Consider the following 51,708-nt stretch of genomic DNA (forward strand, 5'->3'; position numbering starts at 1 on the left):
GGGCCGCCACGAGATCGGGGCGGGTCAACAAGTCGACATCACAGGCGGCCGCCTCGTCGAAGGCGGCACGCAACGCGCTCACCGCGGCCTGCAGGTCGTCTCCCGACATGCTTCGAACATACATTCGACCACCGACAAAAAACGGTTAGCGCCCTCGCGAACCGCGATAACACCTGAACGCCAGCAGCACCGACCTCGGACTGCCCGCCTACGAGCGAATTATTCGCTGGCAGCGAATAATTCGCTGATAGCCGGGCAGTTGCACAAGTGGGTCCGGCGGGGACTGGTGAGACTGGTGGTGCGAGTCTCCTGGCCCCGCCACGAAATACACGTCCGATCGTTGCCTGGCCGGAGCATCAGCCCCGAGAGACCTCGGGTAACCGGGCTCCGGCGAACACTCCGACGAGCCCCATCGCCGCCAGGAACAGCAACGCCCAGGAGATGTGGACGATCGCCAGCAGCGAGCTGATACCACCGACGATCAACAGGATGAATCCCATCGCCGAATTTGAAACCGCCACGTACACGGTCCGTTGGTCACCGACGGCCATATCGATGACATAGGTCTTGCGCCCCACCCGCACTCCGGTGTGCATCAGTGCGAGAGCGAAGTACACGGCGATGAACATCGCATTGCTCAACCAACCCACACCGCTGAACCCGGGAAGCGTGACGATGACGACCGTCGCGATGACGATCACCGAAGACACGCCCGCGCCCACGCTCATGAGCCGCTTGCTCGAGCGGTCGGCGAAGCGGCCGAAGAGGCGACCGCCGGTCAGCGCTGCGAGCCCCGAGGCGATGACGAAGCCCCCGAGACCGGCGATGCTGCCGGCGCCCGACTGGATCGACAGCGTCACCACGAACGGTGTGCTCAGTGATGAGACGAGCAGCAGGCTGCGCACCCCGACGAAGTGCCGGAACAGCTTGTCCTCCCGCAGCAACTTGTGCGTGTTCGCGAGCCAGTTGTCTGATCTGGTAAACGCGTCGAGGTCGGAAGAGGCGTCCGGCTCCGGCTCCTCCCATGGCGCTTCGCCGGGCGGCTCGTGGACGCCTCGGTAGACCACCGCCACCGCGACCCAGAGCGCCGCACCCGCGGCGAGCACCCACGCTAGTTGACCGGACGAAAGATCTTCACCGCCGAAAAACCGGATTGCGAGCCCGAGAGTGACGGCCACCAGCCCGGCCGCCGTCGTTGCCACGCCGTTGATCTGGCCGCGTTCACCCTTCGGGATCGTTCGACCCTGCACATCCTTCGAAGCGATCGAGCACAGGCAGCGGCCCAGCGCGAAGACCGCGACGCTGGCCACGATGACGACACCGGCGGCCAAACCCCTCCCGAGAGCCGCGGTGGCCGCCATCACCGCGACCGCGGCGGCCTGCACCAGCGCGCCCGCGATGAACACCCACTTGCGGTACCGCACCCTCAACACCAGCGGTGTCAGAAAAGCCTGCGGCAGCATCGAACCCGACTCACGGACCGGTACCAGCACACCGGTGAGGGCGGGAGGCACACCCAGGGTCGCGAACAGCCACGGCAGCACCGTCGATGCGTTGACCGTCTCATCGCCCGACGACTGCAGGGCGCTGGCGAGCATCAGCCTCAGTCCGTTCGGCGCGACGTTGCGCCGCACCTCGCTCGGCAACTCCCGCTCGGCTTCCCGATTCCGCTTCAACAGTGCGGAATAGAGGTTCTGGACTGCGCCCATCGCGTCAGCGCCTCAATCGGGTCCTCAGAGACCGGCGGGCTTAGTGGTCCTCGTCGGCCTGCGTCTCGTGCACCGTGCCATGGGCGTGGTGCGGCGGTGCGTACAGGCTGTACAGCTTCAACGGCTCATCGCCGATGTTGGTGATGTTGTGCCACGACCCCTTCGGCACCAGGATGATCCAGTCGTCCGAGATCTCCTCGTCGAACGTGAGGTTGTCCTTTGACGGGCCCATCTGGACTCGCGCGCGGCCGTGCTCGAGGCGCAGGAACTGGTCGGTGTCGGAATGGATCTCGAGACCAACATCGCCGCCTACCGGGATCGACATGAGCGTGAGCTGGAGCTTCTCGCCCGTCCACAACGTCGTGCGGAACTTGTCGTTGGCTTCAGTGGCATCCTCGATGTTGACGACGTAGGGCTTGGGTCCGTGGTCGGTGAACTGGGCCAACGGTCTCTCCTTATGTTCGGGTCGCAGACGGCATTTCGGGCAAGCGTCGGTGGTTGCCCACCGGATGCCGACGACCCGGTTCGCAAACCCGAACGCGCGCAATGGCGCTCGGGCAAGCGGTCAGGTCATCAGGCATTGTCTGACGCTAACAAGCCGGGGTGCTCGCTTCCAGCAAGGGCAGCCTGACCTTGTGTATCCTGGCGGCCTTTGAGCGTGGCGGGAGACGTGGCGAGACAATGACCAGTGTGAAATTCTTTTCCGACCCGGTACTGGAGTCGATGGCGACGCGGCGGTCGATCTCGAAAGTGGGTCCGGAGACGCCGACCGACGAGGAGCTCGCCGAGCTCCTCGCGGCCGTCACGTCCGTGGCGGATCACAAGGCCCTGCGTCCCTGGCGGCTCATCCTCCTGCGCGGCGATGATCGGATGAAATTGGCCGAGGCGCTCGACGCGGCGGCAGGCGAAGTGCGCGAGCCCGGCGACTACAACACCAAGCCCTTCCGCGCCGAACTGTTGATCGCGTTGGTCGCAAGCCCGACCGAGCATCCCAAGGTTCCGACCTGGGAACAGCACGCGGTCGCCGCCGGGGTTGGCCACCTGCTCGAGCTCGCGCTGTGGGCCGCAGGGTGGGGCGTCATGTGGCGCACGGGTCTGCTCGCCAACAGCCGCGAGGTTCGCGCGGCCCACGGCCTGACCGAGCAGGAGCACTTGATGGGCTGGCTATACGTGGGCAGCATCGACGACTCTCTGCGTAGGCGTCTGCGCGAATCGAAGCGCCCTGCCCTCGATCCCCACCAGTTCCTGGGCCGCATGCCCCCGTAGCGGCAACTGCGCTCACGAGTAGAACGAGTCGAGCAGCTCCTGGTTCTGTTTCTCGACAACCCCCCGCTTGACCTTCAGCGACGGTGTCAGCTCACCGTTTTCGATCGACAGGTCGTGGTCGAGCAGCTCCCACTTCTTGATGGTCTCCCACCGGTTCAGTTGCGAGTTGAGCTCGTCGACGTAGCCACCCACCATGTTCCGCACCGCATCCGCCTTGACCAGCTCCGCGTAGGACTTGCCGCCGAGGCCGTTGTGCTCGGCCCAGCCGGACAGCGCATCGGGATCCAGCGTGATCAGCGCGACGCAGAAGTTGCGGGATTCGCCGAAGACGAGAATGTGGCCGGCGTACGGGCACAGGGCCATGAACTTGCCTTCGATGGCCGGCGGAGCGACGTACTTTCCGCCCGAGGTCTTGAACAGTTCCTTGATCCGGCCCGTGACCGTCAAGAAGCCGTCCTCGTCCAACTGGCCTTTGTCCCCGGTGCGCAGCCACCCGTCCTCGGTGAACGCCTCCGCCGTCTTGTCGGGCAGGTTGTGGTAACCGTCCATCACGCATGGGCCCTGCACTTGCACCTCGCCGTCATCGGAGAGACGCACCGACGTGCCGTCGAACACCTGCCCGACGGTGCCCAGCTTGTAGTTGTCGGGCCGGTTGATGAATGCGCCCGCCGCGGTCTCAGTCAGCCCGTAGCCCTCCAGAATCAACAGACCGGCGGCGTGGAACCATTCGGCGATGTCGCGGTTCAGTGGAGCGGATCCGGAGATGAAGAATTTGATGCGCCCGCCGAACACATCGCGCACCTTGCTGAAGACCAGGCGGTCGAACGCGGCGTGCGCGATCTTCAACGGCAGCGGTACCGCCCGACCCGCCAGCCGGTGGCGGTCGGCGTTGCGTCCCACGGCGAAGGCGGCGGTGAAGAGCTTCTCCTTGACCCCTTCCTGAGACGAGGTGACGCGCGCGTGGGCCTTCTCGAAGATGCGCGGAGCGGCGCCCATGAAGGTCGGTTTCACCTCGGCCATGTTCGGCACGATCTTGTCGACGCGGCCGTCGATCGCGCTGGCGAAGCCGCACGCCAACTGCGCCGTGATCAACACCTTGCCGAACGCGTGCGCCAGCGGCAGCCACAACAGCTGCAGGTCGTCCTCGCCCAGAATGCCGAAATCGGCGATGGTGTTTCCCTCGTACACCCACGCCCGGTGCGACAGCCGCACACCTTTGGGCTTGCCGGTCGTACCCGACGTGTAGATCAGCGTCGCCAACATGTCCGGCGTGATCGAGTCCGCCGTTGTCCGCACGCAGTCGGGGTGATCGGCGAGGTACTTGGTTCCAAGGTCGGCCAACTCGGCGATGGTGGTGACGTGGTCTCCGTCTCCCGTGCCATCGAAGAGCACCACCTTCTCGAGGCCCGGCAGGTCGTCGCGCCGCTCCTTGAGCTTCTCCAGTTGCGTCTCGTCCTCGGCGAACACGACGCGAGACTGCGAATCGCTCAGGATGTAGGCGGTGTCGGTCGCGTTGGTCGTGGGGTACACCGTGGTGGTGGCGGCACCGGCACACATGACCGCGAGATCCGCCAGAATCCACTCGTACCGTGTGCTCGAGGCGATCGCGACGCGTTCCTCGGGTTGGATGCCCAGCGCCAGAAGCCCGGCGGCCAACGCCTCCACCTGTTGTGCCGCCTCTCGCCAGGTGAGGGAGACCCATCGATCCCGATCGAGTTTGCGGAACGCCTCCCGGTCTGCGGATTTCCCGACGCGGTCGAAGAACATGACGGCCACGTTGGCCGGCGACACGGTCGTGGATGGCTGGTTGGTGTCGGTCGACATCGCTGATCTCCTGAATCTCTTACGGCACCGGTGCCGTTCATGTTGCGCCTCTCATACCCAAAGCGGGCAGGTATGACGCGATAGGGCTGCGAGCCCCGATGTCGGCGTCGTGTTGACCCTCTCCCCGGGGGAGACTTGAGCATGAGTACATGACACTGCACAAGAGCGATGGCACCGACATTCGACGCGACGAACTGCCCTGGGCGGTCGCGACCTATCTCACCGCGCACCGCGACGTCACAACCGCGCTGACGGCCTTCGCCGCCGACGCCGCCGTCACCGACGAGGGCCACACCTACCGCGGCCACGACGAGATCGCCGACTGGGTGCGCAACGCGGCCAGCGAGTACACCTACTCCACAGAGCTCGTCAGCGCGAGCCGGTTCGGCGGCGCACACCTCGATGTCCTGCAGCACCTCGAGGGCGACTTTCCCGGTGGCATGGCCGACCTGCACTTCCGGTTCACGCTGGAGGGCGAGCTGATCACCCGCCTGGTGATCGAACCATGACCAGGACGTGGTTCATCACCGGAGGCACCCCCGGCGGGTTCGGGATGGCGTTCGCCGACGCCGCTCTCGAGATCGGCGACCGGGTCGCCTTGACCGCCCGCCGTCCGGCCGAGCTGACCGACTGGGCGCAGCGGTACGGCGAGCGCGTCCTGGTGCTGCCGCTCGACGTCACCGACACCGAGCAGGTGCGCGAGGCGGTGCGCGCGACCGAGAAGCACTTCGGCGGTATCGATGTCCTGGTCAACAACGCCGGCCGCGGCTGGTACGGGTCGATCGAGGGTATGGCCGATACCGCGGTCCGAAAGATGTTCGAGCTCAACTTCTTCGCGGTGCTGTCAGTGATTCGCGCAGCGCTGCCCGGTATGCGTTCCAGGGGCAGCGGGTGGGTCATCAACATGTCTTCGGTCGCCGGATTGTGCGGCGTCACCGGCTTCGGTTACTACAGCGCAACGAAATCGGCGATCGAGACGGTCACCGAGGTCCTTCGCGAGGAGGTCGAACCTCTGGGCATCCGCGTCATGGCGGTCGAACCAGGAGCGTTCCGCACCCGCGCCTACGCGGGTTTCGCCGACGAACCGATCGAGGAGTCCGTTCCGGAGTACGCCACTGTGCTCGAGCGGGTCCGCGACGCGATGGTCGAACAGGACGGCGCGCAGCCGGGGGATCCCCGACGTGGGGTGCGCGCGGTCATCGCGGCGATGGCCGAGGATCCGCCGCCCCGGCGGCTCGTCCTCGGCAGCGACGGCTACGACACCGTCGTCACCACACTCGAAAACTTCCTCGCCGAGATCCGGGCACACGAGAAGCTGTCCCGCGGTGCAGGTTTCCCGCCTGAGAGCTGACGCGAGCTCAGACGGGATCCCCATCGGGAGCGACCCGGAACACCGGCCAGCCGATCTCCGTTCGCCACCGCGCCGGATCCGTCGTGTCGCGGGGCCCCACGACGTACGTTTCGTGGATCGGCCCGTCGACAGCGAGCGCATTGTCCACCACCCAGGCTCCGAGACGGCCGTAGGTGACGTCGAGATCGTCGTGCGGACCCTCGTGGACGGTGACGACCAGATCGACGGGCGGAAGCTCCACGACCTCGATACGGCCGGACGGCCGCGGGACGCGCACCGGCCGGAAGACCGTCATCGCCCCGACGGACTGGGTGAACAGTTCGTTGGCGTAGCGCCCGCCGGGTGGTCCGGTGCGCTCGGCTTCGGGGAATGCGGCATCCAGTTCGGCCATCGCCTCGTCGTACCACGCGAGCGAATCGTCGAGCAGCACAAGACCGGTGATCGCGGCGACCCGCCGCGCGGGAACCGACCGCAGCTCGACATCGAGGTCGGCCGGCGCCGGGTTGAGCAACCGGCGCAGCGACACCACGGCGGCGCGCGTCCGGTCCAGCTCGTCTTCCAACCGCCGCACATGACCGGCGATCACCTCCGCGCGTCGCTGCGGATCCTCGGTGTCGAGGATGGCCCGGACTTCGGCGAGCGGCACGTCGAGCTGACGCAACCGGTGGATCACCTGGGCGGTCGGTATCTGTTCGGCGTAGTAGTAGCGGTACCCGGTGAACGGGTCGACGGAGGCGGGTTCGAGCAGTTTGGCCTCGTGGTAGCGGCGCAGCGTCCGCACGCTCAGGTGCGTCACCGTGGCGAACTCTCCGATGGTCAAACCCGACCGCATGCGGCCAGTCTGCCTTCTCGCCGTCTATCCTGCGCGCATGGGAAGTTCGCGAGTGTCCGGCGGGGTAGTGCACAAGCTGCCGACCGATCTGCGTAAGGCATTGCTCGCCAACGACACCGCGCTCGCGGCCTGGAACGACATCACCCCGCTGGCGCGCAACGAGTTCATCTGCTGGGTCGAGGACGCCAAGCAGGAGAAGACCCGCGAACGCCGGATCCGCCGGACCCAGGAGGAACTCGAAGAAGGTAAGCGCCGCCCGTGCTGCTGGCCGGGCTGCAAGCACCGTGAGCGAAACGGCAGATAGTCACTGCCCGTACGCGGGCGCCGTCTGCAGTTCCGGTCCCGCCGCGGCGAGCAGCGCCGCACGGTCACCGGTCAGCGGGGGATAGATCCGCTCGCCGTTGATGATCCGCTTTGTGGCCTTGGCCGCCGCGCCGGTGCTCACGACGCGGCGGTCCCAGCCCTCGGTGTACACCGCACCGGCCGCACCGAGGTCGAGCACCGTGACATACCAGGGGATCCGCAGCGTCCTCATGGGCAGGCCCAGCAGGTCGCCGATCACGTTGTAGCCCGCGTACCGACCCATCGGCCTGCCGTGTTGACACGACATCACCGACATGTGCTCGTCGTCCATCCGCGCGGCAGCCACGTCACCGGCCGCGAACACACCACTCACGCCCTGCACCCGTAGATAGTCGTCGACTGCGACGCGGCCGAACCGGTCCAGCGGAACACCCAGCTGACCGGTCAGCGGATGGGCGCGCATACCGGCACACCAGACGACGGTGGCCGCGTCGATCACCTCACCCGTCGACAGCGTGACGCTGCGCTCACCGACCGCGGTGACGCCCACTCCGGTGATCACCTCGACGCCGTTGTCGCGCAACGCTTTCTCGATGACCGGCCGTGCGGATGCGCCCATGTCCGAGCCGACGTGTGCATTCCGGTCGACGAGCACCACCCGCGGTGTCGATCGCGGACCGAGAGTGTCCGCCAGCCTCGCGGGCAGTTCGCTGGCCGTTTCGATGCCCGTGAGGCCGGCGCCGACCACGACGGCCGTCGCCGACGCCGGGTCGCCGGCCCGCATTGAGCGAAGGTGTCTCTGCAGGTTTTGCGCGGCGTCGTAGGTGTCGACGTCGAACCCGAACTGCGCCAGGCCCGGGATGTCGGGTATGACGACGCGACTACCCACTGCTAGCACGAGGCGGTCGTAACCCAGGGTCGCTCCGTCGGCTGTGCTCACCGTCGCGGCCGCCGGGTCGATTGTGGTCACCTCGGCGGCCAGGTAGCCGACGCCGACGGGATCGAGCAACTGCGACAGCGGGATTCGGCACGGTGTGAGGTCGGCTTCGTAGTTGCGCACCCGGATGTCGTGGTATGGCTTCGGGCTGATGACGGTGACGTCCACCGTGCGGACGTCGAGTTCGTCGAGGCGGCGCGCTGCGCCGAGCGCGGCCCACAGTCCGGCGAACCCCGACCCGACTACGAGAACACGCGCTGACGTCGGCATCGTCTCATCGTCGTGCGTCGACGGGGCGCGAGCAAGCACCATGACGAACTCGCGAACCGTACGCCAGGGTCGTGGTAGCCGGCATCCCGCGACCCTCCGGTACATCTCGCGAGCTTCACAACGTGCTAACGCCGCCGACGATAAATAAATCGCTTGATTTAACCAGGGCCGGGGTGTCTACTGAGTCGGTGACCGCAGCCCGGCCCCTGAGTGGACACCGATCGGAAGGGACGCGCGAAGTTCTGCTCGCCGCCGCCGAACGTCTTTTCGCCGAACGGGGTATGCACGCCGTGTCCAACCGCCAGATCAGCGAGGCCGCTTCGCAGGGCAACAACGCCGCGGTCTGCTACCACTTCGGCACCCGCACCGACCTTCTGCGCGCGATCGAGAGCAAGCACCGGGTGCCGATCGAACAGTTGCGCGCCAGGATGCTGGCCGAGATCGGCGCGTCCGCGGACCTGCGGGACTGGGTCGACTGCCTGGTGCGGCCGCTGACCGAACACCTCGACCAGCTCGGCAACCCGAGTTGGTACGCGCGGTTCGCCGCGCAGGCCATGGCCGATCCGAGCTACCGAGAGGTCGTCACCAAGGACGCTTTGTCGTCTCCGCATCTGGTGCAGGTGATCGACGGCATCACGGGATGCCTTGCCGAACTGCCGAAGCGAGTCCGCTTCGAGCGGATCGTGATGGCGCGCAACCTGCTGATGCATACCTGCGCCGAACACGAGGGGGCGCTGGCGCACCACGGTCGGCTTGCGCGGTCGCCCTGGAGGCAGGCCGCCGAGGGCCTCACCGACGCGATCACCGGGCTATGGCAGGCGCCGGTCCGTCGAACCGCTTCGAGGAACTCGCAGTGAGCACACGGCCGTGACCTACGTGGATTGAGTGCCATGACAACCGACGCGATCACCGCGGCCGATGAGGTCTTCCACTCCGCCACCGACGATCCGCACTGGAACGAGAGCGGATGGTTCAACTTCGCGATCCCCGAGCGCGACATCAACGGATTCGTGTACTACTTCCACGACGTCCGCGCCGGGACCAGCGGAGGTGGGCCCGCGATCTGGGACCCCGGTGGCGAGCAGACCTACGACTGCCTGTTCTACGACTGGCGCTGGATCCAACCGCCGACCGGAGCGTTGGATTTCACCGACTTCCGGCTCCCGAACTCGTTGCGTCACAGGGTCGTCGAACCGATGCACCGCTACCGGCTGTCCTACTCGGAACTGGGACTCGACCTCGACCTCGAGTGGACGTCGCTGATGGCGCCGCACATCCTCGGCGACGCATCCCCGCAGCACTGCCACTTCGACCAACCGGGCCGCATGCGGGGCACGGCGATGCTGAACGGCGAGCGGTTCGACATCGACTGCTTCTCGATGCGCGACCGCACCTGGGGCCCGCACCGCCCTGGTGCCCGCCGCTCCGGTGACTATCTGTGGGCCATCGCCGACGCCGAGTCCAGCTGGCATGCCATCACGATGGCGACCCGGTCCGGTGTCGACCGCGTGATCGGTGGGTATCTGCTGCGCGACGGAACGGTGGGGGAACTCGTGACCGGCGAGCGCCGCGTGCTCGACCGCCGCGCGGGCGCTCCCGTGCGGGTGGTGCTCGACGCAGAAGACGACCGCGGTCGGGCCCTGCACGCCGAAGGCGATGTGCGCACCGCGTTGCGCTGGCTCGGCTGGCCGGGACGGATGACGTTCTGGACGCTGACCGATTGGCGATGGGACGGCCGGCAGGGGTGGGGCGAGGATCAGGAGTTCTTCGCTCGCGAGCAGGTGCGGGCCCTGATGCGTTAGAGCGCACCAAGTTTCGTCACACCACCACGCGTCTGCCACAGGTTCAGCACATTGATCAGCATCTGCAACGGCGCGCGCACACTCTCGTCGGACCGGATACGCGGATCGGTGCGGGTGGTGTGCGGGCCGGCATCGGGAAGCCGCTTGCGGATCAACGCCGGGACGTCGAGTAGCCAGGTGACACCCATCAACGTCGCGTACAGGACAAGGCATCGCTGTACCGCGGCGGGGTCGAGCGTCGGTCCACCGCTGGCGAGCACCTCCTTGCAGAACATCTCGAGAAGTTCGTCGAGATGGTGGTCCCACAACGATGTCTCGGCTCCCGACAGGGATCCCCAGACGGCCATCGACACGTTCATCCGGCTGACGCAGCCCCAGTCCATCAGCCCGCAGCGCAACTCTCCGTCGTCGTCGCACCAGAACCAGGCGTTGTCGACGTTGGCGTTCCAGTGGCACAGCGCGAGGTAGTCGGGGTCGACGCTCAGCTGCTGCCACACCTCCCCTTCGCGCCTCATCAACTCCGTTGCCTCCGTGGTGATCTGAGACAGGAATGACGACGACCGCACGTTGGGCGCGAACAGACCCCGGTGATGCTCGACGAATTCGGCGAGCCGGCGTAGGCGGCGCTCGAGTTGACCGGCGGTATACGCCGGCGGTTGGCCCACCGTCGCCGCCCGCAGGTCCACCGGAAACTGTGCGAGCAGATCGGCGGGCAGCAGGCCCGACCGCTCGGTTCCCGCGAGCCGGGCCACCGCGGTCAACAACGCCCGATAATGTGCTGCCTGTTCGGGCATCTCGTAGTCCAGGCACTTGTGGTACTGCGGTTCGATCGCGCCGGTGCCGAACTCGATCCGCTCGCTGATCATCAACCCGGTGCCGGTTTCACGGTGGAAGTCGGCGAACACGGTGGCCGGTACGGCGATCGGAAAGCCCGGGGCGCGGGTGAGCGCAGCGAACCGGGTTTCGGACTCCATCTGGGTGCGACCGATATCGCGCACCGCGTCGTCGAAGTCGCGGGAGAACTTCACGAACAAGTCGGTGTGCGTGTCGGGATGCTCGCGCGCGTAACGCACGCTCAGCAGGGCCTTGCGTCCGGTGCTGCCGCCGGACACCTCCTCGAAGCGGTCGATCGCGACCACCTCGTTGTCGTCGGGCAGCGCACCATAGGCGCGGAACGCCTCGGTGAGAAAGCCGGTTCCGGCCGCCCGCAGCGAGTCGGGATGGGTGGGGAACGCGAGTCCGGTCGCGTCGCCGCGCACCCAGTCGATCTTCACCATGTCTGTTCCGCCGCGCGAACGAGGATCTCGTTCACCGCGACGTGCCGGTCGCGTGTCACCATGTACCTCACGGCATCCGCGACGTCCTCGGGCCTCAGTTTGACCATCCCGGCTGTCCTGGTTTGTTGAGCCGTAAGCGCCTGCGGGTCAAGGTGATCGAAGATCTCGGTCGCAACGGTGCCCGGTTCGACGATTCCCACGCGGACGCGGTTGCCGATGAGTTCCTGGCGGATGCCCTCGCTGAACGCGTTGACGCCGAACTTGGTCAGCGAGTAGACGGCGGTTCCCGGCCGCGCCACCCGCCCACCCGTGGAGCTGATCGTGACCACGTCGGCGACGCCGCGGACAGAATCGCAGGCCGCGGCGATCAGATGGGGGAGCGCCGCACGCGTGGTGTACAGGACGCCTCGAATGTTGACCGACACCAGGGCGTCCCAGTCGGCCAGCGCCGCTTCGGCAGCGACACCCATCCGCAGCAAACCGGCGTTGTTGATCAACGTGTCGAGGCGCCCCCACTCGTCGACGGTCGTCGCCACCGCGCCCGCCACCTGATCGGCATCGGTCACATCGGCGGGCACCACCAGTGCCCTGCCTCCAGCCTCCTCGATCTCCCCGGCGACCGCCCTCAAGCGCTCAGAGCGCCGCGCCAGCAACGCGATCGACGCGCCCTCGACGGCCAGCGCACGCGCGGTTGCCGCACCGATCCCACTACTGGCGCCCGTCACCAACGCCACCGTCCCGGCCAACGCGGTCATCTGTTCCTTCTTTCCGTCTGCCCGAGGATGTCACCGAGCACATAGTCGTTGTGTTCGCCCAGAATCGGTGCTCCACGCTCGATGCGGGCGGAACGAGTCATCACCCACGACGGCCCCAGAACCGGTCGCTGCCCCTCGAGCCGGTCCGACACGAACCGATACGTGCCGCGCTCCCAGAGCATTTCGTCACCGATGACGTCGGTGGCCGTTGCACTCTTGACCGCGGGCACGCCGACAGAACGCAACCGACGCGCGAGGTCGGCAGCGTCATGATGGCGGGTCAACGCGCTCAGCTCGGCATCCAGGGCCGCCGCGTTGGATTGCCGCGCATTCACCGTCGGGTAACGGGCGGCGAGCGCACCGGCGCCGAGCGCGCCGCACATACGGTTCCAGGCGTCGTCGTCCGCGACGGCGAGGGCGATCCAGTCACCGCCCGCGCAGGGGTAGCAGCCGTGCGGCGCCATGTCGGGGTGGCGGTTGCCGTCGGGCCCCAGCAGCATGCCGGTCAGGTTCTGCTCGAACAGGCAGTCGCCCACCATCGATGAGAGCACCTCGACGGCCGAGACGTCGACGAATTGGCCCTGCCCGGTGCGCTCCCGGTGCAGTAGCGCCGCCACGGCGGACATCGCCGCGGCCGCACCCACGGTGGAATCGCCGTAGCGCATGCTCGCCCCGAGCGGAGGGCCGCCCGGATAGCCGACCAGCGAGGCGAGGCCCGCCAGGGCGGCGAAACACGGCGCGTAGCCGGTCTGGTGGCCCAGCGGCCCGTCGTTACCCCACATCTTGACCGACACCGAGATGATGTCCGGTTTGAGCGCGGTCAGGTCCCGGTATCCGAGGCCTTGGCGTTCCATGGCGCCGGGCCGCAGGTTGTTGAGCACGATGTCGCTGTGAGAAATCAATGCCAACAGGGCATCCTGGCCCCGGGGAGTCTTGATGTCGAGGTCGACGCTGAGGATCTCGGGGTTGATGCTCAGGAAATAGGGGGCGTGGTTGATGTCGGTGCCGCCGTAGGCGCGCATCTCCTCGGGAGTGGCCGAGCACTCGACCTTGATCACCTCGGCGCCGAGGAAGGCCAGCAACTTGCCGGCGTAGGGTCCCGCCCACACCTTGGTCAGCTCGACGACGCGTACACCTTGCAGCGGACCACCCCGCGAATCATTCGGGGTCTTGAGTTGAGGGTTGCGCACCGCGGGCGGGGTGTGCGGGCGCGAGAGTTCGGCCAGGATCTCGTCGGTGTGCTGGCCGAGCCCGGGTGCGGGTCGAGCGATGCGGGCCGGCGTCGCGCTCAGTCGGTAACCCACGGTGGGGTAGGCGCTTGTGCCCAGTGCGGGATGGTTGACCTCACAGAAGAATTCCCGGTGCCGGTACTGCGGTGAACGCAGGAGTTCGGCCGCGCCGTTGACCGGTACCAAGGGAACGCCGAGTCCCTGCGCGGATTCCGCAGTGTCCGCACCCGGCCGGTTGCGCATCCAGTCGGCGAAGCCGCGCCGGAAGTCGGCGACTTTCTGGGGTGTGACGCCGAATTCCAGCCAGTCGTCCTCGAATTCGTCGAGCCACGCCGGGGTACCCATCAGCGTTTTGAGCCCCAGCCAGTGCGCGCGGTTGGTCATGTAGAGGTAGACGAAGCCGTCGCTCGAGTCGAAGAACGTCGCGGGTCCGGCCTGGTCGTAGTCGTCGCGGCGATTCTGCGGCGCGATCTCCCCGGTGATGAATCGGCCCAGGATGCAATCGGCTCGGGAAACCATGACGGCCTGCGCTGACACGTCGATGTATTCGCCCCGCCCGGTGTGCATGCGGTCGAACAGCGCCGACATCACACACAGGGCGGCATCGAGGGCGCCCTCGTAGTCGGTGAGGAACCGGCCGGGTCCCTTCAACGGCGGCCGGTCCGGGTCGGCGTGGCTGGGAGTATGGTAGCCCCACCCGCTGGCGTGAAAGACGTTCAGCCCCACCGCGTTGTCGAGTGCGGTCGGTGCGGTGCGGCCGAATGGCGTGACGGCGCAGAACACCACGTGGGGATGACGACGGGCGACCTCGGCCGCTGTCAGTCCGTGCTCGGCGGCCCAGGTTGCGCTGTGGTCGTCGATCACCGCGTCGGCGGTGGCGATCAGCTCATGTGTTGCGGCGGCGTCGAATTCGACGGATCGCTTGCTGGTGTTGAGGTAGGCGAACAGCGCGCTGCGCTCGGGACCGTCATCGCCACCGATGAGGGGGGCCATGGCCCGGGTGGGACTGCCCCACCCGGGCCGTTCGACTTTGATGACGTCGGCGCCCAGATCGGCGAGCAGCTTGCCGCAGTACTCACCGGCGACCCGCTCGGCCACTTCGACGATCCGGAAGCCGGTCAGCGCCGACATGCCGGTCAGGGCTTGTTGCGTCCCGACCGGCTCAGCCGCCACTCCGGTGGGAAGTTCATGTCGTTGTCCTTGACCACGTTGTTGAGCCCCTTATCGAAGGTGCCCTCGGTAAGATCGACATCGTTGCGCTGGTCGTTCTGGATCAGCGGCAGCATCCCCTCGACCATGCCGGTCAACAGGCTGCCGAAGTACTCGCCCTTGTGCTGCTTGTACAACTCGAGGAAGGTCTTCTGCACCGCGACCGTGTCGGTCGGACGCGACTTCGAGCAGGCGAGCGCGTACTTCTCGGTCTCGGCTTCCAACTGGTCCCTGGGCACGACGCTGTTGAGGAAGCCGCACTCGTACATCTCTTTCGCGCTGAACGGCCGGCCGGTGAACAACATCTCGGAGAACTTGCGCAAGCCCATCGTCTCGGCCCACCACCACAACCGCGGGCCCCAGCCGACGTAACGGAACGCCGGATGGCCGAAGAGCGCGTCGTCGGAGGAGACCACGAGATCGGCGTCGCCCGCCTGATAGAAATGCCAGCCGTAGCAATACCCCTTCGCTTCGATGATGCTGACCTTGCGAAGTTCCTGCAGCGGCCGGTTGCCGGCACGCGCCTTGGCGTAGAAGTCGGTCACCGTCGACAGGTAGCGATACGAGCCGCCGGGCGGGTACTTGACGTCGTCGTCGTTGATCGCGAGTTCGTGCAGCAGCGGCATGCCCGGGTTCTCGAGCATGTCCCGCTGTTCGGGGAGATCGCCGCCGCTACCGAAATCCTCTCCCTCACCGCGGATCACGACGACCTTGACGTCGTCGTCGACGTTGCACTTGTGGATCATGTCGGCGTAGAGCTGGCGCATGCCCATCGTCGTAGAGTTCTGCGCCTCAGGCCGGTTGAACGTGATGTAAGCGATCCGGTTCTTCCGGTCCTTCTCGAACCGGATGTGCTGCTCGGCTTCGCGCTTCATCTCTTCGTAGTCGTACTCTGGCATGGTCGCTTCCTCCACTTTGTGTCATCTCCAGTAGGCGGCCCGGTAGCCGGGCAGCTGAAGCCTCCGACGCGATCGAATTCGTCAGCGGCGAAGACTCTGATCGTTATGCGTATCGCTCGTCCGTCAAACCACCACGGCAGGCATCGAGTGCCATCCACGCACGGGGACGTCGGGCTGAGCTCGGCATCGGTGAGGTCGACGTGCCAGTCCGGCAATCGTTGAAGGATCTCGTCGAGCGCGATGCGTCCTTCCAGTCGTGCGAGCGCGTCGCCGAGGGCGGACGTTGTGGATCGGCGTAGCGGCTCGGAGCATAGAAGTCGTGCTCGGCGTTGGAGTACAGCGGCGCTTGCTCGCGGATCCGCGAGAACATCGGATGGGGGTCGCGGTTGGGGTCGGCGTCGTAGGGGTCATAGTGCACGCCAGCCTTCTTGACGGCGCTGTCCCGGCCTTCGTCAGCGCTCACCGTCATCTGCGTTCCGCCTTCCACCGGACCTCACTTGAGAGCAGTGCCGTGACATGCCACCGGCTCGTGGACAGTCTGTCAGCGCACGCCCGCGGCGGGGCTGTTTAGACTGTCCGCTTAAAACCCCGCCTCCTTGTTCCAGCGGACCGTTTCGCGGCTACCAAATGGTCCCCAAGATCAAAGTTCTGCCGATTTGGATTCGACGTCGGGGAGCGCGCGCTTTCAAGCGGACCTCCGGCTCGGCCGTGGCAGTGTCACGGCGGCGCGGTCACCGACCCCGACCTGCCGCGATGGCGAACAAGAAGGCGGGGCTGTCAGCCCGGCGAATCAGTCGCCGCGATTCGAGACCTAGACTTCTGAACCGGTCACGGCGACGTGATCTTGAGCCGCCATTCACGGTGGTTCTTCTTTCCGGCAAAGATTTGCAGCGATCCGCTCGCAAACGTCACCAATAGCTCTGTATTGCGGGGCCATTTCTGTGTAACAATCGTCTCTCAAACCCTCTCTCAACGAGGGTTCTCTTTTGGACGGAGACGATCATTCCCACGTCACCTTCTCGCGTCACGGCGGGTGTCTGTGTACTCGCTGCCGGATTGCTGTTCGGCGCCGGCGGCGCCATCGCCAGTGCTGACGACTCAAGTAGTGCGGGAACGAGCGGTTCGACGGGGACCAGCCTGGGTTCCACCACCGGCACCGGCGGTTCGGAGACTGCCGGCGCGACAACCGGCACCGCGACGAACACCACTCCGAAGATCGACCGGCGCTTCCGGCTTCGCATTCCCGACTTCTCGCGGCAGTCCTCGCGGCAGAACGGATTCAACCGGCCGACGACCATCGTGCGGGGCGGCGTCCAGACGCAGGCCGAGAAGGACGCGAAGCTGGAGGACACCGAGCTGGCGGTCGACAACGAGACCGCGCCGGCCGACGAAGCCAAGACCACAGTTGTCACCGACCCGCAGACGACCGAGAGCGGAGCCGTCCCCGGCACCCAGGAGCTGACGACGGAGACCGAACCCGGTGCCGAGGGTCCGGTGCCGACGGTGCCCGCCGACGGCTCGGCAACTCAAAACGACTCGACCCCCGCCGCAGCGTCGCCGCCCTCACAGACGGGGATGGCGCCCGCCGTCCAGGTCGTCGACCCGGTGACGCCGAAAATCAAAGCCGACCCGCTGACCAACGCGCTCGTGACGGTCAACGGCGCGGTGGTGGACTGGTCCAAGTCGCTCGCCGCGCTGCAGACATCGAAGACGCCGGTGCGAGATGCGATTGCCTCGCTGGAGACCATGCTGACGACGGTCGCCGGCGCGGTCACCCGGATGCCATCGGACTTCTACGCCATGCTGGGCATCCCCGCGTCGGCCGGCCCGCCCCAGTCGCTGATCGGTGGGAGCGGCACGCTGGCTGCCAGGAAGGTCAACGTTCCGACCGGCGGAACACTGGTCGGGCCCCATCCGGGCGAAGCCACGCTGCCCGTGGCCCCCGCGGGAAGCGGCTCGCTGTTCGGCACCATGGCCCCGCGCCCGGCACAGGGCAAGGTGACCACCACTGGCACCGTCCAACCGCTCGCGGTCTCGGGAACCGTGCCGCTGAGCACGGCCGCCGCGCCGGCCAGTGCGAAGTCCATCTTCGAGCACGTCATCGAGGCGGTCCTGGTTCCGGCATCGTTGACGGCTTTGGCTGCCGTGGCGTTGCCGGGTGTCGGCGCCTTGCTCATCGTCGCCGCGGCGGGCATCCGTGTCGGCTACCGGCAGGCGAAAGCCGCTGTCGCGCTGCGGGCCTCCGGTATCGCGAGGTTTGCCGGGCCGGGTCCGCTGGGTGTCGTCCGCTCGGGCTCCATGGTTGCGCTACGTCAGCGCGCCCGTGGACCGCGCACCAAACGCGCGGTGTGCCCGGAGGCGGACCGCGTGGCGCGCAGCCACGAACACGTCGCCTAGTTGCATCACACCTAGTCCGCGGCTACATCCGCGATGTGGCTTCGGTCAACGCCGCATCGATCTCGGTCCACGTGCGCCGCACAATATCGGCGACCGGCAGCAGCTCCCGGATCCGCGACGAGACCTGTCCGGTGTTGGCCACACTGGCGTTCAAGTCGCCGTCGAAGTACAGCTCGGTGATCTTGCCCAGCAGGCGAGCCCCCGGGTCGTGAGCCGCGACACGTGCGGCCAGACCGGTGCGCAGGACGCGCATCGTCGGGTTGCCGGGGACGTCGAGAAGCACGGTCCCGGAGTCGTCCGCCGTCACGATCGCTTCCTTGAAATTCGCGTGTACGGCCGCCTCGAGGCTCGCCAGCATCCGGGTGCCCATCTGGACGCCTTCAGCGCCGAGGACCAGCGCCGCGGCCGCCGACCTGGCGTCGCACATGCCACCCGCCGCGATGATCGGCAAATCCACGTTCTCGGCGACCAACGGAAGAAGCACCATCGTCGACGCGCCCAGCAGCGACTTGAACCCACCGCCTTCGACGCCCTCGACCACCAACGCGTCCACGCCGGCATCGGCCGCCTTGCGCGCGCCCTTCAAGGATCCGACGACGTGCACGACCGTCATGCCGGCGTCGTGCAGGCGTGCGGTGAACAACGCCGGATCGCCCGCCGAGGTGAAGACGTGGTTCACCCCGGCCGCGGCCAAGATGTCGACGATCGACGGGTCGGCCTTCCAGCCTTGGATCATCAGGTTGGCCGCGACCGGCTTGCCGGTGAGCTCCCGCACCCGCTGCAGATCGGCGCGGCCGTCGTCGGTCAGCGTCTCGATCATGCCCAGGCCGCCGGCCTCGGAGACCGCCGCGGCCAGTTCGGCGCGCGCGATGTAGGTCATGGGCGCCTGCACGACGGGGAAGTCGACGCCGAGGAGCTCCTGGATTCGGTTGGTCACGAGGTCATTCTGCGGTGAGGCCCGCCCGCGACGAAATATCCTGGCCATTTTTACATTGAGTGCTCTATCATTTGTCGGACCGAGACCCAGTGGCAGCGCAGCCCGAGAGGACGTCAATGGCCAAGCCGCCCCTGTCGATGAAGCCGACCGGATGGTTCCAGGTTGCGTGGTCGGCAGAGCTCCAGCCCGGCGACGTCCGGCGGATGAAGTACTTCGACCGCGAGATGATCGCCTGGCGAACAGCTTCCGGCCAAGCGGTGGTGATGGACGCGTACTGCGAGCACCTGGGGGCCCATCTGGGCTACGGCGGCCATGTCGAGGGTGAAGTCATCGAGTGCCCGTTCCACGGCTGGCGGTGGAACTCCGAAGGCCGCAACGTCTGTATCCCGTACCAGGACCGGCCGAACCGCGGCCGTCGGATCCGCAGTTACCCCGTCACCGAACGCAACGACTCGATCTACATCTGGCACGACATCGCCGGACGCGCACCCTATTTCGACGCGCCGGACATCTTCGGCAGTTTCGGTGACACCCGCACCGCCGCCCACTACTACCCACCGATGACGTTGCACCGCGAGGGCCTCGAACTGCATCCTCAGTACGTGCTGGAGAACGGCGTCGATTTCGCGCACTTCAAGTTCGTGCACAAGACACCGATCATCCCGGTCTTCACTCGCCACGACTTCGCCGAGCCGTGGTCGTATGTCGACTTCACGATCACCTTCGAAGGCGACGAGACCCAGTCGATCGACGACGTCCGAAGCGGTGTGGAAGCCATCAACGGTGGCCTCGGTATCGCGGTGACCAAGAGCTGGGGCATGGTGGACAACCGGACGATCTCGGCGATCACCCCCGTCGATGACCGAACATCGGACGTCCGGTTCATGGTCTACATCGGACGGACCCCCGGCCGCGACGACCAACGGGCCGAGGCCAAGGCCACCGAGTTCGGCGCCGAGGTCATCCGCCAATTCACCCAGGATGTGCACATCTGGTCGCACCAGCGCTATTCCGACCCGCCCGCGCTGGCGACAGCCGAGTACGAGGGGTTCACCGCATTACGCAAATGGGCGACCCAGTTCTATCCCGACGGCCGCGGCGGCAATGCCGCGGACCTCGAAATAGCCCGCGCCACTACGTCATCCGAGAAAGGCCCGACCCGATGACCGCACACCTCGCCCGCCCGACACGTGTCTTCCAGGTTGCCACGGGCAACCTCGGGACCGAGATGATCAAGCGGATCGGGGAGCATCCGGATCTCGAGCTCGTCGGGCTGCACTGCTACACACCTGAAAAGGTCGGCCGCGATGCCGGTGAAATCGTCGGCATCGGCCCGATCGGAGTCCGCGCGACCGGAACGATCGAGGAGATCCTCGCCGCCGAACCCGATGTCCTGACGTTCCACGGCGTGTTCCCCGATGAGGACCTCTACGTCCAGGTTCTCGAGGCGGGCATCAACATCGTCACCACGGCCGACTGGATCACCGGGTGGCACCGCGACACCAACCATCCGCATCCCTCGGGTAAGCCCGTGTCCCAGCTCCTCGAAGAAGCATGTCGCCAAGGCGGTTCCACGTTCTACGGCACCGGCATGAACCCCGGACTCAACCAGATTCTCGGCGTGGTGTGTTCGGCCGACGTCGCCGAGATCGAGAACGTCACCACGATCGAGTCCGTCGACGTGTCGTGCCATCACTCGCGCGACACCTGGATCGAGGTCGGTTACGGTCAACCCGTCGACGATCCGGAGATCCCGGCCAAGCTGGAGAAGTACACTCGGGTGTTCGCCGACAGTGTGCTGATGATGGCCGACTGCTTCGATCTGGAACTCGACGAGGTCAAGTTCAGCTACGAGTTGGGCGCCTGCACAAAGGATGTGGACCTCGGCTGGTATCAGCTGCCCAAGGGCTCGCTGGGCGGGAACTACATCAAGTACCAAGGCATGGTCGACGGGGTACCGCGGGTGGAGACACATCTGGAATGGCAGATGACACCGCACACCGACCCGCACTGGGATATCAAGGGCTGCTACATCACCCAGATCAAGGGTGACCCGTGCGTGTACAACAAGCACATGATCTTCCCGAAGCCCGGCGTGGACCTGTCGAATCCCGAGGCCTTCGCCTCCATCGGAATGACGGTCACCGGAATGCCTGCGCTGCACGCCATCCGGTCGGTGGTGGGCGCGCCCCCGGGGTTGATCACCAGCGCCGAGCTGCCGCTGCGCGGGTTCGCCGGCCGCTTCAAGAGGTAGGAATGCCCCAGGCCGCCAACGTCGCGCCGCGCCGCCCGCCCAACGGTAAGCAGGTCCGCGCGGATCGGACCCGCGCGATGGTCATCGAGGAGACGGTGCGTTGCGTCCTGGAAGAGGGATTCGCCGCGGCGAGCGCCAAGCACATCACCGAACGCGCGGGCGTGACCTGGGGCGTGATCCAGTACCACTTCGGTGACCGGGACGGGTTGTTGATGGCCGTCGTCGACGAGGGCTTCGGGCAACTGGTGGCCTGCCTGCACGACGTCCAGGCCGCTTCGGGCGAGCACTACGGGCGCGCGCGCACCGAACTGGTGATCAACGCGGTCGCCGACGCCTTCCTGAGCCCGACATCCATTGCGGCGCTGGAGATCTTGATCGCCACCCGAACCGGTCGCGCCGATGCTCAGCAGCGTCATCTGGCGGAGCTGTTCTCCACACTGACCCGGCTCGGCCGGTTCGTCGCCGAGGGCCTCGACCGCAAACACGCCGACGCGGTGGGCAACCTGATCTGGACCACGCTGATGGGGGCGATGGTGGCCAGGATGGCGGTCGAGGAACCGGTCGACGTCGGTCGCGAGCTGCGGGCGTTGACTGACGTCGTCACGGCCTACGTCGAGCTTCAGCTCGACGCGGCCGCGGGATAGTTCTACCGCGGTCGCACGACGATCACCGGCGCCTTGGCCGACTGAGCGACCTTGGCGGCTACGGAGCCGAGCACAAGGTTCTTGAATCCGCCGCGGCCCCGGCTGCCGACGACGACGAGCTGAGCCTCGCCCGACGCTTCGACGAGCCGTCGCGCGGGGTCGTCGCTGACGATCCGGCGCTGCACCTGCACATCCGGGTACCGCTCCTGCCAGCCGGCGAGGCGTTCGGAGAGGACCCGGTGTCCGCCGTCCTCGTGGCGCTCCCAGTCGCTGCCAATCGAAGGAAATGAGGCATCGCTCCACGCGTGCAGCGCGACCAGCCCCACACCGCGCCTAGAGGCCTCGTCGAACGCCAGCGCGGTGGCGTCTTCCGAGGCGGGCGAACCGTCGATGCCGACCAGGACGGGAGAGCCGGGGTCGACGGCCGCCGATTCATCGGTGCGCACGACCGCGACCGGACCTCGTCCGTGGTGCAGCAGGCCACTGCTGACCGAACCGAGGAAGGCCCGGCCGAGAATGCCGAGACCTCGGGACCCTGACACGGTCATGTATGCGTCGTGCGAGGCGGCGACGAGCGCCGCGGGCGCAGCGGATTTCACGATGTGCGTTTCGATGGCCGGTGGCGCCTTGTCACCCGCAGCGGCCTGCACGCCTTTCTGCGCCGCGTCGAGGATGTCGCGGCCGTTGGATTCCATCGACTCGACGTAGCTGGCTTCCAGATACGCCACCGGCCAGGTCACCACGACGGGCGCGATCGCATGGAGCAACCTGATCGGTTCGTCCCGCAACAGGGCCTCGCGAGTGGCCCACCGGATGGCGGCCTCCGAGTCCGGTGATCCGTCGACGCCAACAAGAATTCCGCTGGGACCGGCAGCCATGATCTCTCCCTTCGCCACATGGCGGTTGACCGACTCCACGTTAGGTGGTCGGCGGCGCATGTGGACAGAGCCTTTGGTCCCTCATGCGATCGCGAGGGTCAGGACCTGGTCAGCTCCGCGTACCGGGTGACGTGGAAGTCGGTGGTGCCGAACTCGTACTGCAGGGCCGTCAGCCGCTTGAAATAGTGGCCGATCGCGAGTTCCTCGGTCATGCCCATACCACCGTGCAGCTGAACCGACTGCTGTCCGATGAACCGCGCGGCCCGACCGACGGTGGCCTTGGCGGCCGAAACCGCGCGCGCCCGCACATCCGGCTCGGCATCGAGGTTCAGGACCGCCAGGTATACGGCGGACACCGCCTGTTCGACTTCCATGTACATGTCGACCATGCGGTGCGCCAACACCTGGAAACTACCGATCGGCTGGCCGAACTGCTGGCGTTGTTTGGCGTATTCGACGGTGTCGGCCAACACCTTCCGCATGCACCCGACCGCTTCCGCGCACACCGCGGCGGCTCCTTCGTCGCGTGCCTGAGCCAGCGACGGCCATGCCGCGCCCTCCTCGCCGAGCAGCGCGTCGGCTCCAAGCCGCAGACCATCGAACGTGAGATCGGATGCCCTGCGGTCGTCGATGGTGCGGTAGTGGTGGGCGGCGACGGCGTCACCGGCCGACTCGAGATCGACGAGAAACAGCGAGATCCCGTTGGGGGTGCGCGCGGTGGCCAGCAGGTGAGTGGCCAAAGGCGCACTCGCGACGACGATCTTGGACCCCCGCAGCACCCATTCGTCACCGTCGCGCTCGGCGCTGGTCGCCACCTCCGCCCAGTTGTGGCCGGACGCCGACTCATTCGCCGCCAGCGCGACGATCGCCGTTCCCTCGACGATCCGCTCGAGCAGCGCCGAAGCCCTCTCACCGCCCGCACGCTGCAGCAGGCCACCCGACACGACAACGGTGTCCACGTACGGCTCGACGGCCAACGCATGCCCGAGTGCCTCGGCGATGACCATCACTTCGACTGGCCCGCCGCCGATTCCGCCGAGGTCCTCGGGCAACGCGGCGCCGAGGATTCCGAGCTCGTTGGCGAACCCGGCCCAGATGTCGGGCTGCCAACCGGCACCCGACTTCGCCGCCGCGCGGCTGCTTTCGAGCTCGTATCGGCTCGACAAGAACTTGTTCAAGCCGTCGCGCAGCAGTTCTTGTTCCTTGCTCAGGGTGAAGTCCATATCAAGCCCCTCAGAGTCCCAGCGCCGCTTTGGCCAGTATGTTGCGCTGAATCTCGTTGCTGCCGGCGTAGATCGAGCCGGCCCGGTCGTTGAAGTAGCGCAACGGCGCGACCGCCTGCCACGGTTCACCGCTGAGATATCCATCCGACGGCGGTTCGAACTCGGCGATCGGTCCGCCTGGGCAGGTGGCGTGCGGCTGGTAGACGCGGCCCCGCGGCCCGGCCGCTTCCATGGCCAGTTCGGTGATCGCCTGGCTCAACTCGGTTGCGAGCACCTTGAGCATCGACGAAGCGGCGCCGGGGTTCTTACCGTCGGCCACCGTCGCCAGCACGCGGTACTCGAGGATCTCGAGCACCTCGGTGCGGATCCGCGCGTCGGCGAGCTTGCGGGCGAAGGCTGGGTCGTCGATCAGTCGCCCGCCGGCCGGGCCCGGTTCAGTGGCCGCGACGGTGGCGATCTCCTGCGCCATCACCTGCAGTGCCGGTGACGACGCACCGCCGCCGCGTTCGAACTCCAGCAGATACTTGGCGACGGTCCACCCGTCGTCGATCTCGCCGAGGACGTTCGACGTGGGCACCCGCACTTCGTCGAAGAAGACCTGGTTCTGTACCTCTTCTCCGGATGTCATCACCAGCGGCCTGATCTCGATGCCGGGGGAGGACATGTCGATGAGCACGAACGTGATGCCTTGCTGTTTCTTCTGACCTTTCGACGTGCGCACCAGCGCGAACATCCAGTTCGCCTCGCGGGCGTGTGTCGTCCAGATCTTGCTGCCGGTGCAGACGAGGTCGCCGGCCGATTCATCGAGGACCGCCGCCATCGACAGCGCGGCCAGATCGGATCCCGCCTCGGGCTCGGAGTAACCCTGGCAGAAGAAGACCTCGCCGGTGAGGATGCGGGGCAGGAAGAAGTCCTTCTGTGCGTCGGTCCCGAACTTGATCAGCGCGTGGGCAACCATGCGGATCCCCATCGGTGACAGCGACGGCGCACCCGCGAGCGTGGACTCCCGGCTGAATATGTAGTGCTGGGTGAGGCTCCAATCGCAGCCGCCGTACTCGACCGGCCAAGCCGGTGCGGCCCAGCCCCGCTCGTGCAGGATCTGCTGCCATTTCATACTTGCGTCGTGGTCGGCGTAGACGCTCGTCATGAGGCGGCCCGCGCGGCGAATCTCGGGTGTGAGCTTCTCGTCGAGAAAGCTGCGCACCTCGTCACGAAACGCCGTGTCGGCCGGTGACCACTTCAGGTCCATCGTCGATCCCCCTGTCTCTTGACGCCCTACACAGTAAACCTAGTTGACTAGGTGGCCTTTCCGGGGGCGTTGAGTTGACGAGCGCTCCGGCCTAAATAGTGGAACGAGGGCGCTGGGGCGACGGCATAATTGAATCCGTGGAGCGACGACGAGACGGTCAGGTTGCGAAAACACCGACGGCTGTTCTCGGGGAGTTACCGGCTTTGGTGGTGCTCGATCGTCTACCGGTACCGGTGTTGGCGATAGCTGAAGACGGTGCGATCGTGTTCGCCAACGAGGCGTTCGCCGACATGGTCGGCTATAGCGCCGATGCGCTCAGCGAGCTTCATTTTCATCAGATCTTCCACACCCTGCCCGCCGAGGAGTCCGCGGTGTCGGTGATGCGCGCGCACGAGGAGCTGGTCGTCGAACTGCTACACCGCGACGGCTCGACCGTGCGGGCCAGGATGAGCAAGTCGGCCCTGCGGCGCGGCAGTGACCCGGTCGCGCTGGCCACCTTCCAGGATCTGACCGAACAGCTCTGGGTCGACGAACTGTGAGTCAGGGCTCGAGGCGTGGGGCGGACTGGCGCATCGACTCTCGAGCAAGGTACTGCTGGAAATAGCTCAACGATTCGTCGGTCACCAGGGCCGGTAGCAATATCTCCCACACGCGCCCGAGGCGCTCCACCACATCGCTATCGGGAGCCGTGATCGCGGACAGGAGTTCGGCGCCCACCATCGTCCCGACGATGGTCTCGGCGACCGCCACCGGACTCAGGTCGGCTCGCAGATCGCCGTCTTCTATCGCCTCGACCGCATGCGAGGTGATCTCCTCGAGCCAGCGGGAGTAGGCGCCGGCTGCCACTGTGTGGAACCCGCCGAAGGCGCGCATCAGATGGATGCTGCTGCGGGCCATGTCGTCGGTGCCGAGAAGGCCCACGATGACGAAACTGCTGTGAATGATGCGTTCGAGTGCGGGTGCCGACGATTCCCGGATTCTGGCGAATTCCTCGAAAAGGATGGCGCCGCCTTCCTCGATGATCGCGGTGGCCAGCGCCTCCTTTGAATCGAAGTGGTAGTAGAGCGCGCCCTTGGTCATTTCCGCGCGCTCGATGATGTCGCCCAGACTCGTTGTGGCATAACCGATCTCATTGAACAACCCGACGGCCGCGTCGATGATCCGTCGTCGGGTCGCCTCAGATCGGGCTTGGCGCGCCATCGCCGGTACCTCCGGATGCTCCGACGGCCTCAACCGGGTGGAGATGGCCTGGTCGGGGGATCATAGATCATGCCAAGGGAGTTGCCATCTTGATGGCGACGGCGGTACGTCGCTTGACGAACTCGGCGAGGTACGAGATGCGGTCCTGGTAGGCAAGACCGGGCAAGAGCAGCATCCAGGCCGACTGCAAGTCACGAATGAAGCGCTCGGGGTCGTCGAGATCACTGGTCTGCCGCAGACCCATGTAGACCGAGACCAGAAGGCGGCCGATCGCCGCGGTGTCGTCGTGGTCGCGGATGTCGCCTTCGACGACCGCCCTGTCGATGACCTTCGCGTAACCCTCGACCCACCGGCGCAGGATGTCGGGTTGCAATCCGTCGGTGCGGCCGATGGACTCCAGGAGATTCAGGCCTGCCCTCGCCACCTCACTGCCGATGTCGTCGACCGCGAGCCGAAACGACATATCGACGAGCGTCTCCAGGCCCGACAGTCTGCGTGCCAGCACCTCATCGACCGATGCCCGCGCTTCCTCCATGCGGAGTTCGACGATGGCCGACGCCAGCGCGTGTTTGGAGCGGAAGTGAAAGTACATCGCCCCTTTGGTGACCGCAGCGTCGGTGAGGATGTCGTCGAGGTTGACCCGGCTGTAGGAGCTACGGGCGAACAGACGAGACGCCGCACGCAGGATCTGGAGCCGCGTCGAGTCCGACCGTCGATCGACCTGTTCGGCCGGTGGTGGAACGCCGTTCAGTGGGGGCCTCGTTTGCCTGAAATTAACGAACGCTGCAATTCTTCCATCGACTTCCCCGCTTCGACGAATTCTCTCGAGTTAGCTGTGTGCGACAACGCGGATGGCCACCTCTTCGTCCGGCGCTTTCGATACCCCCCTGCAATCCTCTGGTCTTACTTTTCCCGAAGCCCGCACGTCGAATTGTTGTGTTCGGCACGTCAAACTGAAAGTCATAGTTAGACCCCTATAACATCCGAAAAGTATGTAAAGTACCCGCCGTGATGACTTTGGGTTCGCGCCAACGCGTATCGCGGCCCGTCGTCCTCACTGCGTCGCAGGCATCCGGTGCTCACCGCGATCAAATTTGCCCGGCGTGGCGCACATTGTTTCCTATCGCGTTGCCATTGCCTGTAGTGGCAAACCCCTCGAAAACGCCCTACGGGCAATGGCAACTTTCCGAAAACACGCCTGGATCATCGCGTTATGCGACGCTTTTCGCATCGCACATGAACCCGGCCACCAAGTTGCGGCGACTCTGGAGAAGTTAACGGTGCAGTGGGACGACGAAGTCGACGTGGTGTGCGCCGGTGCCGGTGCGGCCGGGCTCGCACACGCCATCGCGCTCGATGATCTCGGTGGCGAGGTGTTCATCGCCGACTGGGGCGTCGCGGAGTACAACTGGCTCGGCACCGACGCGGCCGACGCAAGTACTCGGGACTTCTTCACCGAAATGACCTCGGATCTGGGGCCGCCAGACCATCAGTTCCATGACCTTGGCGTGCCGATCCGCGCCGTGCCCTCGCACGTGCCCCCCGAGAACGGCCGCACGGTGGCGCCGTTCGTCGGGTCACGCCTGCGGGAATGGGCGGCCCAATGTCTGGCGACCCCGTTCGGCTACCTCTCCACCCGGCTTCCGGATTGGAGCGCGACGACCGTTCACGCGTCTGACGGCCAGATCCTCGAGGTTCTCGAGATCGGGGCACTCTCCGCCGATTCCGAAGAACTCGCCGGCTCCGTGCTCGATCTGCTCACCAAGGGCGTGGCCGACCGGGACATCGAGGTGCACTCCGACCATGCGCTCCAACGCCTGGTGTTCGAGGAGGGCGTCGCGGTGGGTGCGGTGTTTGCGACTCCCGCCGGGCCGACAGCGGTCCGGGCCCGGCACGGTGTCACGGTCACCAGTGGAGCTGTACAACTAACCGAGGTCGATTGGCGGTCGGTGTCCGGTGGCATCCTGCGTGTCTGCCTCGTCGGACAGCGCGCCAGCAGGTTCGGCCGGGTCGAGGTGCTCACATCCGAACCGCCCGCAGTGTCCGGCGCGGCGTGCCATGCCCGCGGCCGCCGACTGCAAGCCAATCTTCGTGAGACGTACCGCCACTCAGGATCGTGGCGATGCGGCAAAGTCCACGGGTATCCGGCCCTGGGCGAGTAGCGATTCCATCTCGGCACCCGGCAGCGGACGCGACAACAGAAACCCCTGCGCCCGGTGGCAGCCATGCTCGAGCAGGGTGCGGGCGGCCTCCTCGGTCTCCACGCCCTCGGCGACGAGCTGTAGACCGAACGCCTCGGCCAGCGCGATGATGGCGCGCACGATCGCGAGATCGCCGGGATTCTCGCCCAACTCCTGAACGAAGCCCTTGTCGATCTTCAAAGTGTCGACGGGCAGTGACTTCAGATGTGACAGCACGCTGTAGCCGGTGCCGAAGTCATCGATGGCGACCTGCACGCCGACCTGTTTGAGGCCGGCCAGCGTCTTGCGGGTGGTTTCGATGTCCTGCACCACGACGCTCTCGGTGATCTCCAGGCACACTGATCCGCCGTCGAGGCCGAACTCCTCGGTGGTCGCCGCGACCGCCTCCACGAATCCGTCGCTCACCAGTTGGACCGGTGAGACATTGACCCGCAATACCACGTCGCGGCCAACACCGTTCGCGCGCCACTGTGCGAACTCGCGGCACGCCGTCCTCATCACCCAGCGTCCCAACTCGCCTGCCATGTTGATGGATTCGGCCACGCCGATGAAGGAGCCGGGCGCGAGCAGGCCGCGCGTCGGATGCTGCCAGCGGACCAGAGCTTCGGCGGCGAGGATCTCGCCGGTGCGCATGTTGACCTCGGGCTGGTAGTGCAGGAGCAGGGCGCCCGTTTCGATGACGTTGTGCAGGTGAAGCTCGATGTCGTTGCGAAAGTCGGACTCCATCGACATCTGATCGGTGAAGACCGCGACGTCGTTGCCGCCGGAAGCCTTGGCGGTCAACACCGCTTGGTCGGCGCGCCGCAAGAGGTCTGATGTGTCGTCGCGGCCCGGCTCGCCCAAGGCCACACCGATGCTGACCGTTCGGGTGAGCTTCTCACCGTCTACCGCTACCCGTTCGTTCAGCGCCGATTGGAGCCGAGTGGCCAGTTCCCTGGCGGTGTCGACGTCCGTCGGCCCAGCGGGCACGGCCACGAACTCGTCACCACCGAGTCGGGCCAGGAACGTGCCGTCGTCGGCACCTTGGCGCAGCCGTTCGGCCAGTACGCGAATGAACCAGTCACCCGCGGTGTGCCCGAGGTAGTCATTGATGGCCTTGAGCCGGTCCAGATCGAAGAACAGCACCGAGACCGGTCCCGGTTGTCCCTGGCGAAGGCGGGCGTCCAGGTGCGCCAACAGTGCCCGCCGGTTACACAATCCCGTCAAGTCGTCGTGCTCGGCCAGGTAGCGCAGGCGATCCTCGGCGTCGACCCGCGCTTGAACCTGAGCGAACAACGACGCGATCGCCTTGAGCGCATTGAGTTCCTCCGGCGTCCAGTCCCTGTCGCCGAATTTGACGAATCCGAGCACGCCGGATGTGACGTCGCCCGAAAGCATCGGCACACACGCCATCGACGTCGACGGAACATGTCTGCCCTCGGCGATGGTCTGCTGATACTCCTCGGTCGAGGGCTCCGGGCGGAACACGATCGGTTCCTTCTGATGCTCGCACCGGGCGAACACCGGGTCGGCGTCGGCGAAATACACGACGCCCAACGGGTCGGGATCAGGAATCCCGGGACGGACAGGCCACTCCGCGATCAGCACCGACGCCCGGATCTGGTGATCGTTGTGGCGCAGGAAGCTGACATCGACGCCGAGGTACTCGACGAGGTCGGCCAGCACACGCTGACTCACCTCGACCGAGGTCGCGGCGTTCACACCCATCAGGTGCGTGGCGACCGAGGTGACGAGGTTCTCGAGGCTGCTGGGCACTAACCCTCCCTGACGCCGTCGGCACTGTCGCGACGGTGGTGACTGCGGCGCCGGCTTCGGACCGACGGGCGGGCTGCGTAGGTGAACCTGAGGATCAACGCCTGCGACTCAGCCGTACCGGTTTCCGCGAGTTGCCGGAAATCATATTGCAGCGTGCCGAGGTCGTCGGCGAAAGCGGGCGAAACCCGGCGGCAATCCTGCTCGTCGAGCACGTACAGAAACGGCGGCGAAACCGGTTGTACGGCAAGCCCGTGCCGCTGGGCCCGGATCCACACCGACTCGACGGCCGCCCCGGCGCGCGCGTAGTCGGTGAGCCGGCGCCCGGTCACGCAGATGACGGCGAGACCGGCGCATTCGCGTACGCGGCGCCCTGTGTCGTCGCCGAGGGCTATCCCGTTGTCCCACACCCTGAGGTGGCTCATCACCTCCGGTCGCCGCAGGATGTCGAGCATCACCAAGTCCGAGGGAGCGAGCTCGAGTGTCCGTACGTCGATGCCGTCATCGAGGGAGGGGGCGTCGGGCCATCGCAGTTCGGCGAACATCTCGGCGTGGAGGCGCGGAGTGAGATACCGGATGCGGTCGGCGGCAGCCAGGATCGTTGCGGCCGATTCGAGGTCGTCCCGCTCTGTCAGGACGCTCAGCCGGGCGCCTTCGGCCTCCGCGGCGGCGGCCAGCGTGGCAATCGTGTCGGCGGGTATTGGCGCCGCGTTGCCGAGACGCCGATTCGTTTCCCGGGCCAGCATCGGTTCGTACAGCGATGCGAGCTCGGGATCGTCACCCGGCGCGAGATGCACCGTCGCGATCAACGGGGAGGACTCGTCACCGCGGCCGTACTCCACCTGCGCGGTCATGTGATGCGAGGCGGCAGCCACGCGTGCGTTGAACGTGGCGGCGCCGACGGCGACGGCGCTGGCCCGGAAACCGACGTCCATCGTCGTCGTGAAGCGCGTGTCCAACGAGACCGTCGCCGATCGGGCCGTCACCTCGATCCGCCACGGCTGAGCATTGCCGCCCGAGGGCGCGCGCTGCGCTGCGGCAGCGATCGCGTCCGTCGCGCGGTCCGGAGGGTCCGCGGGGGGCGGATCGTCGACCGTGTGGTCGACGTCGGGCACCACCGGGGTCTCGAGGCGGTCGAGGACCTCGGCGATGTCCATCCGCACCCGTCCGGACGGGAGATGCTCGCCCAAGCCGATCCGCCGGACCGCCTCGGCGACCAGGGTCGTGTTCAGCGCCACCTCGGATGTCAGCTGCGGCCACGTCGACAAGGTCTGTCCCACCTCGATCAGCGAGGCCGCCATCCGGGCCGAAACCTGGCTCGCCTGGACCAGGCGAAGCGAGTACGGCAGCTTGTCGGTGCTGCTGAGATCCGCGAGGCCGGCCGCATCCAGATCACCGACAAGGCCGTGCAGGATCGGGCGTGCCGGCTCGAGGTCGAACCGCTCGACATCGAGCAGCGCGCGATCGCTGGTCGTCATCAGCACCGGGACCCCACGCTCCCGTGCGGCGTCGCGGACCAGCAGTTTGGCGTCCAGGGAGTCGCATTCCTCGATCACGAGATCCAGGCCGTCGAGGAAATCGTGCACGGTTCGCTCGTTCACGCCGGAGACGTCGACGCGCACGGGAAGATACGGATCGAGTTCGGCGATCCTTCTGGCGCACACGATTGCCTTGTTCACCCCGATGTCGAGCACCGACGCGGGCACCCGGTTCAGGTTCGTCAGATCCATGTCGTCGAAGTCGCTCAATCGCAAGCCACCACACAGCCCCTGAGCCGCCAGCGCGTAGGCGATCGTATGACCGACGCTCAAACCGACGACGCCGACCGTGAGATTGGCGAGCTTCTTCTGTTCGGCGGGCGTGACCAGGTTCCGGTTGCGATCCAGCCGCACGCGCCGAAAACCTCTGGGGCCGAGGATGCTTGCCGTGGCTCGCCGCCACGGATAGTAGGCCCAGCGAATCGGTTCAGCGAGAACGTCTTCCGGCGGTGGCGGCCGGATGTCGCGCAGCACCCGCTGTTGTTGTGCTGCGCTGTCGGTGAACGCGATGCCCGGATCTGACCGCAGTTCGGCGAGGACGGGATCCTCGGCGCGCAGAACTACTGCAGCGCACCAACTCGAATCGCCGTCCCCGCCGATCACCGCTCCGTCCCGGTGGCGGCCGATATCCCCGCAGCCTTGTGAACCGGAGCCAACATCTGCTGTTCGGCGAAATACAACGAAAGCTGTTTGGGGTCGGCATGTTTGGCGAAAGTCGCTCGGTCCCACCAGGCCAGCCGCGTCTCGTAACGCTCATCGGGATACGGCGTCGGAGGAATCTTCGTCGCCAGGATGCCGCCGGACGAGAGCCATCGCTTGAGCACATAGGAGGCCGCCGTCGCGACGATGAACTGAATGTCGAGAAGCCCCATCGCATGCAACGGTGTTCGGGAGATCGCGTAGGTGAGCTGACGGTTGCGATCGGGATCGTCAGTCACCCATGCGGTTTTCATCTCCACGACGCCGAATGGTAGCCGGTCGCTGATCATCTTCCGCACCGCATCGAAGCCCGGTTGGCCTTTCCACTCCAACAGCGCATGGGCCTCGTCGGCCGACTGGTAGGGCCCTTTCGCACGTAGGCCACCGACCACCTTTCCCGATCGGTCGACACAGGCGGCGAACAGGATGGTGTCCGAGCCGGTGTGCAACGCATCCATGTCGAGTGCTTTTGCGACACCGTGCTTGGTGTAACTGCGGGTGGCTCCCTGCACGAAATCCCGCCAGAGCTCAGGTTCGACCGCGGGGTGTGCAAAGGTGATCGTGCAGTCCGTCTCGGAATCCCAGAAACTGGGAGTCTGTCGCAAACTCGCGGCAACATCGGTGGCGGGCTGGAATTGTGCAACGGTCATATTCGTCCGATCCTCGCGCAGTTCCCATGGTCAGGTCGCTGCTGCTTACGTGTGGGTTCCCCACATCCATCTGAGTATCTCGCCGAGTGCTGTTTTATTACCAGCAAGCGCAGTGATCTTGTTGTGAAAAGGCTTGTTGTCGGCGCGGAAAAGATGTTCGGCATGGTGCGATCGATCGCATACAGCTAATTGGCTCGGACCCGCTGCGGAATGGAAAAGGCCCGCACGCGGATACGGTGTGCAGACCCCCGATGCAGTGGTTCACCTGCGCTTGTGGCGGCCGAGTGCCACGCTGGATAGGTGAGCGGGGGATATCCGAGTCGGGGTGCAGGGAACCTACCTGTTAAGGATGTGGGCAGGTTGCTGCTTCGTTGTGTGGACCGTCCCGGATTGGTGGCGGCGGTCAGCGCATTTCTCGCCGCCGCCGGTGCGAACATCGTGTCGCTGGACCAGCACGCGACCCAACAGTCGGGCGGCACATTCATGCAGCGCACCATTTTTCACCTGCCCGGTCTGACCGCCGCACGCGACGAGCTCGAACGCGAATTCGCCGAGCAGGTCGCCATACCATTCGGTATGGACTTTCGGCTCACCGAAGCCGCAAAACCCAAACGGGTGGCGATCATGGCGTCCAAAGAAGACCACTGCCTGCTCGATCTGCTGTGGCGCAACCGGCGCGGTGAGCTCGACATGAGCGTGGCCATGGTGATCGCGAACCATCCCGACCTCGCAGATCAGGTCCGGCCTTTCTCCGTTCCGTTCCTCCACGTACCCGCCAGTAGGGAAATCCGCGAAGACGCCGAACGTCGTCAGCTCGAGTTGTTGCGCGGCAACGTCGACCTGGTGGTCCTGGCACGCTACATGCAGATCCTCACGCCGCAATTCATTGCGGAGATCGGGTGTCCGCTCATCAACATCCATCACTCGTTCCTGCCGGCGTTCATCGGCGCCGCGCCGTACCGGCGGGCCAAGGAACGCGGGGTCAAGCTGGTCGGCGCGACGGCGCATTACGTGACCGATGACCTCGACGAGGGCCCGATCATCGAGCAGGATGTGGTGCGGGTCGACCACCGGCACAGCGTGGAGGATTTGGTCCGCCTCGGATCAGACGTCGAACGCGTTGTGTTGTCCCGAGCGGTGCTGTGGCACTGTGAGGACCGGATCATCCGATTCGGCAACCAGACCGTCGTCTTCTAGCGACGATCCTGTCGCCGGCACGAAGGAGAAGCAGTGAAGAAGTTCAGCGACCTCGACGAGTTCATCGCGGCCGAGGGCAGCCAGCTCGGCCCCACCGAATGGCTCGAAGTCACCCAGGACCGCGTCAACCTGTTCGCCGACGCCACCGAGGACCACCAGTGGATCCACGTCGACCCGGAGAAGGCGGCCAACGGACCGTTCGGCGGAACGATCGCCCACGGCTTGCTGACGTTGTCGCTGCTTCCGCACTTCTCGCACCAGCTGTACACGGTCGGCAATGTCGCGATGGCGATCAACTACGGATACAACAAGGTTCGCTTCATCACGCCGGTCAAGGTCGGCGCCAAGATCCGCGCCAGGGCCGAACTGACGAAGATCGATCAGCTTGACGGTGCCGTGCAGTCGACGATGACCACGACGATCGAGATCGAGGGTTCGGAAAAGCCTGCCGCGGTTGCGGAGTCGATCGTCCGCTTCATCCGCTGAGGTCCCAGGGCGCCACTGGGTCGGCGTCAGTACTGGGTGGAGCCCTGATCCACCGGAATGGCCGTCGCCGTCATGTGTTTCGACTCGTCACTGGCCAACCAGCACACCACGTCGGCGACGTCCTCAGGCTCCAGGATCCACGTCGGCAGAAACGGCGTCATCATGTGCTGTAACTGAGGATTGGTCTCCATCACCTTGCCGATCGCGGTGATCATGTCGCCGGAACCCATTGCGGTGTTGACGGGGCCGGGGTGCACGCTGTTGACGCGGATCGAGTGCTTGCCGAGTTCGGCGGCGAGCGCGCGGGCCATGCCGGTGACGGCGTGCTTGCTGGCGGTGTAGTGAACCATGAACGGCTGCAACTTGATTCCCGCAGCCGAGCTGATCAGGATGATGGACCCGCCGCGGCCACCGTCGATGATGTGCTGCGCGCCGGCGCGCACGGTGTTGAACGTGCCCGCCACGTTGATGTCCATCACGTCGCGGAAGTCCTCCGGCGTGATCTCGTCCCACACCTGCGGTGGTGAGACACCCGCGTTGGCGACGATCACATCGAGCCTTCCGAACGCCGCAACCCCCTCGGCGACAACCTCGCCCAGGGTCTCGGCGTCGCGAATGTCGGTCTGTGAGGTGAGGATGCGCCGACCGGTGGCCTCGACCAGCCGGGCTGTCTCGGCCAGTTCCTCGGGTGTGGCATGGTCGTAAGGCACACAGTCCGGGAGCTTTCCGGCGATGTCGACGGCGATGATATCGGCGCCCTCGGTGGCCATCCGTACCGCGTGTGCGCGGCCCTGCCCACGCGCGGCGCCGGTGATGAAGGCGACCTTGTCGGCGAGCCTGTTCATGAGCGCTCCTTCTGCGCAGTCTTGACGAGATTGGACCCGATGATGAGCCGCTGTATCTCGCTTGTGCCCTCGTAAAGTCGCAACAGCCGGACATCGCGGTAGATGCGTTCGACGGGAACCTCGCGCATGTAGCCGCTGCCGCCGTGGATCTGGACGGCGAGATCGGCGACATCGCCGGCCATTTCGGTGCAGAACAGCTTGGCCGCCGACGGTGCCACCCTGCGGTCCTCGCCGGTGACCCACAGGCGCGCGGTGTCGCGGACCAGTGCGCGCCCGGCCATCACGCCGGTCTGCTGATCGGCGAGCATCGCCTGCACCAACTGGAAGTCACCGATCGGTGTGCCTCCCTGGGTGGCGGTCGCGGCGTAGGCGATCGATTCGTCGAGCGCCCGTTGCGCGGCCCCGACGGCCAGAGCGGCGATGTGTACGCGGCCGCGCGCCAACGAGATCATCGCGGCGCGGTAGCCGATGTCCTCGCTGCCGCCGACGAGCGCTTCGGCGGGCACGCGCACGTCGTCGAAGCTGACGTCCGCCGTCCACGCGCCTTCCTGGCCCATCTTCGCGTCCTTGGCGCCGACCTGGACGCCGGCGGTGTCGGCGGGCACCAGGAACACGGCGATGCCGGCCCCGTCCGCGTCGGCGGGGCGGCTGCGGGCGAACACGACGAAAAGGTCGGCCGTCGGGGCGTTGGTGATGAACCGCTTCTGGCCCGTGATCACCCAATGATCGCCTTGCCGAACGGCTTTGGTGCGAAGCCCCGACGGATTGGAACCTGCGCCGGGCTCGGTGAGCGCGAACGATGCGACGACGTCACCGGTGGCCATCGGCTCGAGCCAGCGCGCCTTCTGCTCGTCGGTGCCGAAACCGACCAGGACCTGTCCTGCGATGCCGTTGTTGGTGCCGAACATCGAGCGCAGGGCCAGCGAGGTGTAGCCCAGCTCCATCGCCAGCTCGACGTCCTGCGAGAGATTCAACCCCAGCCCGCCCCACTCCTGGGGTATGGCGTAGCCGAAGAGCCCCATCTTCTTGGCCTGCTCGCGAAGGTCGTCGGGGACGCGGTCGGAGGCCAGGATCTCCTGTTCGCGGGGGACCACCGCGGTGCGGACGAAGTGACGGGTCTGCGCGAGGATCTCCTGGAAGTCCTCGTCGCTGACTTCGGACGTCGTCATCCTGTGCTCCTGTCCCTCATCTGTCCATCCGAGTGTCGATCGGTGCGACGGCGAACGCCCGCGCCGTGCGACCGGTCGGGCCATCGAATGGAGGCGATCATATATGAAATATGATGTCCGATTGATGCGGCCCCGGGTGGGCCTTGACCAGCGGAAGGGGTGATCAGGTGTCGCTGTTGGCCGGACAGACGGCGGTCGTGACCGGAGGTGCACAGGGTCTGGGATACGCGATCGCCGAACGGTTTATCGCCGAGGGTGCCCGGGTGGTGCTGGGCGATCTGGATCTGGCGGCGACCGAGGAGGCGGCCGAGCGGCTCGGCGGCGCCTCGAAAGATCCGGTCGCGATCGCCGTGCGTAGCGACGTCACCAAGGCCGACGACGTCGAGGCCCTGGTCGGTGCCGCCGTGGAGCGGTTCGGTGGTCTGGACATCATGGTCAACAACGCCGGGATCACCCGTGACGCAACGCTTCGCAAGATGACCGAGGAGCAGTTCGATCAGGTCATCGCCGTGCACCTCAAGGGCACATGGAACGGGCTGAAGGCGGCCGCACCGATCATGCGCGAGAACAAGCGCGGCGCAATCATCAACATGTCGTCGATCTCGGGCAAGGTCGGCCTGGTCGGGCAGACGAACTATTCGGCGGCCAAGGCCGGCATCGTGGGCATGACCAAGGCTGCCGCCAAGGAACTCGCCCATCTGGGCGTGCGGGTCAACGCGATTCAGCCCGGATTGATCCGCTCGGCGATGACCGAGGCGATGCCGCAACGCATTTGGGATCAAAAGCTCGCCGAGGTGCCGATGGGTCGCGCCGGTGAGCCCGACGAGGTGGCCAAGGTCGCGCTGTTTTTGGCCAGCGACCTGTCGTCCTACATGACCGGCACGGTCCTCGAGGTCACCGGCGGGAGGTACGTCTGATGCGTGAGGCCGTCATCTGCGAACCGGTGCGCACGCCGATCGGCCGCTACGGCGGAATGTTCAAATCGCTGACGGCCGTCGATCTCGGCGTCGCAGCGCTCAAGGGGCTGCTGGAGCGCACTGGAATTCAGGCCGAAGCGGTCGAGGACGTGATCCTGGGGCACTGCTATCCGAGCAGCGAGGCGCCCGCGATCGGACGCGTGGTGGCACTGGATTCCGGCTTGCCGGTGACCGTGCCCGGCATGCAGGTCGACCGGCGCTGCGGTTCGGGTCTGCAAGCCGTCATCCAGGCGTGCATGCAGGTTGCCAACGGAGACAACGACGTCGTGGTCGCCGGCGGCGCGGAGAGCATGAGCAACGTGACGTTCTACTCGACCGACATCCGGTGGGGGCCTGCGCCCGGCGGCGTCACGCTGCACGACTCGCTGGCCCGCGGACGCACCACCGCCGGCGGCAGAAACTACCCGGTGCCCGGAGGGATGCTCGAGACCGCCGAAAACCTGCGCAGGCAGTACGGCATCTCGCGTCAGGAGCAGGACGAGCTCGCCGTGACGTCTCATCGCCGCGCGGTGGCCGCCCAGAAGGACAGCATCCTGGCCGAGGAGATCATCCCCGTCAGCGTCCGTACCCGGCAGGGCGAGGAGGTGATCGACACCGACGAGCATCCGAGGCCGGACACCTCGCTCGAATCGCTGGCGAAGCTGAGACCCGTTCTCGGTAAACAGGATCCGGAGGCGACGGTCACCGCGGGCAATGCGAGCGGCCAGAACGACGCCGCATCGATGTGCGTGGTGACCACGCGTGACAAGGCCGAAGAGCTGGGTCTGACGCCGCTGGTGCGGCTGGTGTCATGGGGTTCGGCGGGTGTGGCGCCCAACATCATGGGGATCGGGCCCGTGCCCGCCACCGAGGTCGCGCTGGCCAAGGCGGGACTGTCGCTGCGCGACATGGACCTGATCGAGCTGAACGAGGCGTTCGCCGCACAGGCCCTTGCGGTGATGCGGGAGTGGAATTTCGGCGCGGCGGACACCGAACGCACGAACGTGCACGGTTCGGGAATCTCGTTGGGGCACCCCGTGGGTGCGACGGGCGGGCGGATGCTGGCGACGCTGGCGCGCGAGCTGACCAGGCGCGGCGCCCGCTACGGTCTGGAGACCATGTGCATCGGCGGAGGCCAGGGGCTGGCCGCGGTGTTCGAGAGGATCGGCGCATGACGAAACTCGCCCAGACGGTCGGCCTGACCGATGTACAGACCGAAATCCTTTCCACCGTACGCCAATTCGTCGAGAAGGAGATCATCCCGAACGCGCCGGAGTTCGAGAAGACCGACACCTACCCGCAGGCCATCGTCGATGCGATGAAAGAGATGGGACTGTTCGGGTTGATGATCCCGGAGGAGTACGGCGGCCTCGGCGAATCGCTGCTGACGTACGCGCTGTGCGTCGAGGAGTTGGCGCGCGGCTGGATGAGCATCTCCGGTGTGCTCAACACCCACTTCATCGTCGCCTACATGCTCCGCCAGCACGGCACCGATGCGCAGAAGCAGCACTACCTGCCGCGGATGGCGACGGGGGAGACGCGCGGCGCGTTTTCGATGTCCGAGCCCGAACTCGGATCCGATGTCGCCGCGATCCGGACGCGGGCCACCCGCAACGACGACGGCACCTACCGGATCGACGGCCAGAAGATGTGGTTGACCAACGGTGGCACGTCCACACTGATCGCGGTGCTGGTGCGCACCGACGAGGGGGCCGACAAACCGCATCGCAACCTGACCGCGTTCCTCGTCGAAAAGCCGGTCGGCTACGGCGAAGTGGCGCCGGGCCTGACCATCCCCGGCAAGCTCGACAAACTCGGCTACAAGGGCATCGACACCACCGAGTTGATCTTCGACGGCTACGTGGCCGGGGCCGACGACATCCTCGGCGAGGCGCCCGGACAGGGATTCTTCCAGATGATGGACGGGATCGAGGTCGGCCGGGTCAACGTCTCGGCACGGGCGTGCGGTGTGGGCATCCGCGCGTTCGAACTGGCGGTCCGCTACGCCCAGCAGCGCCAGACGTTCGGCAAGCCGATCTCGGAGCATCAGGCCATCGCCTTCCAATTAGCCGAGATGGCAACCAAAGTCGAGGCCGCCCACCTGATGATGGTCAACGCCGCCCGGCTGAAGGACTCCGGAGAACGCAACGACGTCGCGGCCGGCATGGCGAAGTACCTCGCGAGCGAGTTCTGCTCGGAGGTCACCCAGCAGAGTTTCCGGATCCATGGCGGCTACGGGTATTCCAAGGAATACGAGATCGAGCGGTTGATGCGCGACGCGCCGTTCCTGTTGATCGGCGAGGGCACCAGCGAGATCCAGAAGAACATCATCAGCAAGCGGTTGCTCGCCGACTATCAGGTGTGACGGTGACAGCGCCCGAATTCGCCTTCCGGCCGCAACTCGCCGAGGACGTAGCACGTTTCGTGCGCAAGCGCATCTTCGACGGCACCTACGCCGCCGGTGAGTACGTGCGGCTGGACCAACTGGCCGCCGAACTCGGCATCAGTGTCACCCCGGTCCGCGAGGCGCTGTTCGAGCTGAAGGCCGAAGGGCTCCTGGCCCAACAGCCACGGCGCGGATTCGTCGTGTTACCCGTGACGGGCCGCGATCTCACCGACGTGTCGAATGTTCAGGCCTACATCGGTGGGGAGCTCGCGGCGCGCGCCGCGGCCAACATCACCGACGAGCAGTTACGCGACCTGAAGCAGATCCAGTCCGACCTGGAATCCGCATATGCCGCCGCCGACGACGAGCGGGCGGTACGGCTCAACCACGAGTTCCACCGCGCCATCAACGTCGCCGCGGACTCGCCCAAGCTCGCGCAGCTGATGTCGCAGATCACTCGCTACGCCCCCGAATCGGTGTTCCCGGTCATCGCGGGTTGGCCGGAGAAGTCGAACGATCACCACCGCAGGCTGCTGGCCGCGCTGGAGCAGCACGACCAGGCCCTCGCCCGGGCCGAGATGTCCGAGCACCTCGCCGCGGGCGCGAAGCCCTTGATCGACCACCTCACAGAGCGGGGCGTGGTCACCTGACCCGCTCGCGCAGGACCTCGCGCAGCGCCAGGACGTCGACCTTGCCCGACGCCTTGCGGGGGAGGTCGTCGTCGTTGCCGGTGACAAGCCACACCGTCGGTACCTTGAAGCCGCTCAACCGGGTTCGCGCCTCCGCGCGCAACTCGTCGACGGGGCGTTCCGACACCACGGCGGCGCCGACGGCACCCGCCACGTCGGTCACGATCGCGTTGTGCACGCCGTCGATGGTCCGCAACGCGCGCTCCACCTCGCTGGGATAGACCGTCGCGCCGCTGACCTTGAACATGTCATCGCAACGGCCGTGAGAGAACATGAAGCCCTCTTCATCGACATGCCCGAGGTCACCGGTGGGGTAGAAGCCGTCACGGGTGAACACGTCTTCGCGGCTGCGGCGGCAGATTCCACGCATGACATGTGGCCCGCGGATCTGGATCATTCCGATGGTCCCGGTCGGCACCGGCACACCGCTGTCGGTGTCGACGATGCGGACCTCCATGCCGTCGAAGGGTTTTCCGCAACTGCCCCATGCCGAGCGCGGCATATCGGTGTCGGCGGGATAGCCGCAGTAGGGTCCGAATGACTCGGTCATGCCGAACAAATTGGCCCGCGCGCCGGGGGCCGCGCGCTGCTCGGGTGGCAGCAACGCCTCCATGCTGCCGGGCCGCAGCTCCGAAAGGTCAGCTCCCACGGTGACGTTCGCGCGTGCCATCGCCGCCGCCTGGTCGGTCCAGCCGCGGAACAGGGTGACGCGTTCACGTTCGAGTAGCCGCAAGGTCGTCTCCGGTCGCGGGATCTCCTCGGTCACCAGCGTGGCGCCGGTCAGCAACGCGGACAGCAGACCGCCGGCCAACCCGCCCACCCAGAAGAACGGCATCGGCAGATACAACCGGGTGTCGGCGCAGATGCAACGCGCCGCCAGACCGGATCGCACCGCGTCCAAAGCGTTGCCGTGCGAGTGGATCACACCCTTGGGCGGGCCACTGCTGCCGGAGGTGAACATGATCGCCAACGTGTCGCTCGGGGTGACGGCGGCCGCGATCTCGTCGACGGGCGCCGCGCCGCCCGGGGGCAGCCGGTCCGCGCGCCAAACCTGGCGCAGGGCGGGAAGACTGCCGCGCTCGGCGCGGATGTCGTCGAGGTAGCGGTGGCCGCGGAACTCCTCGACGGCCACCACGAACTGCACCGCGGCCATGCGAAGCTGGGCCGCGAGTTCGGGTGGCTGCAACAGCGTGCTCAACGGCACCAGTACGGCGCCGACGCGGGTCAGCGCGATCGCGATCCGCACCCACTCGACGCTGTTGGGCATGATCAACGCGACCCGATTGCCCTTGCCTACGCCCGCAGTCACGAAGGCCGCGGCCAACTCATGCGTGGCGTCGTCGAGCTCGGCATAGGTCATCCTGGCCGACGGGTCGATCACCGCCGGCTTGTCGCCATGTTCGGCGGCTCGCAGCCGCACCACCGCGTCGATCGTTTCAGACATCGAAAACCTCTGCCAAACGGGACAAGTCGACCTTTCCGCTCGACAACACCGGGATATGGGCGGCGGGCACGGCGGCGAACCGCCGGGGGATCTTGTAGGCCGACAACTCGGCCTTGAGTCGTTCGCGGCAGGAGGCCTCGTCGAACGACGCGCCGTCCTCCAGCGCGACGACCGCGGCGACGAGCTGGCCGCGGTCGGCGTCGGGGAGGCCGATCACGTGCGCGACAGCGCCGCCGGTCACCTTCGCGATCGCCCGTTCCACCTCGGCGGGTGCGACATTGGCGCCCGCGGTCTTGATCATCGAGCCGCGGCGACCGACGAAATAGAAGAAGCCGTCGGTGTCCGTGCGGACGAGGTCGCCGGTGTGGAACCAGCCGTCGGCGTCGAAGCACTCCTCGCGGCTGCGCTTGTAATAGCGCTGCATCATGAACGGCCCACGGGCGCACAGTTCACCGACGGCGCCGGCGCCCACGGGTGCTCCGGTGTCGGGCTCGACGACCTTGACGTCGAATCCGGGTACCGGCTTGCCGAACGATCCGCGCCGGTGCTCGGGCTGATCGGATTCGTCGGCGCAGGCCAGGATGACGCTGCCGGATTCGGTCATGCCGAGCATGGTGTGGCGCAGTTCGGGGTCGGCGGGCCGGACGTCGGGTGCCATGATCGGGTACAGGTTGCCTCGCCTGATCGACGACAGATCGCGGCTCGGCAGGCTGGGGTGGCGGGCCAGGTGTGCGATACCGGCCACGAACCCGTTGGTCATCGTCGGCTTCTCGGCCTCCAGCAGATCGAGCGTCTCGCCGGCATCGACGGCGTTGGAGCACAACAGCGTTGCGCCTGCGAGAAGTGTGGCCAGTACGGAGTAGGCGCACCCGCCGATCCAGAAGAACGGCGAATTGCTGAACAGCTTCACCTCGGCGGTCAGCCCGCGGATCTCGTTGAGCACCAACTGGTGGTCGAGCAGCCCCGCGTGTGTATGCACCACGCCCTTGGGCGCGCTGGTCGACCCCGACGTGTAGATGATCGCCAATTCGTCGCACGGCTCGACGTCGTCTTCGAGCGCGGTCAGCAGTTCGGCGTCGGCGAGCTCCGGGGGCTCGGTGTCGACGAGAACGTGGCGCAGCAGCGGAAGGCCTGTGACGTCGGCGAGCCGTTGCCGGTAGTCGTGGGACCGGTACGACGCTGTGGCCAAGAGGATCTCGACGTCGGCGTGGCCGAGTTGTTCGCGCATTTCCGGTGCGGTCGCCAGCGTCGAGACCGGGATGACGACGGCGCCGATCCGCGCGGCGGCCAGCATCGCGACGACGAACGCCGACCCGTTCGGATACAGCACGCCGACGTGCGTGCCCTTGCCCGCGCCGAGACCGATCAGTCCCCGAGCCAACAGGGCCGATCGGTGTTCGGCGTCGGCATAGTTCAAGCGGTCCGCATCGCAGATCAGCAGAGGGTGATCACCGCGCGCGGCGGCCTGCGCTCGCAGCACCGAGCCGACGGTGCGATCAGGCATTGTCGACGGTGGCTTCGACTGTGAAGTGTTGCCGCACCGCGCTCAGGTCGGGCTTACCCGACGGCGTGCACGGCATCTGTTCGACGATCGCGATCGCCGTGGGAACCTCGTAGCGGGCCAGGCGGTTTCGCAGGAACTCCTCGAGCGTCGCGGCATCGACGGGTTCGCGGGGCTGCACCATCGCCACCGGCGTCTCGCCGAGTCGTTCGTCGGGCCGACCGACCACGGCGGCGCTGTGCACCGCGGGGTGGCTCTCCAGTGCTGCGCGGACATCGTCGGGCATGACCTTGAAACCGCCGCGAATGATCGCCTGATCGGCGCGTCCCAAGATCCACACGAACCCGTCGGCATCGATGCGGGCCATGTCGGTGGTGCGCATCCAGTTCGCTGCCGGACCCAACTGGCCGGGCTTGACCTCGAGCAGGCCGGGCGCATCGACGCCGAGGGGGCGCCCGTCGTGGTCGACGACGCGCAGCTGTGCGCCGAGGCTGGCTCGCCCCACACTGCCCCGCTTGGTCTGCCAGTACTGGTGGTAATCGGCCAGCGTCCAGCCGGCGACCCCGCCGCCGAACTCGGTTGCGGCGTAGGACGTCAGAACCGGTATGCCGAACTTCTCGGTGAACGCGTCGGCGTCCTCGGCGGACAGCGGTGCGGTTCCGGAGGTGACCGCTTGGATGCCGGCCAGATCGTCGCGGGTCAGCTCCGAGTGCAACACCGTGCGCAGTGCGGCCGGCACGAGCGACACCGCGCGTGGACGGTGCCGTCGCACCGCGTCGGCCCAGCGGTTCAGCTCGAAGCGGTCGAGCAGGACGAACGAACGCCCCTCGCAGACGCACTGCAGCACCCGAAAGACCCCACCGATGTGCACCAGGGGCGCGTTGACGATGGCCACCCCGCCTCGCAGTTGCCTCGGCGGTGGCGCCTCGTCGTAACCTTTGCCGATCACGCTGTGCGCCAACATGTCGTACGTCAGATCGATCCGCTTGGGCGGCCCCGTCGTGCCGCTGGTCAGCATCCGCACCGCAACACCGATGCGGTTCTCCTCTGGCATCAGGGCGCGCGCCGCGGTCAGACGGATGGGATCGGAGACCGTCGAGATGGCCACCATGTCGGTGCCCGGAGTGCGCACCAACCGCGTCAGGTCCTGCTGTTCGCCGATCACCACCGGTAGCGCAAGCGCGTCGAGGTCGGGCCTGATGCGGTCGTCGCCGCGGGAGGGGTTGACGACCACCACGGTGCCCCCGCCCAGCAGGACACCGAGGAAGCTCGCGACGTGGGCAGGCGTGTTGCGCAACAACATTCCGACCTGCCGACCCGTCACCCCGACACCGTGGATCTGGGCGGCCAGTCCGGCCAACTGGCCCCACGTGACCCATTCGCCGTCGTATTCGATGGCGGGCGCGTCCGCATCGAGGGCGAGGACATCCCTGATGCGTTGGCGCAGCGCGTGATCACCCATCATCGGATCCTCGGTTCGGACCGTACGATCGGCGGCGCTTGGGCCAGCTCGGCCTGGCCGAGCGGATTGCCCAGCCGGGTGTAGATCAGGTTCTGCTCCATCGCCGCGCGGTACGGCTTCTCCAGCGACTCCCAGATCGCCTTGACGGTGCCTTGTGTCGCCGACGGTGGCTTTGCGGCGATGCCGGCGGCGATCTCATGCGCTCGCGTCCACAGGCGGTCGACGGGCACCACCTCGGTCACCAGGCCCATCTGCAGTGCCGTGGCGGCGCTGATGCGTTCGTCGTTGCCCATCAACGCGATTCGCAGCGACTGGGCCAGCCCGACGCGACGCATCAGCCCGATTGGCTCCAGCGCGCACACCAGGCCGGCGCTCACGTGGGAGTCGAAGAAGGTGGCATCTTGCGAACAGATGACCACGTCGGCCTCGTTGAGGAAGTAGAACGCCCCCGCGGTGCACATGCCTTGTACCGCGCAGACGACCGGCTTCCACATCTTCTGCCACTTCGGGCTGAGGTGCTCGCCGGGATCCTCGTGGTTCCATACGTTGTCCGGCTGGCCGTAGGACGCCTTGATGTCCAGGCCCGCGCTGAACGCGCGGTCGCCCGCCGCGCGGAGCACCACCGCGTTGACGGCGTCGTCGTTCTTGACCAGGTGCCACGCCTGCGACATCTCCTCGCACATGGTGCGGTTGAAGGCGTTCAGCGACTCCGGTCGGTTCAGCGTGATGGTCGCGACGTGGTCGGTGGCGTCCACATCGAGGGTGATCGTCTCGAATGTCACCGGCGCGTTCATCGGCACTGCCAGTTGGGGGCGCGCTTCTCCATGAAAGCCTTGGGGCCCTCGGCGGCGTCGTCGGTGCGGACCACCCGCTCACGGAACGTCTCGGCGAGGATCTCGGCCTCGTGCAGCGGTAGGTCCAGCGTCTTGTGGATGGCCAGCCGGGTGCCACGGACCGCAAGCGGGGCATTGGAGTTCACGATGTCGGCGATCTCGTGCGCGCGCTCCAACAGCCGGTCGTGCTCCACGACTTCGCTGATCATCCCCAGCTCGTAGGCCCGTTCGGCACTCATCCGCTCATGTTTCCCCATCAGCGCCATGCGCAGCGCGATGTTGCGGGGCAGGATCCGCGCCAGGCGGACCATTTCGCGTCCCGCGACCAGCCCGATGCTCACGTGCGGATCGAAGAACGTGGCTTTGTCGGAGGCGATCGCGATGTCGCCGGTGGTGATCCAGTCCAGCCCGGCGCCACAACACAATCCGTTCACCGCCGTCAGGACCGGCTTGGCCATCCGCCGGAACGGGGGAGTGCCCTCCTGCGGGGCCTCCCACTGTTCGTAGGTGGACAGATACGGCCGCTCGTAGATGACGCGGCCGTCCTCGGGGATCTCGCCGACGTCGGCGCCGGTGCAGAACGCGCGGCCCGTGCCCGTCACGATCAGGATCCAGATGTCGTCGTCGTTCTCGGCTTCGTCGTAGGCGGCGCGAAGTTCGGTGACCATGTGCGGGCTCAGCGCATTGAGCGCATTCGGCCGGTTCAAGGTGATCGTGGCCTTGTGCCCGTCGACTTCGTATTTGATGTCGTCAAAAGTGTGGGACATTCCTGTTCCTATCCCTCAGCGCCCTTGGAATTCCGGCGGGCGCTTGTCACGGAACGCCGCCAGCCCTTCTTTGAAATCGGTGGTCCGGCAGGATAACTCGACGTTGTAGAGCTCCCTGTTCATGGTGTCGGAGAGCGATGCGTGCTGGCCGTAGTGGATGGACTGTTTGGCCAGGCCGAGCGCGACGGTCGGTCCGGACGCCAACCGCTCGACGAGTTCGTCGCTCACCGCAGACAATTCGGATTCAGGTACCGCGGCGTGGATCAGGCCCCACTCGGTCGCGTCGGCGCCGCTGACCTTCTCGCCCAGCAGCAGCATCCGCTTGGCGCGTGCCAGGCCGATGAGCCGGGGCAACAGCCAGGACGAACCCGAGTCGGGGCTGAAACCGCGGCCGAGGAACGGCTCCCAGAACACGGCGTCTTCCGCGGCGACGGTGAAGTCGGCTGCCAGCGCGAGGTTGCACCCCAGGGCAGCGGCCCATCCGCGCACCGTGCACACCACCGGCAGGTGCAGCGTGTGGATCAGTTCGACGACCCGGTGTGCGGTGTGGGGTTGGCGCCGGACGATATCCCCGGTCCGCGGGCGCTGACCACCGGCATTGGACGCCACCCAGTCCACCCCCGCGCAGAAATCCGACCCGTCGCCGCGGATGAGCACGACCCGCAGGGAGTCGTCGGTGGCGGCGGCGGTCAACGTCGCTACGAGTGTGTCGGTCATGCTGCGGCTCAACGCGTTACGCCGCGCGGGCCGGCTCAGCTTGATGCGCAGTATCGCGTCGTCGCGTGATGTCTGCACCACGCCCTCGTCGGCCGCATCGGTCACCGTTGAATCCGCCAATCTCGAGCTATACGGTTAGACATACAGTATTGCTATCTTGTACAAGTTAGCAAGGACAGCGGTCGAATAGACGGCGCCGCCGACGAGAGGCCATCGATGGCACAGGACACGCCCAGCTACGGCGAGCAACCGCTGGCGCAGACCGTCGCCGCCGCGGGCGCCCTTCGCCGACTCAGCAGTCTGCTGCTCTCGCTCGAACACGAACATTCGACCGTCGATGTGATGCTGCGCCAGATCGACGAGTGGGAACGCGAGCTCGCGTCGGCGGCACCCCCGGATCCGACACCGCGCATCGGACCCGACGCCGCCGAGTCGCAACGCGTCTACCTCGACCACGCCTTCGACATCGGCGCCTACAACCCGGCGTTCCCCGAATACACCGTCGACGAGCTAGGCGCCGACACCGCGTCGGGGCGGGTCACGTTCCCGGTCGTGTTCGAAGGTCCGCCGGGCCTGGTCAACGGTGGATTCCTCGCGGTGTTCTTCGACTGCGTGACCCAGCACCACAGCTGCGCGACCGGCCGAACCGGCAAGACCCGCTCGCTGACCGTCACCTTCCGCAGGCCGACGCCGATCCTCACCGAGCTGAGGTTCGACGTGGCCCGCGCGGAGGCCGACGGTCGCGTGACGTCCACGGCACGGCTGCTGCTCGGTGACGAGGTGTTGTGCACCGGCGAGTTCAGCACGTCGGCGTCCTCACCAGAGCGGCTGTCGGTCTTTCAGTTCGGGAAGCGCCGGACGAGATGACCAACGCGCACAGGATTCGTCAGCCGCGAGTGGCGGAGATCATCGCCGCGCGGTTGCGGGACGACATCCTGTCCGGGCGGCTCAAGGAGGGCGATGTGCTGCCGTCTCAAGACGGCCTGCTCGCCGAGTTCGGAGTGAGCCCTCCGGCGTTGCGTGAGGCGATCCACATCCTCGAGACGGACGGGCTGATCTCGGTGCGGCGGGGCAATATGGGCGGTGCGATCGTGCATCAACCGTCGGCGGACCGGACCGCGCACATGATCAGCATGGTGTTGCAGGCGCGCTCGGCGACACCGGCGGACGTCAGCGGCGCGTTGCTGCACCTCGAACCGATCTGCGCGAGCATGTGCGCCGCCAGGGCCGACCGCATAACCGAGGTCGTACCCCATCTCGAGGACGAGATACGAAGGCAGATCGACGAATTCGACGATCCGGCACGATACGTCCCCAACGCCCGGCGGTTCCACGAAACGATCGTCTCCCGTTGCGGCAACGAGCCGATGATCCTGTTGATCGGCTCCTTGGAGCTGATCTGGTCGGCGCACGAGTCGTCGGTGTGGGGAGACGAGACCGGAGCCGATCCGATGAACGACAAGACGATGCGGGCCGCGCTGCGGGATCACCAACGCCTGCTCGACGCGATCCGCGACGGCAACCAGTCCCGTGCCGCCAAGCTCGCTGCCGACCATCTTGCGGTCGCCCGGCGCAACACGCTCGCGGCCGGAACGGACAAAACCATTGAGGCCAAGCTCATTTCCGACGTTCAGTGAGGACACGCCATGACCAACGCCGATAACCGCGTGCTGTTCGACGTCGACCGCGACAAGCGGATCGCGACCATCACGTTGAACAACCCCGCGCAGCGCAACTCCTACGACGCGGCGATGCGCGAGACGGTCGGCCGTTACCTCGACCAGGTCGCCGAGGACGACGACATCACCGTCGTCCTGCTGCGAGGCGCCGAGGGGGTGTTCAGCACGGGGGCCGATATGAACAACGCCTACGGCTGGTACGGCGATGGCGATGAGCGCTCGCGCGAAGAGCGGAAGGCAAAGGACTCGGCGCAGGCGAAGAGGCGCCCGAGCCAACGTCGACGATTGACGGTGGACCGCAAGTCCTTCGGCTTCTACCACAACTTCATGGGCTTCCCGAAGGTCACGGTGGGGGAGATCAGCGGGTATGCGCTGGGCGGCGGCTTCGAGATGGCGTTGATGACCGACATCTCCGTCATCGCCCGCACCACGAAGATCGGCATGCCCGCGACCCGCTTCCTCGGGCCCGCGCTGGGCAGCCTGCACATGTTCTTCCACCGCCTGGGACCGGTGCTGGCCCGCCGGCTGCTGCTGACCGGCGACATCATCGAGGCCGGCGCGGTCGAACACCTCGGCGTCTTCACCGAGACCTGCGAGGCCGACAAGGTCGCTGCACGGGCCCGGTATTGGGCGGAGAAGGCCGCCAAGATGCCCGCCGACGGAGTCGTGATCGCCAAGGAGGCGTTCCGCCTCGTCGAGCAGAGCCAGGCCTACCAGGGCGAGGAGGTGGCGAGCTACCTGTTCCACGCGTACGGGACGAACCTGCAGTTCGCAGAGGGTGAGTTCAACTTCGTCAAGACCCGCGCGCAGCACGGCACCAAGGAAGCGTTCCGGCTGCGTGACGAGCATTTCCACGTACCCGAGCCCGAGTAGCGGGGTCCGCTACACTAGCTGCTAGTTTTGTAACGCCGCTAACGTCGAAACCCGAGGTAGAAACATGGGAACACCCGTCATCGTCGGTGCCGCCAGGACCGCGATCGGCCGCTCGTTCAAGGGCACGCTGGTCAACACCCCGCCGGAGACGCTGATCACCGCCGTCCTGCCGGAGGTGATCCGTCGCTCGGGTATCGACCCCAACGACATCGACGACCTCATCTTCGCCGAATCTCACTACGGCGGCGGCGATTTGGCGCGCTACGCGGCCGATGCCTGCGGGCTGCCCGATGTTCCGGGCCAGTCGGTGAACCGGCACTGCGCGGGCAGCCTCACTGCGATCGGCAACGCGGCAGCGCAGATCGGTTCCGGCATGGAGCGCGCGCTGATCGCCGGCGGTGTGCAGTCGCTGTCGATGACGCCCCTGGTCAACTGGCGTATCCCGGGCCCTGAACTGAAGTTCGAAGAGAAGTGGATGCCGCCTACCCACGTCGAGACGCCTGACGCGCCGACACGCGACATGTCGATCACCGTCGGGTGGAACACCGCGCAGGCGGTCGGCATCACGCGCGAGGAGATGGACGCCTGGGCGACGCGGTCGCACCAGCGCGCGATCGCCGCGATGGACGCGGGCAAGTTCGTCGACGAGATCGTGCCGCTGAAGGTGCAGCAGTTCGACGGTTCGGTCACCGAGTTCAGTGTCGACGAGCATCCGCGCCGCGACACCACCGTCGAGAAGCTGGCGGGTCTCAAACCGCTGCACCCCGAGATCGAGGGCTTCTCGATCACCGCGGGCAACAGCAGCGGCACGAACGACGCGGCGGCGGCGGTGGCGCTTGTCGACGCCGACTACGCCGGCGCCAACAACCTCACCAGGCTGGCCACCGTGAAAGCCTGGGCCGCAGCGGGTGTGCCGCCGCGCGACTGCGGGCTCGGCGCGGTGAAGGTGATCGGCAAGGTGCTCGACCGCGCCGGCCTCAAGCCGTCCGACGTCGCGCTGTGGGAGATCAACGAGGCGTTCGCATCGGTGCCGATCGCGGCGTGCCGCGAGTACGGAATCGACGAGGAGCTTGTGAACTTCTCCGGAAGTGGTTGCAGCCTCGGCCATCCCATCGCGGCATCGGGTGCGCGGATGGTCACCACGCTGGTCTACGAGCTGCAGCGGCGCGGCGGCGGAATCGGAGTCGCGGCGATGTGTGCCGGCGGCGGCCAGGGCGGCGCCGTCGTCATCGAGGTCTAGCGCCGCTCGATTGTGCATCTGGCGACGAATTTCGGCCGCGGATTCATACGGTCAGTGCAACATCTGTTGTGATTGGAGTTGCGCTATGCCGAGTCCGTTCGAAGTTTCGGTTCGTCGAGATTTCTTTGATCGTGTGTGTCTGGGATCGACTGTTGGAGATGCCGCCCGGGGTGCGGGTG

48 protein-coding genes and 1 pseudogene are annotated in these 51,708 nt (G+C 66.5%); 22 read left to right on the forward strand and 27 right to left on the reverse strand.

Features of this window, described 5'->3' with window-relative positions; genetic code table 11:
* Nucleotides 1–356 precede the first annotated feature (356 nt).
* Both AU198_RS16955 and AU198_RS16960 read right to left on the reverse strand, forming a co-directional pair.
* Entirely contained in the window at nt 357–1,709 is a 1,353-nt protein-coding gene (locus AU198_RS16955) for an MFS transporter (protein WP_064349515.1), read from the reverse strand.
* A 40-nt stretch (nt 1,710–1,749) separates the two neighbouring features.
* Entirely contained in the window at nt 1,750–2,154 is a 405-nt protein-coding gene (locus AU198_RS16960; protein ID WP_064349516.1) for a cupin domain-containing protein, read from the reverse strand.
* A gap of 245 nt (nt 2,155–2,399) precedes the next feature.
* Here AU198_RS16960 and AU198_RS16965 point away from each other — a divergent pair, with 245 nt between their 5' ends.
* Nucleotides 2,400–2,975: a nitroreductase family protein gene (locus AU198_RS16965; protein WP_156431638.1), complete on the forward strand. Its 576-nt coding sequence runs from the start codon at nt 2,400–2,402 to the stop codon at nt 2,973–2,975.
* Nucleotides 2,976–2,987: 12 nt separating this feature from the next.
* On the opposite strand, the gene AU198_RS16970 is transcribed toward AU198_RS16965, so the two are convergent.
* Complete coding sequence (locus AU198_RS16970; protein WP_064349519.1) at nt 2,988–4,799, reverse strand: AMP-dependent synthetase/ligase; 1,812 nt, start codon at nt 4,797–4,799, stop codon at nt 2,988–2,990.
* 149 nt (nt 4,800–4,948) lie between these two features.
* On the opposite strand from AU198_RS16970, the gene AU198_RS16975 reads away from it, so the two are divergent.
* The gene (locus AU198_RS16975) at nt 4,949–5,308 is read left to right on the forward strand and encodes a hypothetical protein (RefSeq protein WP_064349521.1); all 360 of its coding nucleotides are present in this window, start codon (nt 4,949–4,951) and stop codon (nt 5,306–5,308) included.
* On the forward strand, nt 5,305–6,150 hold the full coding sequence (locus tag AU198_RS16980; RefSeq protein WP_064349522.1) for an SDR family NAD(P)-dependent oxidoreductase: 846 nt from the start codon (nt 5,305–5,307) through the stop codon (nt 6,148–6,150). The genes AU198_RS16975 and AU198_RS16980 overlap by 4 nt, the downstream gene beginning before the upstream one ends.
* A gap of 7 nt (nt 6,151–6,157) precedes the next feature.
* Here AU198_RS16980 and AU198_RS16985 read toward each other — a convergent pair whose 3' ends face one another.
* The gene (locus AU198_RS16985; protein ID WP_064349524.1) at nt 6,158–6,982 is read right to left on the reverse strand and encodes a MerR family transcriptional regulator; all 825 of its coding nucleotides are present in this window, start codon (nt 6,980–6,982) and stop codon (nt 6,158–6,160) included.
* Nucleotides 6,983–7,019: 37 nt separating this feature from the next.
* Here AU198_RS16985 and AU198_RS16990 point away from each other — a divergent pair, with 37 nt between their 5' ends.
* Nucleotides 7,020–7,286 (forward strand): YdeI/OmpD-associated family protein, encoded by a 267-nt coding sequence (locus AU198_RS16990; protein WP_064349525.1) that lies wholly within the window; start codon nt 7,020–7,022, stop codon nt 7,284–7,286.
* On the opposite strand, the gene AU198_RS16995 is transcribed toward AU198_RS16990, so the two are convergent.
* The gene (locus tag AU198_RS16995) at nt 7,287–8,492 is read right to left on the reverse strand and encodes an NAD(P)/FAD-dependent oxidoreductase (protein WP_064349592.1); all 1,206 of its coding nucleotides are present in this window, start codon (nt 8,490–8,492) and stop codon (nt 7,287–7,289) included.
* Nucleotides 8,493–8,665: 173 nt separating this feature from the next.
* On the opposite strand from AU198_RS16995, the gene AU198_RS17000 reads away from it, so the two are divergent.
* Both AU198_RS17000 and AU198_RS17005 read left to right on the forward strand, forming a co-directional pair.
* Nucleotides 8,666–9,349 carry a TetR/AcrR family transcriptional regulator gene (locus AU198_RS17000; RefSeq protein ID WP_064349527.1) on the forward strand — a complete coding sequence of 228 codons (684 nt, stop codon included), beginning with the start codon at nt 8,666–8,668 and terminating at the stop codon, nt 9,347–9,349.
* A 33-nt stretch (nt 9,350–9,382) separates the two neighbouring features.
* Entirely contained in the window at nt 9,383–10,294 is a 912-nt protein-coding gene (locus tag AU198_RS17005) for a DUF7064 domain-containing protein (RefSeq protein WP_064349529.1), read from the forward strand.
* Here AU198_RS17005 and AU198_RS17010 read toward each other — a convergent pair.
* The 5 genes and pseudogenes from AU198_RS17010 to AU198_RS27040 all read right to left on the reverse strand — a co-directional run.
* Nucleotides 10,291–11,571, reverse strand: coding sequence for a hypothetical protein (locus AU198_RS17010; RefSeq protein ID WP_064349530.1), 1,281 nt, complete (start codon nt 11,569–11,571; stop codon nt 10,291–10,293). The two genes, AU198_RS17005 and AU198_RS17010, sit on opposite strands and share 4 nt — an antisense overlap.
* Entirely contained in the window at nt 11,565–12,326 is a 762-nt protein-coding gene (locus AU198_RS17015) for an SDR family NAD(P)-dependent oxidoreductase (RefSeq protein ID WP_064349533.1), read from the reverse strand. Before AU198_RS17015 ends, AU198_RS17010 begins: the two co-directional genes overlap by 7 nt.
* Nucleotides 12,323–14,686 carry a CaiB/BaiF CoA transferase family protein gene (locus tag AU198_RS17020; protein WP_064349593.1) on the reverse strand — a complete coding sequence of 788 codons (2,364 nt, stop codon included), beginning with the start codon at nt 14,684–14,686 and terminating at the stop codon, nt 12,323–12,325. Before AU198_RS17020 ends, AU198_RS17015 begins: the two co-directional genes overlap by 4 nt.
* Before the next feature lie 5 nt (nt 14,687–14,691).
* Nucleotides 14,692–15,663, reverse strand: coding sequence for an enoyl-CoA hydratase/isomerase family protein (locus AU198_RS17025; protein ID WP_064349595.1), 972 nt, complete (start codon nt 15,661–15,663; stop codon nt 14,692–14,694).
* 123 nt (nt 15,664–15,786) lie between these two features.
* Nucleotides 15,787–15,950 (reverse strand): annotated as a pseudogene (locus AU198_RS27040) (cytochrome P450); the annotation flags it as partial.
* 769 nt (nt 15,951–16,719) lie between these two features.
* Here AU198_RS27040 and AU198_RS17035 point away from each other — a divergent pair.
* The gene (locus AU198_RS17035) at nt 16,720–18,060 is read left to right on the forward strand and encodes a hypothetical protein (RefSeq protein ID WP_064349537.1); all 1,341 of its coding nucleotides are present in this window, start codon (nt 16,720–16,722) and stop codon (nt 18,058–18,060) included.
* Between the two features lie 22 nt (nt 18,061–18,082).
* Here AU198_RS17035 and AU198_RS17040 read toward each other — a convergent pair whose 3' ends face one another.
* Nucleotides 18,083–19,045 (reverse strand): NAD(P)H-dependent flavin oxidoreductase, encoded by a 963-nt coding sequence (locus AU198_RS17040; protein ID WP_197416142.1) that lies wholly within the window; start codon nt 19,043–19,045, stop codon nt 18,083–18,085.
* Nucleotides 19,046–19,113: 68 nt separating this feature from the next.
* On the opposite strand from AU198_RS17040, the gene AU198_RS17045 reads away from it, so the two are divergent.
* The 3 genes from AU198_RS17045 to AU198_RS17055 are packed head-to-tail and all read left to right on the forward strand — an operon-like array spanning nt 19,114 to nt 21,895.
* Nucleotides 19,114–20,163 (forward strand): Rieske 2Fe-2S domain-containing protein, encoded by a 1,050-nt coding sequence (locus tag AU198_RS17045; RefSeq protein ID WP_064349542.1) that lies wholly within the window; start codon nt 19,114–19,116, stop codon nt 20,161–20,163.
* Nucleotides 20,160–21,251: an NAD(P)H-dependent amine dehydrogenase family protein gene (locus AU198_RS17050; protein WP_064349544.1), complete on the forward strand. Its 1,092-nt coding sequence runs from the start codon at nt 20,160–20,162 to the stop codon at nt 21,249–21,251. The genes AU198_RS17045 and AU198_RS17050 overlap by 4 nt, the downstream gene beginning before the upstream one ends.
* 2 nt (nt 21,252–21,253) lie before the next feature.
* Complete coding sequence (locus AU198_RS17055) at nt 21,254–21,895, forward strand: TetR/AcrR family transcriptional regulator (RefSeq protein ID WP_064349546.1); 642 nt, start codon at nt 21,254–21,256, stop codon at nt 21,893–21,895.
* 2 nt (nt 21,896–21,897) lie between these two features.
* On the opposite strand, the gene AU198_RS17060 is transcribed toward AU198_RS17055, so the two are convergent.
* The 3 genes from AU198_RS17060 to AU198_RS17070 all read right to left on the reverse strand — a co-directional run bounded on the left by AU198_RS17060 (nt 21,898) and on the right by AU198_RS17070 (nt 25,245).
* Entirely contained in the window at nt 21,898–22,773 is an 876-nt protein-coding gene (locus tag AU198_RS17060; protein WP_064349597.1) for a universal stress protein, read from the reverse strand.
* Between the two features lie 98 nt (nt 22,774–22,871).
* Nucleotides 22,872–23,996 carry an acyl-CoA dehydrogenase family protein gene (locus tag AU198_RS17065; RefSeq protein ID WP_064349548.1) on the reverse strand — a complete coding sequence of 375 codons (1,125 nt, stop codon included), beginning with the start codon at nt 23,994–23,996 and terminating at the stop codon, nt 22,872–22,874.
* Between the two features lie 10 nt (nt 23,997–24,006).
* Nucleotides 24,007–25,245 carry an acyl-CoA dehydrogenase family protein gene (locus tag AU198_RS17070; RefSeq protein ID WP_064349550.1) on the reverse strand — a complete coding sequence of 413 codons (1,239 nt, stop codon included), beginning with the start codon at nt 25,243–25,245 and terminating at the stop codon, nt 24,007–24,009.
* Between the two features lie 137 nt (nt 25,246–25,382).
* Here AU198_RS17070 and AU198_RS17075 point away from each other — a divergent pair, with 137 nt between their 5' ends.
* Nucleotides 25,383–25,784: a PAS domain S-box protein gene (locus AU198_RS17075; RefSeq protein ID WP_064349552.1), complete on the forward strand. Its 402-nt coding sequence runs from the start codon at nt 25,383–25,385 to the stop codon at nt 25,782–25,784.
* Nucleotide 25,785: 1 nt separating this feature from the next.
* Here AU198_RS17075 and AU198_RS17080 read toward each other — a convergent pair whose 3' ends face one another.
* Together AU198_RS17080 and AU198_RS17085 are read right to left on the reverse strand one after the other, a co-directional pair.
* On the reverse strand, nt 25,786–26,445 hold the full coding sequence (locus AU198_RS17080) for a ScbR family autoregulator-binding transcription factor (RefSeq protein WP_064349553.1): 660 nt from the start codon (nt 26,443–26,445) through the stop codon (nt 25,786–25,788).
* A 67-nt stretch (nt 26,446–26,512) separates the two neighbouring features.
* Nucleotides 26,513–27,196 carry a TetR family transcriptional regulator gene (locus AU198_RS17085; RefSeq protein ID WP_064349555.1) on the reverse strand — a complete coding sequence of 228 codons (684 nt, stop codon included), beginning with the start codon at nt 27,194–27,196 and terminating at the stop codon, nt 26,513–26,515.
* Nucleotides 27,197–27,725: 529 nt separating this feature from the next.
* Here AU198_RS17085 and AU198_RS17090 point away from each other — a divergent pair.
* The gene (locus AU198_RS17090; protein ID WP_064349599.1) at nt 27,726–28,607 is read left to right on the forward strand and encodes an FAD-binding protein; all 882 of its coding nucleotides are present in this window, start codon (nt 27,726–27,728) and stop codon (nt 28,605–28,607) included.
* Here the strand turns inward: AU198_RS17090 and AU198_RS17095 are convergent.
* Genes AU198_RS17095 through AU198_RS17105 form a run of 3 tightly spaced genes read right to left on the reverse strand, consistent with a single transcriptional unit; the run spans nt 28,554 to nt 33,285 of the window.
* Complete coding sequence (locus AU198_RS17095; RefSeq protein WP_064349601.1) at nt 28,554–30,353, reverse strand: bifunctional diguanylate cyclase/phosphodiesterase; 1,800 nt, start codon at nt 30,351–30,353, stop codon at nt 28,554–28,556. The two genes, AU198_RS17090 and AU198_RS17095, sit on opposite strands and share 54 nt — an antisense overlap.
* Nucleotides 30,354–30,400: 47 nt before the next feature.
* The gene (locus tag AU198_RS17100; RefSeq protein ID WP_064349557.1) at nt 30,401–32,539 is read right to left on the reverse strand and encodes an Rv1355c family protein; all 2,139 of its coding nucleotides are present in this window, start codon (nt 32,537–32,539) and stop codon (nt 30,401–30,403) included.
* Nucleotides 32,536–33,285 carry a hypothetical protein gene (locus AU198_RS17105; RefSeq protein ID WP_064349559.1) on the reverse strand — a complete coding sequence of 250 codons (750 nt, stop codon included), beginning with the start codon at nt 33,283–33,285 and terminating at the stop codon, nt 32,536–32,538. The genes AU198_RS17100 and AU198_RS17105 overlap by 4 nt, the downstream gene beginning before the upstream one ends.
* A 300-nt stretch (nt 33,286–33,585) precedes the next feature.
* Here AU198_RS17105 and purU point away from each other — a divergent pair, with 300 nt between their 5' ends.
* Nucleotides 33,586–34,482, forward strand: coding sequence for a formyltetrahydrofolate deformylase (gene purU, locus AU198_RS17110; RefSeq protein WP_082691078.1), 897 nt, complete (start codon nt 33,586–33,588; stop codon nt 34,480–34,482).
* Nucleotides 34,483–34,515: 33 nt separating this feature from the next.
* The gene (locus tag AU198_RS17115; protein WP_064349563.1) at nt 34,516–34,968 is read left to right on the forward strand and encodes a MaoC family dehydratase; all 453 of its coding nucleotides are present in this window, start codon (nt 34,516–34,518) and stop codon (nt 34,966–34,968) included.
* A 26-nt stretch (nt 34,969–34,994) separates the two neighbouring features.
* Here AU198_RS17115 and AU198_RS17120 read toward each other — a convergent pair whose 3' ends face one another.
* Together AU198_RS17120 and AU198_RS17125 are read right to left on the reverse strand one after the other, a co-directional pair.
* The gene (locus tag AU198_RS17120; protein WP_064349564.1) at nt 34,995–35,813 is read right to left on the reverse strand and encodes a mycofactocin-coupled SDR family oxidoreductase; all 819 of its coding nucleotides are present in this window, start codon (nt 35,811–35,813) and stop codon (nt 34,995–34,997) included.
* On the reverse strand, nt 35,810–36,982 hold the full coding sequence (locus tag AU198_RS17125; RefSeq protein WP_064349566.1) for an acyl-CoA dehydrogenase family protein: 1,173 nt from the start codon (nt 36,980–36,982) through the stop codon (nt 35,810–35,812). Before AU198_RS17125 ends, AU198_RS17120 begins: the two co-directional genes overlap by 4 nt.
* A gap of 167 nt (nt 36,983–37,149) precedes the next feature.
* On the opposite strand from AU198_RS17125, the gene fabG reads away from it, so the two are divergent.
* Genes fabG through AU198_RS17145 form a run of 4 tightly spaced genes read left to right on the forward strand, consistent with a single transcriptional unit; the run spans nt 37,150 to nt 40,974 of the window.
* Nucleotides 37,150–37,899, forward strand: coding sequence for a 3-oxoacyl-ACP reductase FabG (gene fabG, locus AU198_RS17130; RefSeq protein WP_064349568.1), 750 nt, complete (start codon nt 37,150–37,152; stop codon nt 37,897–37,899).
* Nucleotides 37,899–39,113, forward strand: coding sequence for an acetyl-CoA C-acetyltransferase (locus AU198_RS17135; RefSeq protein ID WP_064349570.1), 1,215 nt, complete (start codon nt 37,899–37,901; stop codon nt 39,111–39,113). Before fabG ends, AU198_RS17135 begins: the two co-directional genes overlap by 1 nt.
* Nucleotides 39,110–40,303, forward strand: coding sequence for an acyl-CoA dehydrogenase family protein (locus AU198_RS17140; RefSeq protein WP_064349572.1), 1,194 nt, complete (start codon nt 39,110–39,112; stop codon nt 40,301–40,303). The genes AU198_RS17135 and AU198_RS17140 overlap by 4 nt, the downstream gene beginning before the upstream one ends.
* Before the next feature lie 2 nt (nt 40,304–40,305).
* Entirely contained in the window at nt 40,306–40,974 is a 669-nt protein-coding gene (locus AU198_RS17145; RefSeq protein WP_064349603.1) for a GntR family transcriptional regulator, read from the forward strand.
* Here AU198_RS17145 and AU198_RS17150 read toward each other — a convergent pair.
* The 6 genes from AU198_RS17150 to AU198_RS17175 are packed head-to-tail and all read right to left on the reverse strand — an operon-like array spanning nt 40,967 to nt 47,842.
* Nucleotides 40,967–42,457 carry a class I adenylate-forming enzyme family protein gene (locus AU198_RS17150; protein ID WP_064349574.1) on the reverse strand — a complete coding sequence of 497 codons (1,491 nt, stop codon included), beginning with the start codon at nt 42,455–42,457 and terminating at the stop codon, nt 40,967–40,969. The genes AU198_RS17145 and AU198_RS17150 overlap by 8 nt on opposite strands.
* Nucleotides 42,450–43,961, reverse strand: a complete 1,512-nt coding sequence (locus AU198_RS17155; RefSeq protein WP_064349575.1) for a class I adenylate-forming enzyme family protein — start codon at nt 43,959–43,961, stop codon at nt 42,450–42,452. Before AU198_RS17155 ends, AU198_RS17150 begins: the two co-directional genes overlap by 8 nt.
* Complete coding sequence (locus AU198_RS17160) at nt 43,954–45,420, reverse strand: class I adenylate-forming enzyme family protein (protein ID WP_064349577.1); 1,467 nt, start codon at nt 45,418–45,420, stop codon at nt 43,954–43,956. The genes AU198_RS17155 and AU198_RS17160 overlap by 8 nt, the downstream gene beginning before the upstream one ends.
* Nucleotides 45,420–46,214, reverse strand: a complete 795-nt coding sequence (locus tag AU198_RS17165; RefSeq protein ID WP_156431642.1) for an enoyl-CoA hydratase/isomerase family protein — start codon at nt 46,212–46,214, stop codon at nt 45,420–45,422. Before AU198_RS17165 ends, AU198_RS17160 begins: the two co-directional genes overlap by 1 nt.
* Nucleotides 46,211–47,020, reverse strand: a complete 810-nt coding sequence (locus tag AU198_RS17170; protein WP_064349579.1) for an enoyl-CoA hydratase/isomerase family protein — start codon at nt 47,018–47,020, stop codon at nt 46,211–46,213. Before AU198_RS17170 ends, AU198_RS17165 begins: the two co-directional genes overlap by 4 nt.
* A gap of 15 nt (nt 47,021–47,035) precedes the next feature.
* A complete protein-coding gene (locus AU198_RS17175) occupies nt 47,036–47,842 on the reverse strand; it encodes an enoyl-CoA hydratase-related protein (protein ID WP_064349581.1) in 807 nt (268 codons plus the stop codon).
* A 111-nt stretch (nt 47,843–47,953) separates the two neighbouring features.
* Here AU198_RS17175 and AU198_RS17180 point away from each other — a divergent pair, with 111 nt between their 5' ends.
* The 4 genes from AU198_RS17180 to AU198_RS17195 all read left to right on the forward strand — a co-directional run bounded on the left by AU198_RS17180 (nt 47,954) and on the right by AU198_RS17195 (nt 51,529).
* Nucleotides 47,954–48,604 carry a hotdog family protein gene (locus AU198_RS17180; RefSeq protein ID WP_064349582.1) on the forward strand — a complete coding sequence of 217 codons (651 nt, stop codon included), beginning with the start codon at nt 47,954–47,956 and terminating at the stop codon, nt 48,602–48,604.
* Entirely contained in the window at nt 48,601–49,374 is a 774-nt protein-coding gene (locus AU198_RS17185) for a FadR/GntR family transcriptional regulator (protein WP_064349584.1), read from the forward strand. Before AU198_RS17180 ends, AU198_RS17185 begins: the two co-directional genes overlap by 4 nt.
* A 9-nt stretch (nt 49,375–49,383) precedes the next feature.
* The gene (locus AU198_RS17190; protein WP_064349586.1) at nt 49,384–50,289 is read left to right on the forward strand and encodes an enoyl-CoA hydratase/isomerase family protein; all 906 of its coding nucleotides are present in this window, start codon (nt 49,384–49,386) and stop codon (nt 50,287–50,289) included.
* Nucleotides 50,290–50,353: 64 nt separating this feature from the next.
* Complete coding sequence (locus AU198_RS17195) at nt 50,354–51,529, forward strand: thiolase family protein (protein ID WP_064349588.1); 1,176 nt, start codon at nt 50,354–50,356, stop codon at nt 51,527–51,529.
* Nucleotides 51,530–51,708 lie beyond the last annotated feature (179 nt).

Source organism: Mycobacterium sp. GA-1199 (assembly GCF_001500045.1).
Classification (GTDB): domain Bacteria; phylum Actinomycetota; class Actinomycetes; order Mycobacteriales; family Mycobacteriaceae; genus Mycobacterium.

Excerpts from the sequence above, each read along its gene's own strand:
- AU198_RS17045 (WP_064349542.1), top strand. The coding sequence starts at position 19,114 with ATGGCCAAGCCGCCCCTGTCGATGAAGCCGACCGGATGGTTCCAGGTT.
- AU198_RS17165 (WP_156431642.1), bottom strand. The coding sequence starts at position 46,214 with ATGAACGCGCCGGTGACATTCGAGACGATCACCCTCGATGTGGACGCC.
- AU198_RS17020 (WP_064349593.1), bottom strand. The coding sequence starts at position 14,686 with ATGTCGGCGCTGACCGGCTTCCGGATCGTCGAAGTGGCCGAGCGGGTC.
- AU198_RS17125 (WP_064349566.1), bottom strand. The coding sequence starts at position 36,982 with ATGACGACGTCCGAAGTCAGCGACGAGGACTTCCAGGAGATCCTCGCG.
- AU198_RS17080 (WP_064349553.1), bottom strand. The coding sequence starts at position 26,445 with ATGGCGCGCCAAGCCCGATCTGAGGCGACCCGACGACGGATCATCGAC.
- AU198_RS17150 (WP_064349574.1), bottom strand. The coding sequence starts at position 42,457 with ATGTCTGAAACGATCGACGCGGTGGTGCGGCTGCGAGCCGCCGAACAT.
- AU198_RS17120 (WP_064349564.1), bottom strand. The coding sequence starts at position 35,813 with ATGAACAGGCTCGCCGACAAGGTCGCCTTCATCACCGGCGCCGCGCGT.
- AU198_RS17005 (WP_064349529.1), top strand. The coding sequence starts at position 9,383 with ATGACAACCGACGCGATCACCGCGGCCGATGAGGTCTTCCACTCCGCC.
- AU198_RS17040 (WP_197416142.1), bottom strand. The coding sequence starts at position 19,045 with ATGGCCAGGATATTTCGTCGCGGGCGGGCCTCACCGCAGAATGACCTC.
- AU198_RS17135 (WP_064349570.1), top strand. The coding sequence starts at position 37,899 with ATGCGTGAGGCCGTCATCTGCGAACCGGTGCGCACGCCGATCGGCCGC.
- AU198_RS17065 (WP_064349548.1), bottom strand. The coding sequence starts at position 23,996 with ATGGACTTCACCCTGAGCAAGGAACAAGAACTGCTGCGCGACGGCTTG.
- AU198_RS17095 (WP_064349601.1), bottom strand. The coding sequence starts at position 30,353 with ATGGGTGTGAACGCCGCGACCTCGGTCGAGGTGAGTCAGCGTGTGCTG.
- AU198_RS17055 (WP_064349546.1), top strand. The coding sequence starts at position 21,254 with ATGCCCCAGGCCGCCAACGTCGCGCCGCGCCGCCCGCCCAACGGTAAG.
- AU198_RS16955 (WP_064349515.1), bottom strand. The coding sequence starts at position 1,709 with ATGGGCGCAGTCCAGAACCTCTATTCCGCACTGTTGAAGCGGAATCGG.
- AU198_RS17190 (WP_064349586.1), top strand. The coding sequence starts at position 49,384 with ATGACCAACGCCGATAACCGCGTGCTGTTCGACGTCGACCGCGACAAG.
- AU198_RS17160 (WP_064349577.1), bottom strand. The coding sequence starts at position 45,420 with ATGGGTGATCACGCGCTGCGCCAACGCATCAGGGATGTCCTCGCCCTC.
- AU198_RS17155 (WP_064349575.1), bottom strand. The coding sequence starts at position 43,961 with ATGCCTGATCGCACCGTCGGCTCGGTGCTGCGAGCGCAGGCCGCCGCG.
- AU198_RS17025 (WP_064349595.1), bottom strand. The coding sequence starts at position 15,663 with ATGCCAGAGTACGACTACGAAGAGATGAAGCGCGAAGCCGAGCAGCAC.
- AU198_RS16975 (WP_064349521.1), top strand. The coding sequence starts at position 4,949 with ATGACACTGCACAAGAGCGATGGCACCGACATTCGACGCGACGAACTG.
- AU198_RS17195 (WP_064349588.1), top strand. The coding sequence starts at position 50,354 with ATGGGAACACCCGTCATCGTCGGTGCCGCCAGGACCGCGATCGGCCGC.
- AU198_RS16995 (WP_064349592.1), bottom strand. The coding sequence starts at position 8,492 with ATGCCGACGTCAGCGCGTGTTCTCGTAGTCGGGTCGGGGTTCGCCGGA.
- AU198_RS17060 (WP_064349597.1), bottom strand. The coding sequence starts at position 22,773 with ATGGCTGCCGGTCCCAGCGGAATTCTTGTTGGCGTCGACGGATCACCG.
- AU198_RS17180 (WP_064349582.1), top strand. The coding sequence starts at position 47,954 with ATGGCACAGGACACGCCCAGCTACGGCGAGCAACCGCTGGCGCAGACC.
- AU198_RS17170 (WP_064349579.1), bottom strand. The coding sequence starts at position 47,020 with ATGTCCCACACTTTTGACGACATCAAATACGAAGTCGACGGGCACAAG.
- AU198_RS16990 (WP_064349525.1), top strand. The coding sequence starts at position 7,020 with ATGGGAAGTTCGCGAGTGTCCGGCGGGGTAGTGCACAAGCTGCCGACC.
- AU198_RS17010 (WP_064349530.1), bottom strand. The coding sequence starts at position 11,571 with ATGGTGAAGATCGACTGGGTGCGCGGCGACGCGACCGGACTCGCGTTC.
- AU198_RS17185 (WP_064349584.1), top strand. The coding sequence starts at position 48,601 with ATGACCAACGCGCACAGGATTCGTCAGCCGCGAGTGGCGGAGATCATC.
- AU198_RS16985 (WP_064349524.1), bottom strand. The coding sequence starts at position 6,982 with ATGCGGTCGGGTTTGACCATCGGAGAGTTCGCCACGGTGACGCACCTG.
- AU198_RS17050 (WP_064349544.1), top strand. The coding sequence starts at position 20,160 with ATGACCGCACACCTCGCCCGCCCGACACGTGTCTTCCAGGTTGCCACG.
- AU198_RS17070 (WP_064349550.1), bottom strand. The coding sequence starts at position 25,245 with ATGGACCTGAAGTGGTCACCGGCCGACACGGCGTTTCGTGACGAGGTG.
- AU198_RS16980 (WP_064349522.1), top strand. The coding sequence starts at position 5,305 with ATGACCAGGACGTGGTTCATCACCGGAGGCACCCCCGGCGGGTTCGGG.
- AU198_RS17105 (WP_064349559.1), bottom strand. The coding sequence starts at position 33,285 with ATGACCGTTGCACAATTCCAGCCCGCCACCGATGTTGCCGCGAGTTTG.
- AU198_RS16970 (WP_064349519.1), bottom strand. The coding sequence starts at position 4,799 with ATGTCGACCGACACCAACCAGCCATCCACGACCGTGTCGCCGGCCAAC.
- AU198_RS17015 (WP_064349533.1), bottom strand. The coding sequence starts at position 12,326 with ATGACCGCGTTGGCCGGGACGGTGGCGTTGGTGACGGGCGCCAGTAGT.
- AU198_RS17140 (WP_064349572.1), top strand. The coding sequence starts at position 39,110 with ATGACGAAACTCGCCCAGACGGTCGGCCTGACCGATGTACAGACCGAA.